Annotated in this window: 51 protein-coding genes, 2 tRNA genes and 1 pseudogene (1 of these 54 running past the window's edge); 21 read left to right on the plus strand and 33 right to left on the minus strand. The window is 70.8% G+C overall.

Going from position 1 to position 57,671, the window contains the following annotated elements:
• Positions 1-536: 536 nt before the first annotated feature.
• On the plus strand, positions 537-752 hold the full coding sequence (locus LPA41_RS23770) for a hypothetical protein (RefSeq protein WP_229072975.1): 216 nt from the start codon (positions 537-539) through the stop codon (positions 750-752).
• Positions 753-772: 20 nt separating this feature from the next.
• On the opposite strand, the gene LPA41_RS23775 is transcribed toward LPA41_RS23770, so the two are convergent.
• The 6 genes from LPA41_RS23775 to LPA41_RS23800 form a co-directional block, all read right to left on the minus strand.
• Positions 773-1,567, minus strand: coding sequence for a carbon-nitrogen hydrolase family protein (locus tag LPA41_RS23775; RefSeq protein WP_229072976.1), 795 nt, complete (start codon positions 1,565-1,567; stop codon positions 773-775).
• 297 nt (positions 1,568-1,864) lie between these two features.
• A complete protein-coding gene (clpX, locus tag LPA41_RS23780) occupies positions 1,865-3,157 on the minus strand; it encodes an ATP-dependent Clp protease ATP-binding subunit ClpX (protein ID WP_229072977.1) in 1,293 nt (430 codons plus the stop codon).
• Between the two features lie 211 nt (positions 3,158-3,368).
• Positions 3,369-4,031: an ATP-dependent Clp protease proteolytic subunit gene (locus LPA41_RS23785; protein ID WP_229072978.1), complete on the minus strand. Its 663-nt coding sequence runs from the start codon at positions 4,029-4,031 to the stop codon at positions 3,369-3,371.
• An 11-nt stretch (positions 4,032-4,042) separates the two neighbouring features.
• On the minus strand, positions 4,043-4,675 hold the full coding sequence (locus LPA41_RS23790; protein WP_229072979.1) for a ClpP family protease: 633 nt from the start codon (positions 4,673-4,675) through the stop codon (positions 4,043-4,045).
• A 207-nt stretch (positions 4,676-4,882) separates the two neighbouring features.
• A complete protein-coding gene (gene tig, locus LPA41_RS23795; protein WP_229072980.1) occupies positions 4,883-6,232 on the minus strand; it encodes a trigger factor in 1,350 nt (449 codons plus the stop codon).
• A 37-nt stretch (positions 6,233-6,269) separates the two neighbouring features.
• Positions 6,270-6,343: transfer RNA gene (locus LPA41_RS23800), tRNA-Pro, on the minus strand.
• Positions 6,344-6,474: 131 nt separating this feature from the next.
• On the opposite strand from LPA41_RS23800, the gene LPA41_RS23805 reads away from it, so the two are divergent.
• Both LPA41_RS23805 and LPA41_RS23810 read left to right on the plus strand, forming a co-directional pair.
• Positions 6,475-6,545, plus strand: a tRNA-Gly gene (locus tag LPA41_RS23805).
• Between the two features lie 409 nt (positions 6,546-6,954).
• Positions 6,955-9,552, plus strand: a complete 2,598-nt coding sequence (locus LPA41_RS23810) for an ATP-binding protein (RefSeq protein ID WP_229072981.1) — start codon at positions 6,955-6,957, stop codon at positions 9,550-9,552.
• Between the two features lie 315 nt (positions 9,553-9,867).
• Here the strand turns inward: LPA41_RS23810 and LPA41_RS23815 are convergent, their stop codons facing one another.
• The 3 genes from LPA41_RS23815 to LPA41_RS23825 all read right to left on the minus strand — a co-directional run bounded on the left by LPA41_RS23815 (position 9,868) and on the right by LPA41_RS23825 (position 11,777).
• Entirely contained in the window at positions 9,868-10,215 is a 348-nt protein-coding gene (locus LPA41_RS23815; protein ID WP_229072982.1) for a hypothetical protein, read from the minus strand.
• 346 nt (positions 10,216-10,561) lie between these two features.
• Positions 10,562-10,753, minus strand: coding sequence for a toxin-antitoxin system HicB family antitoxin (locus LPA41_RS23820; RefSeq protein ID WP_229072983.1), 192 nt, complete (start codon positions 10,751-10,753; stop codon positions 10,562-10,564).
• Positions 10,754-10,961: 208 nt separating this feature from the next.
• Positions 10,962-11,777, minus strand: coding sequence for a helix-turn-helix domain-containing protein (locus tag LPA41_RS23825; protein ID WP_229072984.1), 816 nt, complete (start codon positions 11,775-11,777; stop codon positions 10,962-10,964).
• Between the two features lie 64 nt (positions 11,778-11,841).
• On the opposite strand from LPA41_RS23825, the gene LPA41_RS23830 reads away from it, so the two are divergent.
• Genes LPA41_RS23830 through LPA41_RS23840 form a run of 3 tightly spaced genes read left to right on the plus strand, consistent with a single transcriptional unit; the run spans position 11,842 to position 13,204 of the window.
• Complete coding sequence (locus tag LPA41_RS23830; protein WP_229072985.1) at positions 11,842-12,351, plus strand: hypothetical protein; 510 nt, start codon at positions 11,842-11,844, stop codon at positions 12,349-12,351.
• A gap of 32 nt (positions 12,352-12,383) precedes the next feature.
• Positions 12,384-12,704 carry a helix-turn-helix transcriptional regulator gene (locus tag LPA41_RS23835; protein WP_229072986.1) on the plus strand — a complete coding sequence of 107 codons (321 nt, stop codon included), beginning with the start codon at positions 12,384-12,386 and terminating at the stop codon, positions 12,702-12,704.
• Complete coding sequence (locus tag LPA41_RS23840) at positions 12,701-13,204, plus strand: SRPBCC domain-containing protein (RefSeq protein ID WP_229072987.1); 504 nt, start codon at positions 12,701-12,703, stop codon at positions 13,202-13,204. Before LPA41_RS23835 ends, LPA41_RS23840 begins: the two co-directional genes overlap by 4 nt.
• A gap of 100 nt (positions 13,205-13,304) precedes the next feature.
• On the opposite strand, the gene LPA41_RS23845 is transcribed toward LPA41_RS23840, so the two are convergent.
• Complete coding sequence (locus LPA41_RS23845) at positions 13,305-14,201, minus strand: glycosyltransferase family 2 protein (RefSeq protein WP_229072988.1); 897 nt, start codon at positions 14,199-14,201, stop codon at positions 13,305-13,307.
• Between the two features lie 106 nt (positions 14,202-14,307).
• On the opposite strand from LPA41_RS23845, the gene LPA41_RS23850 reads away from it, so the two are divergent.
• Positions 14,308-15,180, plus strand: a complete 873-nt coding sequence (locus tag LPA41_RS23850; RefSeq protein WP_374238200.1) for an SDR family oxidoreductase — start codon at positions 14,308-14,310, stop codon at positions 15,178-15,180.
• A gap of 9 nt (positions 15,181-15,189) precedes the next feature.
• On the opposite strand, the gene LPA41_RS23855 is transcribed toward LPA41_RS23850, so the two are convergent.
• Complete coding sequence (locus tag LPA41_RS23855) at positions 15,190-15,951, minus strand: DNA-directed RNA polymerase II (protein WP_229072989.1); 762 nt, start codon at positions 15,949-15,951, stop codon at positions 15,190-15,192.
• 101 nt (positions 15,952-16,052) lie between these two features.
• Here LPA41_RS23855 and LPA41_RS23860 point away from each other — a divergent pair, with 101 nt between their 5' ends.
• Positions 16,053-17,267, plus strand: a complete 1,215-nt coding sequence (locus LPA41_RS23860) for a GNAT family N-acetyltransferase (RefSeq protein ID WP_229072990.1) — start codon at positions 16,053-16,055, stop codon at positions 17,265-17,267.
• A gap of 447 nt (positions 17,268-17,714) precedes the next feature.
• Positions 17,715-17,975, plus strand: coding sequence for a hypothetical protein (locus LPA41_RS23865; protein ID WP_374238201.1), 261 nt, complete (start codon positions 17,715-17,717; stop codon positions 17,973-17,975).
• Between the two features lie 782 nt (positions 17,976-18,757).
• Here the strand turns inward: LPA41_RS23865 and LPA41_RS23870 are convergent.
• The 4 genes from LPA41_RS23870 to LPA41_RS23885 form a co-directional block, all read right to left on the minus strand.
• Positions 18,758-19,225, minus strand: a complete 468-nt coding sequence (locus tag LPA41_RS23870; RefSeq protein WP_229072992.1) for a ribose-5-phosphate isomerase — start codon at positions 19,223-19,225, stop codon at positions 18,758-18,760.
• A 12-nt stretch (positions 19,226-19,237) separates the two neighbouring features.
• On the minus strand, positions 19,238-20,155 hold the full coding sequence (locus tag LPA41_RS23875) for an alpha/beta hydrolase (protein ID WP_229072993.1): 918 nt from the start codon (positions 20,153-20,155) through the stop codon (positions 19,238-19,240).
• 3 nt (positions 20,156-20,158) lie between these two features.
• The gene (locus tag LPA41_RS23880; RefSeq protein ID WP_229072994.1) at positions 20,159-21,355 is read right to left on the minus strand and encodes a DUF1015 family protein; all 1,197 of its coding nucleotides are present in this window, start codon (positions 21,353-21,355) and stop codon (positions 20,159-20,161) included.
• A 301-nt stretch (positions 21,356-21,656) separates the two neighbouring features.
• On the minus strand, positions 21,657-22,283 hold the full coding sequence (locus tag LPA41_RS23885; RefSeq protein ID WP_229072995.1) for a DsbA family protein: 627 nt from the start codon (positions 22,281-22,283) through the stop codon (positions 21,657-21,659).
• 110 nt (positions 22,284-22,393) lie between these two features.
• Here LPA41_RS23885 and pepN point away from each other — a divergent pair, with 110 nt between their 5' ends.
• Complete coding sequence (pepN, locus tag LPA41_RS23890; protein ID WP_229072996.1) at positions 22,394-24,946, plus strand: aminopeptidase N; 2,553 nt, start codon at positions 22,394-22,396, stop codon at positions 24,944-24,946.
• Positions 24,947-25,083: 137 nt separating this feature from the next.
• Complete coding sequence (locus LPA41_RS23895; RefSeq protein WP_229073150.1) at positions 25,084-25,647, plus strand: Uma2 family endonuclease; 564 nt, start codon at positions 25,084-25,086, stop codon at positions 25,645-25,647.
• Positions 25,648-25,760: 113 nt separating this feature from the next.
• Here LPA41_RS23895 and LPA41_RS23900 read toward each other — a convergent pair whose 3' ends face one another.
• Positions 25,761-26,156 carry a DUF5130 family protein gene (locus LPA41_RS23900; RefSeq protein ID WP_229072997.1) on the minus strand — a complete coding sequence of 132 codons (396 nt, stop codon included), beginning with the start codon at positions 26,154-26,156 and terminating at the stop codon, positions 25,761-25,763.
• Positions 26,143-26,415, minus strand: coding sequence for a hypothetical protein (locus LPA41_RS23905; RefSeq protein WP_229072998.1), 273 nt, complete (start codon positions 26,413-26,415; stop codon positions 26,143-26,145). The genes LPA41_RS23900 and LPA41_RS23905 overlap by 14 nt, the downstream gene beginning before the upstream one ends.
• A 234-nt stretch (positions 26,416-26,649) precedes the next feature.
• Between LPA41_RS23905 and LPA41_RS23910 the strand changes: the two genes are divergently transcribed.
• The gene (locus tag LPA41_RS23910) at positions 26,650-27,135 is read left to right on the plus strand and encodes a hypothetical protein (RefSeq protein ID WP_229072999.1); all 486 of its coding nucleotides are present in this window, start codon (positions 26,650-26,652) and stop codon (positions 27,133-27,135) included.
• A 160-nt stretch (positions 27,136-27,295) separates the two neighbouring features.
• Positions 27,296-27,973: a class F sortase gene (locus LPA41_RS23915; protein ID WP_374238204.1), complete on the plus strand. Its 678-nt coding sequence runs from the start codon at positions 27,296-27,298 to the stop codon at positions 27,971-27,973.
• 151 nt (positions 27,974-28,124) lie between these two features.
• On the opposite strand, the gene LPA41_RS23920 is transcribed toward LPA41_RS23915, so the two are convergent.
• Positions 28,125-28,670, minus strand: a complete 546-nt coding sequence (locus tag LPA41_RS23920) for an HNH endonuclease (RefSeq protein WP_229073151.1) — start codon at positions 28,668-28,670, stop codon at positions 28,125-28,127.
• A gap of 190 nt (positions 28,671-28,860) precedes the next feature.
• Between LPA41_RS23920 and LPA41_RS23925 the strand changes: the two genes are divergently transcribed.
• The 4 genes from LPA41_RS23925 to LPA41_RS23940 all read left to right on the plus strand — a co-directional run bounded on the left by LPA41_RS23925 (position 28,861) and on the right by LPA41_RS23940 (position 33,334).
• Positions 28,861-29,958 carry a mechanosensitive ion channel family protein gene (locus LPA41_RS23925; RefSeq protein ID WP_374238202.1) on the plus strand — a complete coding sequence of 366 codons (1,098 nt, stop codon included), beginning with the start codon at positions 28,861-28,863 and terminating at the stop codon, positions 29,956-29,958.
• Positions 29,959-30,216: 258 nt separating this feature from the next.
• Complete coding sequence (locus LPA41_RS23930; protein ID WP_229073001.1) at positions 30,217-31,566, plus strand: MFS transporter; 1,350 nt, start codon at positions 30,217-30,219, stop codon at positions 31,564-31,566.
• The gene (locus LPA41_RS23935; RefSeq protein WP_255690190.1) at positions 31,563-32,000 is read left to right on the plus strand and encodes a globin; all 438 of its coding nucleotides are present in this window, start codon (positions 31,563-31,565) and stop codon (positions 31,998-32,000) included. The genes LPA41_RS23930 and LPA41_RS23935 overlap by 4 nt, the downstream gene beginning before the upstream one ends.
• Before the next feature lie 68 nt (positions 32,001-32,068).
• Positions 32,069-33,334, plus strand: coding sequence for a delta-60 repeat domain-containing protein (locus LPA41_RS23940; protein WP_229073003.1), 1,266 nt, complete (start codon positions 32,069-32,071; stop codon positions 33,332-33,334).
• Positions 33,335-34,893: 1,559 nt separating this feature from the next.
• On the opposite strand, the gene LPA41_RS23945 is transcribed toward LPA41_RS23940, so the two are convergent.
• The 5 genes from LPA41_RS23945 to LPA41_RS23965 all read right to left on the minus strand — a co-directional run bounded on the left by LPA41_RS23945 (position 34,894) and on the right by LPA41_RS23965 (position 38,999).
• Entirely contained in the window at positions 34,894-35,478 is a 585-nt protein-coding gene (locus LPA41_RS23945) for a YbjN domain-containing protein (RefSeq protein ID WP_229073004.1), read from the minus strand.
• Positions 35,479-35,606: 128 nt separating this feature from the next.
• Positions 35,607-36,266: a hypothetical protein gene (locus LPA41_RS23950; RefSeq protein WP_229073005.1), complete on the minus strand. Its 660-nt coding sequence runs from the start codon at positions 36,264-36,266 to the stop codon at positions 35,607-35,609.
• Positions 36,263-36,694 carry a thioesterase family protein gene (locus tag LPA41_RS23955; protein ID WP_308036605.1) on the minus strand — a complete coding sequence of 144 codons (432 nt, stop codon included), beginning with the start codon at positions 36,692-36,694 and terminating at the stop codon, positions 36,263-36,265. The genes LPA41_RS23950 and LPA41_RS23955 overlap by 4 nt, the downstream gene beginning before the upstream one ends.
• Entirely contained in the window at positions 36,687-38,363 is a 1,677-nt protein-coding gene (gene ettA / locus LPA41_RS23960; protein WP_229073006.1) for an energy-dependent translational throttle protein EttA, read from the minus strand. Before ettA ends, LPA41_RS23955 begins: the two co-directional genes overlap by 8 nt.
• A 105-nt stretch (positions 38,364-38,468) precedes the next feature.
• Positions 38,469-38,999, minus strand: a complete 531-nt coding sequence (locus tag LPA41_RS23965; protein ID WP_229073007.1) for a hypothetical protein — start codon at positions 38,997-38,999, stop codon at positions 38,469-38,471.
• A 137-nt stretch (positions 39,000-39,136) separates the two neighbouring features.
• Between LPA41_RS23965 and LPA41_RS23970 the strand changes: the two genes are divergently transcribed.
• Positions 39,137-40,555 carry a trehalose-6-phosphate synthase gene (locus LPA41_RS23970; RefSeq protein WP_229073008.1) on the plus strand — a complete coding sequence of 473 codons (1,419 nt, stop codon included), beginning with the start codon at positions 39,137-39,139 and terminating at the stop codon, positions 40,553-40,555.
• Positions 40,556-40,642: 87 nt separating this feature from the next.
• Here LPA41_RS23970 and cobA read toward each other — a convergent pair whose 3' ends face one another.
• The 3 genes from cobA to cobC form a co-directional block, all read right to left on the minus strand.
• On the minus strand, positions 40,643-41,848 hold the full coding sequence (cobA, locus tag LPA41_RS23975; RefSeq protein ID WP_229073009.1) for a uroporphyrinogen-III C-methyltransferase: 1,206 nt from the start codon (positions 41,846-41,848) through the stop codon (positions 40,643-40,645).
• A 118-nt stretch (positions 41,849-41,966) separates the two neighbouring features.
• A complete protein-coding gene (cobT, locus tag LPA41_RS23980) occupies positions 41,967-43,019 on the minus strand; it encodes a nicotinate-nucleotide--dimethylbenzimidazole phosphoribosyltransferase (RefSeq protein ID WP_229073010.1) in 1,053 nt (350 codons plus the stop codon).
• Positions 43,016-44,068, minus strand: a complete 1,053-nt coding sequence (cobC, locus tag LPA41_RS23985; RefSeq protein WP_229073011.1) for an Rv2231c family pyridoxal phosphate-dependent protein CobC — start codon at positions 44,066-44,068, stop codon at positions 43,016-43,018. The genes cobT and cobC overlap by 4 nt, the downstream gene beginning before the upstream one ends.
• A 116-nt stretch (positions 44,069-44,184) precedes the next feature.
• Between cobC and LPA41_RS23990 the strand changes: the two genes are divergently transcribed.
• Positions 44,185-46,329: a transglycosylase domain-containing protein gene (locus LPA41_RS23990; RefSeq protein WP_229073012.1), complete on the plus strand. Its 2,145-nt coding sequence runs from the start codon at positions 44,185-44,187 to the stop codon at positions 46,327-46,329.
• Positions 46,330-46,536: 207 nt separating this feature from the next.
• On the opposite strand, the gene LPA41_RS23995 is transcribed toward LPA41_RS23990, so the two are convergent.
• Together LPA41_RS23995 and LPA41_RS24000 are read right to left on the minus strand one after the other, a co-directional pair.
• Positions 46,537-47,145, minus strand: a complete 609-nt coding sequence (locus LPA41_RS23995) for a TIGR03086 family metal-binding protein (protein ID WP_229073013.1) — start codon at positions 47,143-47,145, stop codon at positions 46,537-46,539.
• Positions 47,146-47,308: 163 nt separating this feature from the next.
• A complete protein-coding gene (locus LPA41_RS24000; protein ID WP_229073014.1) occupies positions 47,309-50,089 on the minus strand; it encodes a cobyrinate a,c-diamide synthase in 2,781 nt (926 codons plus the stop codon).
• A 133-nt stretch (positions 50,090-50,222) separates the two neighbouring features.
• Between LPA41_RS24000 and LPA41_RS24005 the strand changes: the two are divergent.
• Positions 50,223-50,963: pseudogene (locus tag LPA41_RS24005) on the plus strand (SURF1 family protein); the annotation flags it as partial.
• Positions 50,964-51,408: 445 nt separating this feature from the next.
• Positions 51,409-51,753, plus strand: coding sequence for a hypothetical protein (locus LPA41_RS24010; protein WP_229073016.1), 345 nt, complete (start codon positions 51,409-51,411; stop codon positions 51,751-51,753).
• A 60-nt stretch (positions 51,754-51,813) separates the two neighbouring features.
• Here LPA41_RS24010 and LPA41_RS24015 read toward each other — a convergent pair whose 3' ends face one another.
• From LPA41_RS24015 to LPA41_RS24035, 5 genes are all read right to left on the minus strand, one after another.
• A complete protein-coding gene (locus tag LPA41_RS24015; RefSeq protein ID WP_229073017.1) occupies positions 51,814-53,337 on the minus strand; it encodes an ATP-dependent DNA ligase in 1,524 nt (507 codons plus the stop codon).
• Positions 53,338-53,346: 9 nt separating this feature from the next.
• Entirely contained in the window at positions 53,347-53,544 is a 198-nt protein-coding gene (locus tag LPA41_RS24020) for a hypothetical protein (protein WP_229073154.1), read from the minus strand.
• A gap of 156 nt (positions 53,545-53,700) precedes the next feature.
• Positions 53,701-55,179 (minus strand): FAD-dependent monooxygenase, encoded by a 1,479-nt coding sequence (locus LPA41_RS24025; protein WP_229073018.1) that lies wholly within the window; start codon positions 55,177-55,179, stop codon positions 53,701-53,703.
• A gap of 14 nt (positions 55,180-55,193) precedes the next feature.
• Positions 55,194-56,549, minus strand: a complete 1,356-nt coding sequence (locus LPA41_RS24030; protein WP_229073019.1) for a dipeptidase — start codon at positions 56,547-56,549, stop codon at positions 55,194-55,196.
• Between the two features lie 51 nt (positions 56,550-56,600).
• Positions 56,601-57,671: the 3' portion of a M48 family metallopeptidase gene (locus tag LPA41_RS24035; protein WP_229073020.1), read on the minus strand. It continues 12 nt past the right edge of the window; the window shows 1,071 of its 1,083 coding nt (coding positions 13-1,083); its start codon lies beyond the right edge, outside the window; its stop codon occupies positions 56,601-56,603.

Consider the following 57,671-nt stretch of genomic DNA (forward strand, 5'->3'; position numbering starts at 1 on the left):
TCCCGGCAACAAACAAATGTTGCCAAAGGAATCTCCAACCCACCTGTAAACAGATAGGCCGGGGTATTGCCATAATTGGCACTGGCTTATCAAGCACCCTGTTGAGTTCTCAAAGAACAACCGCACATCGGAGCAGAACCTCAATCAAGAGGCCCAACCTCGAGGCAACCGTTCGAATTTGTCTGGTCGGATTTCGCCTTTCGGCATCGCCCAGATCAGTGGCTCGTGCAGGTCGGCCGGATTTTCATCCGCCCGTTTCCCTGCCGGCTGAACCACTCTAGCCGGTCGGCGTCGCAACCGCAAATCCAACTTCGTGGATCTCGCTGCACCGCCCGGTTCGTCGAGGCCAAGCATAGCTCGTTCCCGACCGGTCCCGAGTCACCTTCTGGATTGTCACTTTCGTGCCGCTCCGTACCGGTTTCCCGTTCGCAGAGAAGAAGTTACGGGACACGGGTGGGTGACCGCAAATCGACGGTCATGACCACCGCGCCGCCGTGGTGGCACACGACGGAAGGAAACCGTGACAGAGTGACGTCATGGACGCTTCCGAGACGCTCGCGGTCGACGCGTTTCTCGGCCTCATCGTTCCGCTCTGGCAAGTCGTCATCGGCTTACTTGTGCTGGTCACGGTGGTTGTCTCCGTCCATCGGCTGTTCCTGCGAGGCCCCTCCCGCATGGGTGGGGCTCTCCTTTTGGCCGGCGCCGCGGTCGTCGGACTGGCCGTCGTCAGCTATCTCGTGCAGAGTCTGTGACGCCCGATACACCGGCGTCGCTACAGGCGCCGGTTCGCAAGACTCGGCAGCTCCGCGCGGATCTTCTCCAGGCGCGGGAGGTCCAGATCCGCGATCGCGACACTCTCCGCGTCGGGCGCCTGGGCAAGGACGGTCCCCCACGGGTCGATGATCATGCTGCGACCGAAACAGGTACGCCCGGGCTCGTGGTCGCCGATCTGCCCGGCCGCCAGCACGTAGCACTGGTTCTCGATCGCCCGGGCGCGTAACAGCACCTCCCAGTGATCACGGCCGGTGTGCATCATGAAGGCCGCCGGGACCACCAGGAGCTTCGCGCCGGCGATCGCCAGCCGGCGGTACAGCTCGGGGAACCGGAGGTCGTAGCAGATGCTCAGACCGATGGGAGCACCGTTGACGGCGGCCACCACGGTCTCGTGCCCGGGAGCGACGGTTCGCGACTCCTGGTAGGACACGCGGCCGGAGATCTCGACGTCGTACAGGTGGATCTTGCGGTAGGCGGCGGTGAGGGTGCCGTCCGGCGCGAAGATCAGCGACGTGTTGTAGGTCCGGTTCTGATCAGGCCCGGTCTCGTGGAACGAGCCGGCGTGCACCCAGATCCCCAGATCTCGGGCCGCCGCCGCGAAGAACGAACCGAACTCGCCGTCGACCGGCTCCGGTTCCGGCGCGTCGGCGGACCGCCCGAGGAAGTCGACGTACTCCGGGAGGACGGCGAACTCGGCGCCGCCCGCGGCGGCACGCTCGAGCAGATCACGAGCCACGGCAAAGTTGTGGGCACGGTCTTCGCGTGAATTCAGCTGGCAGACGGCGACGCGCATAAATCGAAGAGTACGGGTACCCGAGGGCTTTCGTGGCCACCACCGACCCGGCTGCCACGAAAGCCCCCTGCCGGGCTTCCGGCAGGATCGGTGGGCGCGGCACACCCCCCGCGCGGCACCCGCCCCGCAGACACCCGGCCGACAGACACCCGTTCGCAGGTATGCGGCCGGAAGGCGTGCGGCCGGCAGACGCCCGGCTGGCGGCTATGCGGCCCACAGGTGTGCGGTCGGCAGGTGCGCGGAGTATGAAAAAAGCCGCCGCCCGGAAACCGGGCGGCGGCGACAGAACAGGGCCGGTCAGGCCGACTTCTCCTCGCGATCCGGCCGGCGACGCCGGCCGACGAACTCGCGGGGCACGATCGTGGGGTTCACGTTCTCCAGGACCACCTCACGCGTGATCACCACGCGGGCGGCGTCGGGGTTGCTGGGCACCTCGTACATCACGGAGAGGAGGACCTCTTCCATGATCGCGCGAAGGCCGCGGGCCCCGGTGCCGCGGAGCATCGCCTGGTCGGCGATCGCCTCAAGGGCGCCCTCGTCGAACTCCAGCTCCACGCCGTCGAGCTCGAAGAGACGCTGATACTGCTTGACATACGCATTCCGCGGCTCGGTGAGGATCTTGATGAGCGCCTCACGGTCGAGGTTGCGGACCGTGGTGATCACCGGGAGGCGGCCGATGAATTCGGGGATCAACCCGAATTTCAGCATGTCCTCCGGCATCACTCTGCTGAAGATGTCGTCGGTGTTCCGCTCCGAGATCGACCGCAGGCGGGCGCCGAAGCCCACGCCGCTCTGGCCGACGCGCTGCTCGATGATCCGGTCCAGCCCGGCGAAGGCGCCGCCCACGATGAACAGCACGTTCGTCGTGTCGATCTGGATGAACTCCTGGTGCGGGTGCTTGCGGCCGCCCTGCGGCGGGACGTTGGCGACCGTACCCTCAAGGATCTTGAGAAGTGCCTGCTGAACGCCCTCACCGGAGACGTCGCGCGTAATCGACGGGTTTTCGCTCTTGCGAGCGATCTTGTCGACCTCGTCGATGTAGATGATGCCCTGCTCAGCCCGTTTGACGTCGTAGTCCGCCGCCTGGATCAGCTTGAGCAGGATGTTCTCGACGTCCTCGCCGACATAGCCGGCCTCGGTGAGCGCCGTGGCGTCCGCGATCGCGAAAGGCACGTTCAGCATGCGGGCCAGCGTCTGCGCCAAGTGCGTCTTGCCGCAGCCGGTGGGGCCGATGAGCATGATGTTGGACTTGGCCACCTCGACGTCGCTGCTCCCACCGGGGGCGCCGTTCGACTCGGCCTGGATCCGCTTGTAGTGGTTGTAGACCGCGACGGAGAGGGCCTTCTTCGCCTGCTCCTGGCCGACAACATAGTTGTCCAGGAACTGGCAGATCTCCATCGGCTTGGGAAGCTCTTCCCACTTCACCTCGCCGGTCTCAGCCAGCTCCTCTTCGATGATCTCGTTGCAGAGGTCGATGCACTCGTCGCAGATGTAGACCCCTGGGCCCGCGATGAGCTTCTTGACCTGCTTCTGCGACTTCCCACAGAACGAGCACTTTAGTAGGTCGCCACCGTCGCCGATCCGTGCCACCTACGTTCTCCCTGCGTTCAATGGCCGATCGCCGACCGGTCCGTGTCCGAGGACGGAATGCCTCGTTGCCATCTCATCGTCCGCCGACCCGCGTAACTGAGGCTGCAGACTCGACGTTACCCGCTGTGGCGCTGTTCTCCGACCCCCCAAAACGGGCGTGTCAGGGGTCGGCCAGTTTAGCGTCACCCGGCCGACCCCTGACACCGCCCGGTCAGCTACTCGCGCCGACGGTCTGCAGGCTCTTCTTACGCGTGGCCAGCACGACGTCCACCAGGCCGTACTCCTTGGCCTCGTCCGCCGTCATGATCTTGTCGCGGTCGATGTCCTTGCGAACCTTCTCCACCGGCTGGGTGGAGTGGTGCGCGATCATGTCCTCGAGCTGGGTCCGCATCCGCATGATCTCGCGGGCCTGGATCTCGATGTCCGATCCCTGACCGTAACCACCCTCGGTGGCCGGCTGGTGGATGATGATCCGCGAGTGCGGGAGCGCCATCCGCTTGCCCGGGGTGCCACCGGCGAGCAGCACCGCCGCAGCGCTGGCCGCCTGACCGAGGCACACCGTGCTGATGTCGGGGCGAACGTACTGCATGGTGTCGTAGATCGCGGTCATCGCGGTGAACGAGCCACCAGGCGAGTTGATGTACATCAGGATGTCGCGGTCCGGGTCGGTGCTCTCCAGCGTCAGCAGCTGGGCCATCACGTCGTTGGCCGACGCGTCGTCCACCTGGACACCGAGGAAGATGATCCGGTCCTCGAACATCTTGTTGTACGGGTTCGACTCCTTGACACCCCACGAGGTGCGCTCGGAGAACGAGGGCAGCACGTAGCGGTTGTGCACCGGAGCGAACCCGGGAGGCATGGAAAGGTCGGTCATGGTTCAGCTCCTCAGTTCAGCGTTCCGGCGCCGTCCGGAACCTGCGTGGCCCCGGTGATCACCTTGTCGATGAAGCCATAGTCCTTCGCCTCGGTCGCCGTGAACCAGCGGTCCCGGTCGAAGTCGGCGGCGATCTGCTCCGGAGACTGTCCCGTGTGGTGGGCGATCCGCTCCTGGAACATCTTCTTGGTGTAGAGCATCTGCTCCGCCTGGATGGCGATGTCGGCGGCGGTGCCACCCATGCCGCCGGACGGCTGGTGCATCATGATGCGCGCATGGGGAAGCGCGTACCGCTTGCCCGGTGATCCGGCGCAGAGCAGGAACTGCCCCATCGAAGCCGCCATGCCCATCCCGACGGTGGAGACGTCGTTGTCGATGAACTGCATGGTGTCGTAGATCGCCATGCCCGAGTAGACCGAGCCACCGGGCGAGTTGATCCACAGGTGGATGTCTGCCTCAGGGTCCTCGGCGGAGAGCAGCAGCAGCTGCGCGCAGATGCGGTTGGCGACCGCATCGGTCACCTCGCTGCCGAGGAAGATGATGCGCTCACGCAGCAAGCGGTTGTAGACCGAATCGTCGAGGTTGCCACTGAGTGCTTCGCCCCGCCGCGCCACGGGGGTGGCGGGGATGTGGAGATCGGTCATGGCAGCCCTTCACAGCTGACTGTGTCGGCCGAAACTGTCCGGCCGGCAGGTTGTCCGTCGTACGACCAACCTAACTGGTCGGATGCGCATCAGCTTCCCGCTCGGGCAGGTGTTCGCTGACAGCGCACCCGCCCCCACACGCGCCCGGAAACGCCGCGGCCACCGTGTGACGCGAGCGTCGCACGGTGGCCGTCCGGAGGCGGTGGATCAGTGGTTGTGCCCGGCGTGCTCGTCCTCGCCCGCGGCACGCAGGTCGTCCAGCGTCAGGGTGTTGCCCTCGCTGTCGGTCATGGTGACCTGCTCCATGACGGAGGCCAGCGCCTTGCCCCGGCGCACGTCGCCGAAGACGGCGGCCGCGGCACCCGAGCGCACGAGCTGGTCGTAGTACTGCTGGGGCTGCATCTGGGCCCGCTGCGCCCGGTGCACGATCTCGTGACCGAACTCGTCGTCGGAGACCTGGACGTCCTCGGCGTCGGCGATGGTGTCGAGCAGCAGCTGGATCCGGACGCCCTCCTGGGCCGCCTCGGTCAGCTCCTGGTCGATCTGCTCCTCGGTCTTCTCCTCCGAGGCGAGGTAGTCCTGCAGCGTCGCGCCGATCCGCTCCAGCTGGTCGGTCATCGCCTGCTTCCGGCCGTCGACCTCGTCCTTGACGACGCCCTCCGGAGCCGGGATCGCCGCCGCCTCGACGAGCTGCTTGAGAGCCTCGTCACGAGCCGCGTAGATCTGCTCGACCTTCTTCACCTTGGCGAGCCGCTCGCGCAGGTCGCCCTTGAGCTCCTCGAGGGTGTCGAACTCGCTCGCCAGCTGGGCGAACTCGTCGTCGATCTCGGGCAGCTGCTTGTCCTTGACGGTCCGCACGACGACCTTCACCTCAGCGTCGCGGCCGGCGAAGTCGCCGCCCACCAGCTGCGTGGTGAAGTTGGCCTCCTCGCCGGCGGAGAGGCCGACGAGCACCTCGTCCAGACCGGGGAGCAGCTGCTTGCTGCCGACCTCGTGGGAGATGTTGGTGGCCGAGCCGCCCGGCACCTCTTCGCCGTCGACGGTGGCGTTGAGGTCGAGCTGGACGTAGTCCCCCTCGGCCGCGGGCCGCTCGACGGTCTTCAGGGTGGCGAACCGCTCGCGCAGGCCGTTGATCTGCTCATCGATCTCGTTGTCGCCGATCTCCACGGCCGGAACCGTGACAGCGATCGTGGAGAGATCCGGGACGGTGATCTCCGGGCGCACGTCGACCTCAGCCGTGAACTTCAGCGGCGCGTTGTCGGCGAACTCGGTGATCTCCACCTCGGGACGGCCGAGCGTCTTGACGTCGTGCTCCTGGACCGCGGCGAGGATCTGCTGCGGGATCGCCTCCTGCACGGCCTCGTTCAGGACCGCGCCACGGCCGACACGCTGGTCGATGACCGCGGACGGAACCTTGCCACGACGGAAGCCCGGCACCTGAACCTGCGCGCCGATCTCCCGGTACGCCTTCTGCAGGCTCGGCTTGAGCTCGTCGAACGGCACCTCGATGGCGAGCTTCACCCGAGTCGGGCTCAGAGTCTCGACGGTGCTCTTCACAGGCGTACTCCTTGTTGCTGCGGATAGTTGTAATCAGTCGGGGTGGCGGGATTTGAACCCACGGCCCCTCGCTCCCAAAGCGAGTGCGCTACCAAACTGCGCCACACCCCGTGGCGACGGCCAGTGTATGCGGTCCACTCACTCGAGTGTGCGCTGGAGTCACCTGGTGGGTAATCCGGTTCGCGCGGACGGGAGATGATTCAGTAAGCTGTACGCGGGCCCCGGGCGTTGCCAGGGGTCACGCGGGCGTAGCTCAATGGTAGAGCCTCAGTCTTCCAAACTGATTACGCGAGTTCGATTCTCGTCGCCCGCTCAAGTTTACGCTGCTCAGAGACTTTCGACATCGACGTGTGCCGATTAGTCAAGGTCGTTCAGCAGGGATCTTGGTCGGGGCTAGGCCTCTAACCGCCACGGCGGCCTCGGTCTGAGTCGGCAACCCGGCCAAGCACCGTCCCCCACGTCACACCCGTTCAGGCCAAAGATCTCATCGACCGTGACACACCGGTCTCTCCGATGCGCCGGCATGTCGTCAGAGCGGGAAATCTGAAGACAACGGCTCGGCGACAGCGATTCCGGCGCATCGGCAAGGCAGTCGGTGCTCCACCCGTGTCGACCACAGTTGCGGCACAGGCCGCAACCGTGGCGGCCAACTCGCCTGGGGACGTGCAGCCGGAACGTCGCTGAACCGGAACGTCGCTGAAATGGTGTCCGCGAGTGGAGCAGTGACCGGTTCATCCGGGACAAATCGGGTAATACGCGAGCGAGCCTGTAGTTGTCGGATGTGGTGGCTAAGTCGGATGGTCATGGTGATGCTTGACGAGGCGGTTCTGGGTGATCCGGCACGTCTGGTTGCGGTGCAGCGGGCACGCCACGCGTTACCGGCCCAGCCGATTCCACTCAACGGGATCGCCCGGCTGGCGGCGCGGCTTCTGAACGCGCCGATGGCGACGGTGACCCTTGTCGGCCGTGACGAAGAGTTCTTCGTCGGCACGTATGGGCTACCACACGCACTGGCCGCGGACGGGCGAGCGCCGATTACCTACTCGGTGTGCGCGTACGTCGTCGCCCAGGATCATCCGGTGTCGTGTGGCGACATGCTGCATGACGACTCGGCTGCCCTGCGGGACCACCTGCTCGTAACCGAGTACGGCGTCCAGGCGTTCCTGGGTGTGCCGGTACGTGACGCGGCCGATCGGCTGGTGGGTTCGATGACCGTGCTCGACACCGCGGCCCGCCTGTGGACCGATGGACAGCTGGCGGCGCTGCTGGAGATCGCCGAGTTGTTGCGCCCGCCGGCGCCGGTCGAGGCGTCGACGCAAGTCGCGACGCTCGACAGTGCGGCGTTGCTGGACAGCGTTCAGGAGGCGTTCCTCGCGGTGGACCCGGACGGGGTGGTCGTCGGTTTCAACCGTGCCGCCCAGGACCTGCTCGGGTTCACGGCCGCGCAGGTGTGCGGCGGGCACCTGGATGGCAGCCTGCTGCCTGATTACGACGGCCAGCCGATCGGTGCCGCACTCGCCCGGCTGTTCGCCGCCGGGCCGAGCCGTCCGGTGCTACGCCAGGTGAGCATGCGCCACCACGACGGGCACCGGCTGACCGTGCAGACATCCCTGTCTGTGGTACGTGGCTCGGCTGGTGCTTTGGCCTGCGTGTTCCTCACCGATCTGTCGCAGCAGGTCGCCGCCGAAGACCGGGCTGACCGCGACGGCAGCTTCCTGGCCGCTCTGCTGGACAGCCTCTCGGTGGGTGTCATCGCCTGTGACGACACCGGCCAGGTGGTTGTGGTGAATCGGGTACTGCGGGAGTTACAGGGACTCCCGGCCGCTGCTCCGCTTCCGGTGGACTATCCGGCGTCGGTGGACGGCATGCTGCATGACATCGCGATGCGACCGCTGTCCTGGGAGCAGACGCCGCTGATGCGCGCCTTGCGCGGTGAGCACATCGACGGCGTGGACGTCCTGACCACGATGCCCTGCGATCAGGTGCGCACCTTCGCCACCGCCGCTCAGCCGATGATCGCCGACGACGGACGGCTGCTGGGCGCGGTGGCCGTGGCGCACGAGTTGACCGCGATGCGGCGTGCCGAACGGTTCCGGGCTTGTCACCTCGCCGTCGAAGCGGCGCTGCGGGCCGCGGACACGGAGACCGACGCGGCGCCCGGCGTGCTGCAAGCGGTCGGCACCACGCTCGGCTGGCCGTGCGCAGAGCTGTTCCTCATCGACGAGGCCAGCGGCCGGCTGCGCTCGGTCGGGCACTGGGATGTCTCCGGACACGACGCCGACGGCTTTTTCGGGCACACCCCGATCCTCGGGGCCGGGATCACCGGCCGGGTTTGGCAGAGCGGGCGGGCGATGTGGGTAGCCGACATCGCCGACAGCCCGTACCTGACGACCGTGTACGAGCAGACGAAGGCGCAGGCGTGGCTGTCGCGCGGTATCCGTACCGTTCTGGCGGTCCCAGTTCGCGACGGTGACACGCTGCTGGGTGTGCTGACCTGCTACGCGGGCGCCCAGGAAATCCACGAGGAGTTGCTCACCGTGCTGCTGGACGGGGTGGCCGCACAGATCGGCGTGTACGTCGCGTTGCGCCGCGCCGAACAACTCGCTCGGCAACTCGTACGTGCCCACGACGACTTCATTGCTCTGGTCGGTCATGAGATGCGCACCCCGCTCACCTCGATCGCCGCGAACGCCACCATGCTCGATGAGGACTCCGACGGCACGGACGACGACCGCCGGCAGATGCTTCGCTCGGTTGCCCGCAACACCGCCGTGCTGCAGAAGCTGGTGGACAAGCTGCTCGACCTCGCCGGTCTCGACTCCGGCCATCTGCGTCTCAACGTCGAGCGAGTCGATCTCGCCGTGATCGTCACCGATGCCGTCGCGGCGGCCCGTCACACCGCCGCCGACGTCGGCGTCCTGCTGCGTACCGACCTGCCGCCGCAGCTGCAGGTCGACGGTGACGCGTCTCGGTTGCGGCAAGTCGTCGTTGACCTGTTGTCCAACGCCGTTCAATACAGCCCTTCCGGCGCACAGGTGCAGATCGGACTACGTGCGGACGATGGCACGGCCGAGCTGTGCATCACCGACACCGGCATCGGCACGCTGGCCGACGAACGCGACCGGGTCTTCGACCGGTTCTTCCGCGGCAGCAACGTCCGTCACCAGGGGATCATCGGAAGCGGCCTAGGGCTCAGCCTCGCCCGCGCCATCGTCGCACTGCACAGCGGCACGATCCGGCTCACCGACAACCAGCCGTCCGGCACGGTGGTCCGCGTCCGGCTACCCCTGCACGAGCCGCCCACCCTGCCGGAAGCATGAAGCCACGTCAGCAACGGTGCGTTCGTCCTTGAGGTTTCGCCGGTTGCCCAACTTTGTCCCTCTAGTCGACCCGCACGCCGGTCTTCAAAAACCTACCCGTACAGGCTGGCGCGCCGCTCCCGCTCATCGACGAGCCGTTCCCGGACGTCCGCGGCGGCATCGCGCTCATCAGCGAGGGCGCTCACGCTCCTCGCACAGAGTTTTCGAGCTCGATGAGCGATCGTTCCTCCGCCCGAAGCTCCGCCGCGAGGAGCTGTGCATCTCTGTCTCTCACTTCGACGTTCGATTTCACGCTGCTCGGCGAAGGCTTCACCATCAACGCATGTCGTTCCAGGCGGTGATCTCGCGATCAATCTCTCGCTGGTCGGCGACACGTTCTCGTTCACCGAGTTGCACTTCACGCAGATCGAACAGGCGGTCCCGCTCGTCGGCCGCCCATTGCCGGTCATCAAGGGTGGCCTCTTGTTGGGTCGCCTGCTCCTCGCGGTGCTCGACAGCCTTGGCGCGGCGGTCCAGGTCGGCGTCGAGTCCACGGCGCTGCAGGTCCGCCTCCCGCTCCTGGCCTGACTCGCGCAGCAACTTCGCCGACGCCGCCATCTCGGCGTCGATCTCGGCCTGCTCGCCTGCGGCGCTCACGTCAGTGGTCTGAGCGTCCTCCGTCATCGCTTCACCTTGCACCTTGACGGCGCTATGGTCGAGGCGTTCTCGCCCGTGACACCCTTCCAACCGTGCGGCGCTGCAGGTCAAAGTCTGCTCGGCTGCCTGCTGGGCCCGTGTAGCGCGGTCGAGCAGGGTCAGGGCCCGGCTCTGTGCGCGCGAGACGGCGAGCAAGATCAAGCTACGGTCCAGCCGCCGCTGTTGAGAATGCACCCGAATTCCACCTCCGCCTGCCACCGATGTCGTGGCGGGCCGCGTCCAATCAGCGCCGCATTCCCCACAATGGCCGACTCAATACGCTGTTGCCGTCGTGGGCCGCTTGCCTTCACTCTCTAGTGGATCTTGCGATCTGTCAGGCGCCGGCGAGGCATGCGGACGCCGGCGCGTTGAAGGAGACGCGTTGCTCGGCGGCCCGGATCGCCAGACGCCGGTGGACCTCCTCGGGCACCCGCACCTGGAACTTTCCGGAGTAGCGCCGGTCGGCGATCGCCATGGTCGGCACCTCCCGGGACGCCTCCATGTCGGCGACGATTCCTCCGGCCACGCACTGAATGCCGATGAACGCTTCCAAGCGGCCGGGCGAGCCAGGAGACAGAGGGCAACTCGGCCACGGTGCCGACGTACTCACGTCCTCCGCCGACCAGTGAACCCGGTAGGTGTAGTGGTCCGCCACGCTCACGATCGTTCCACCAGCTTCTCGACCGCGGTCAACGCCTGCTCCACTATCACCGGCGATACTACGAGGGCGGAGGTCAGTAACCCTCGCATGTCGGTGAGCCGCCGCCGGGATCAGGCCGGGCCCGCCCCAGCGCGCGGCGGAGAGTGGCTGGTGGGAGGCCTGTCTCGGCGCGGATCGCGCGGGTCATGTGGGCCTGGTCGGCGAAGCCGGTGCGGGCCGCGGTCGCGGCCAGGCCGGCCCCGGCGTCGAGGGCGTCGAGGGCTGCGCGGATTCGCAGGCGCCGGCGGTACGACCGGAGGGTGTCACCGGTGACCAGGCGGAACGAGCGGGACAGGTGCCACGGTGACCAGCCGACCGCTGCGGCGAGTGCGGTCAGGTCCAGGGCCGGTTCGAGGTGCAGCAACTCGCGGACCTCCTCGATCACCGGGTGCGGCGCCGCCGGGAGATGCCCGGCCGGGAGCAGCGCGGTCACCAGTTCCACGGCCAGCTCCACGGGAGGGGCCGGGTTCATGGGAGCGGCCGGGTTCATGGGAGCGGCCGGGAACATGGGGAGGGCCGGGGTCACGACGCGGAGCAGGCGGCGGTGCAGGAGGTCGGCGGCCGGTGTCACGCGGACCGGGCGGCGCGGGAAGCGGTCGGCGATCTCCGCCGGCAGGGCGACCGCCGTGCACACGTCGCCGCCGGCCGGGTGGGCCACCTGCTGGACCTCGCCGGGGCGCTGCACGTAACCGGTGGTGACGTCGGCGAGCTGTGCCCGCCCGTCGACGCGCCGGACGAACCGGCCCTGCCGGACCAGGACGAGCGCGAACCGGGCAGCGTGCTCGGCGGGACTCCAGCGCTCACGGGCCGGGCCGGCGCAACGGACTTCGGAGACCGGCACCTCGGGCATGTCGTCGACGCTATCCGCAAAACCGTTCAAGACCGGGGGCCCCGGTGGCGCGCAGGCTGCCGGCATGACTCTTGCGAACGTGCTGGGCGCGGCGGGGCCGCGACCTGGCGACGAGAAGGCGATGCGGTTGTACGGGCGACTCGTCGGCACCTGGGACGTGGCGAACCGGTACCGCGGCGACGACGGCTCCTGGGTGTCCGGTACCGCGGTCTGGACCTTCGGCTGGGTGCTCGCCGGCCGGGCGGTCCAGGACGTCATGTGGTTCAGCGATCCCGGTCCGGACGGTTTCCCGGCCGTCACGACCGGCAGCACGATGCGACTCAAGCAGGCCGGGGACAACGACGACTGGCGCGTCGTCTGGTTCTCCCCTGATGGACGGACTGTCACGCTGGTGGGTCGCCCCGGTCCGGGCGGCGACATCGTCCAGGAGGGTGTACGCCTCGACCGTACCCATGTGCGCTGGCTCTTCAACGACGTCACCGAAACCAGTTTTCGCTGGCTGGGGTACATGCGTCGCAGCGCTGACGAGCCGTGGGACTTGGAGCAGGAGATGCTGGCACGCCGCCGTCCTTGACATGTGACCAAATGGTCACCTAACTTGGCGTCATGACGGACGACGATCGGGTTTTCAAGGCTCTCGCCGACCCGAGCCGTCGTTTCCTGCTCGACCTGCTCTTCGCGCGTGACGGCCGCACGCTCACCGAGCTGGAGTCCGAGCTCGAAATGACGCGGTTCGGTGTCGCCAAGCATCTGCGGGTGCTCGAGGAGGCAGGTCTCGTCGTCGTGCGCCGTTCCGGCCGGGAGAAATTGCACTTTCTCAATCCCGTGCCGATCCGGCAGATCCACGACCGGTGGATCGACAAGTTCACCGAGCACCAGGTCACGGCACTCATCGATCTGAAACGACAGTTGGAGGAAGAGCCATGAGCACGACGCAGGTGCACCGCATCTGGATCAAGGCGGCGCCGGAGAAGATCTGGGACGCGATCATCGATCCGGAGTGGAACGCGCGCTACGGCTACGCGGCGCCCCAGTTCTACGAGCTGGAGAAGGGCGGCCGCTTCCACTCGACGCCCAACCAGGGGATGAAGGACTACGCCGCGGCCCACGGCTTCGCGATGGCCGACACCATCGCGGACGGCGAGATCCTCGAGGTGGACCCGCCGCGCCGGCTGGTGCAGACCTGGCGGATGCTGATGGACCCGGCCACCGCCGCCGAGCCGTTCAGCACGCTCACCTACGACATCGAGGACGCCGGCCCCGGGGTCTGCCGGCTCACCGTCACCCACGAGCTGACCGGCGCGCCGGCCACAGCCGCGCTGGTGCAGGGCACGCCGGAGCCGGGCGCGCCGGGCGGCGGCGGCTGGGCCTGGGTTCTCAGCGACCTCAAGTCCCTGCTGGAAACAGGCGCACCCCTGGCCGGCTGAACCAGCGCCGGGCGACGGCGTCGGAAGACGGCGGATCAGACGAGAGGGGTACGGGCCCAGGACCGGCCGGTGGTGCCGGTCCTGGGCCCGGACCACCGTCTCAGCCGACGTAACGGCGGGCCACCGAGCGCCGCTGCGCCTCGTCCAGCCCGGACAGCCGGGCCTCCACCATCGGTGGCCTGGGCCGCCGGTTCGCCAGCAGCCAGCCCAGTCCCCGTGCCGCGTCGGCGGCGGCGAGCAGGGACGTCCGGTCCCGCGGGACGGTCCGGGCCAGGAAGAGCGTCCGGCGGACGGCCGCCCCCGCCGGCCGGCGCAACCAGGTGAACCAGAGTGTGTTGCGCAGGCCCACCCGGCGCCGGTGCGTGGCGTCCCGCAGCAGCGACGCCCGGTGGTGCACGGTCAGCTCCTCCAGGTAGCAGAGCTCCCATCCGGCGGTGAGCAGGTCGGTCGCGAGCAACTCCTCCTCACCGCCGAGCCAGAGCCGCTCGTTGAATCCGCCGGCCGCCTCGAACGCCTCCCGCCGCACCACTGACGCACCGGCCAGGAAACTGCCCAGTGCCGGCCCGGGCAGCCAGTCCGGCCCGGGCACCGGCGAGTCCCGCAGTTCCGCCACGATCGGGTCCTCGGCGCCGGACGGCTCCACCACGATCCGCGCATTGACCAGACCCAGCTGGGGATGGTCGTCGAGCGCGTCGGCGGCCCTCGTCAGCGAACCCGGCGACCACCACGTGTCGTCGTCGCAGAAGGCCACGTACGGCGTCCGCAGTCTCCGTACCCCGATGTTGCGACCCACCGCGCCGAGGTTCTCGCTCAGAGCGACCACCTCGACCGTGGGAAAGCGGTCCCGGACCGCGTCCGCGGTCCCGTCCGTGGAACCGTTGTCGACAAGCACCACGTGCGGCTGTTCCGGCAGCTCCAGCAGCCGTTGTACGCACGCCACGGCCTCGTCGCGCCGTTGCCAGGTGATGACGACGACGCCCACCCGTGGATCCCCCATGAATGCCCCTCCTCAATGGCGGCGGGTGTCTTACCCCGGAATTGGTTATTCGCACGTTCCTGGGGCAACCGACTGATCAGAGACACCCGGACGAGGAGGAGACGACGTGGATCCGCGTAGCAAGTACCCGAAGCCCGAGCTCGACGGTGGCGACCAGCAGCCGCCCGGCTCGACCTCCGCGATGCCGGACCGGCCCGATCACGGCGAGGAGAGCTACCGGGGCAGCGGACGGCTGACCGGCCGCAAGGCGATCATCACGGGTGGCGACTCGGGGATCGGGCGGGCGGTGGCGATCGCGTACGCCCGGGAGGGCGCCGACGTGCTGATCTCGTACCTGCCGGAGGAGGAGGCGGACGCCCGGGACACCGCGAGCTGGATCGAGAAGGCCGGCCGCAAGGCGGTCACCGTGCCCGGTGACATCCGGGACGAGGCGCACTGCCGGGCCATCGTCGATCGCGCGCTCACCGAACTCGGTGGCGTGGACATCCTGGTGAACAACGCCGCGTACCAGATGTCTCAGCCGGGTGGGATCACCGACATCACCGACGAGCAGTTCGACCGGGTGATGAAGACCAACCTGTACGCGATGTTCTGGCTCTGCCGGGCCGCGGTGCCGCACCTGACGCCCGGCGCCTCGATCATCAACACCGCGTCGATTCAGGCGTACCAGTCGTCGAGCGCGCTCCTCGATTACGCCACCACCAAGGGCGGCATCGTGGCCTTCACCAAGGCGCTCGCCGAGGACCTGGCGGAGAAGGGTGTCCGGGTCAACGCGGTGGCACCCGGCCCGATCTGGACGCCGCTGATCCCGGCCACCATGCACGAGGAGAAGATCAAGTCGTTCGGCTCGGACACGCCGCTCGGCCGGGCCGGACAGCCCGCCGAGCTGGCTGCCGCCTACGTCTACTTCGCCTCGCAGGACGCGAGTTACACCACCGGCGAGGTCCTCGGCATCACCGGTGGCAAACCCGTCAGCTGAGCCGGCCGGTCACGCGCCGAACAGGCCGGTCACCCAGTGGACCGCGGTCATCACCCACTCGGTCTGCTGCAGGTGGGCGAGCCCCACGCCGATCAGGAAGACACCGGTGGCCATGTGCGCGCCGCGGGCGGTGTGCCGGACCCGGCCCAGCTGACGCTCGAGCACGAGCCGGCCGGCCAGCCGGGCCAGGGCGAACACGCCCGCGGCGACGCACAGCGAGGTGATGAAGACGATGATCGGGGTGATCTTGGAGCCGTCGGTCGACAGCACCCAGATGCCCCACGAGACGAACGCGAAGATCAGTGGGGCGTTGCTCCACTCGCTGCCGCGGCGCAGCCGGCGGATGTGCCAGCTCAGCGGTTGCCGCTCGGCCGACGCCTGACCCTCGGCCTCCGCCGGCCAGCCGGTGCCGGTCGGCTCGTGCTCGGCGGCGAAGTGCTCGGTGCGCTGCGTCACCCGGGCGCGGCCGCGACTGAACGGCGACGGCTCCGGCGCTGCCGGGTGCGCCCCGTGCGGGCCGAACGGCGGCACGCCGGGCTGCTGCGGCGACGCGTCCGGCCGGTGCACCTGCGTCTGCGCGTGGGCCTGTCCCGGCTTCGCAGGCTGCTGGGCCTGCGTGTGCCCCGCCTGAGTGTGCGGATGGTGCACCTGGGTGCGCGGCGCCTCGTGGTGCGGCGCCTGATGCGTCACGGGCGTGGTCGGCGCCTCGGCCCACGGGTCCTGCGGCGGCATGTCGAGCGTCCGCTCGGACCACTGCGGTTGCTCCGGCATTTTTCCCCTCTCGGACTGCGGTCGGCGACCGGCGTCAGTTCGAGAGTAACGAGCCAACAAATCGGTCGCCCTCGCAGACAGCAGTCCGTTACACACATGCCATGGATGAAGAGCTTTCGGTTCGGCCCGCCACGCCGGCCGACTTCCCGGCGATCTGCGAACTGCTGAGCACGGTCTTCCACGAGGACGTCGACCCGGACCTCGAGTCGGAGATCTACGAGACCGAGCGGTCGCTGGTCGCCGACGACGCCGGCACGGTGGTGGGACACGCCGACGCGTTCACCCGCGAACTCACCGTCCCGGGTGCGGTCGTCCCGGCCGCGCACGTCTCCGCGGTGGGTGTGCTGCCCACCCATCGCCGGCGCGGGATCCTGACCCGGATGATGCACCGCCAGCTGCGGGACACGGCCGAGGCGGGGCGCGAGGCGGTCGCGGTGCTCTGGGCCAGCGAGACCACGATCTACCCCCGCTTCGGGTACGGGCCCGCCTGCAACCGCCTCACCATGTCGATCATGAATCGTGAGGTACGTCTCCCCGCGCCACCGGCCACCCCCACCGGCCGCCTGCGGATGGGCGATCCGACCGAGCTGCTGCCCGGCATCGGCAAGGTCTACGAACAGCTCCGGCCGGAACGTCCCGGCTGGTCCAGCCGGCCCGACCACTGGTGGCGGCACGTGCTGAGCGACCCCAAGGAGAAACGGGGTGGCGCCGGTCCGCTGCGTGCCGTGGTGCACGAGGGCCCCGGCGGCACCACCGGGTACGCGCTGTGGCGGATCAAGGACGACTGGACGGCACACGGGCCGAGCGCCGAGGTCGTGGTGCGCGAGGTGGTCGCCGCCGACCCGGAGACGTACGCGGCGCTGTGGCGATTTCTGCTCGGCATCGACCTGACCCGTACCGTGACGCATCGGCTGGCGGCCGTCGACGAGCCCCTGCAATATTTGGTCGACGAGCCCCGGCGCCTCGGCGCAGCGGTCGGTGACGGCCTCTGGGTCCGCCTGGTCGACGTGCCCGCCGCGCTCGCCGCCCGGCGCTACGCGACCGAGGTCGACGTGGTGCTCGAGGTCACCGACCCGATCCTGGAACAGAACACCGGCCGATGGCGGCTCGCCGGCGGCCCCGGCGGCGCGGCCTGCTCCCGGACCACCGACCCGGCCGATCTGGCCTGCACGGTGACCGAGCTGGGCGCGGCCTACCTGGGCGCCACGTCGCTCACCTCGCTGGCGGCCGCCGGCCGGGTGCGGCAGCTGACCGGGAACGATCCGTCGATCGCCTTCGGCTGGCACCGGAAGCCGAGTCCGACCGAGGTGTTCTGAGGTGGGCCGCACAGCGGTAGCGTCGGCGTCATGGGTCAGCCCGAACGACGGCGCCGCCGTGTCCGTCCTTCGTCGGGAACGACGGAGAACACCACCGCGCCCGCCGAGCCGTCCGACGAGACGCCCCCGCCCGCGCGGACCGGCCCGGTCCCGGGCCCACCCCCGTCGGCGCCACCGGTGCCCGGCCCGCCGCCCGCCGCCGTTCCTGGTCCACCGCCCGGCGCCGTGCCAGGCCCACCAACCGGCGCCCAGCCAGGTCCACCAACCGGCCCGGCTTCGGGGCCGACGCCGGTCCCTACGCCCGGTCCGCCGCCCGGCGTTGCTCCCGGCCCGACTCCTGGTCCCACTCCTGGTCCGCCTCCCGGCCCGACTCCTGGTCCAACTCCTGGTCCGCCACCCGGCGCGGCTCCCGGCCCGACTCCTGGGCAGGGTTCCGGCGCGGCGGAGGTGAGTCCTGAGCGGGTGCGGCCGACTCGGGGCGGCTATCCGAAACGGCCCGGCCCGGGTGCTGGGGCGAGCGACGACCGAGAGACCGAGCGCGGGCTGCGGGGCCTGGTCGGTTCCGGGTCTTCGCAGGTCAGCGTGGGGGCGGCGCTACGGGCGCGTGACGCGTCCCGGCCGAGCGACGAGCAGGTCGCCGAGGCCGAGCGCGACCTGGTGATCGTCCGCCGCAACTGGCTGCCCCGCGAGGAACTCCCCCGCCGCTGACACGAGGCCGGCCCGCGAACAACCCGGCCCGCAAACAGGCCAGCCCGCAAACAGCCGGGCTCGCAAACAGGCCGGCCCGCAAACAGGCCGGCCCGCAAACAGCCCAACCCGCGAACAGCCCGGCCCGCAAACAGGCCGGGCAGGAAACGGCCCGGCCGGGACCGGTGGTGCCGGTGGTGCCGCCGGGTGTGGCGCGCGCGGTGCTACGCAGGCAAACCCGGGACGCGCGGCGGGCTCTGGGGCCGATCGTTCCCGGGATGTCCCTGTGGATGCGTGATGCGGCCCGCTGCGTTGGGTCCGCGTGACGTTGTTGATCTGCTAGCGGTGCGAAATCGCGGTTTTGACCCCTTGATCACAGCGATTTCGTAGCGCTAGCAGATCAACATCTCGACATGGGCCGGCGCGTCCGGCGCCGCCGGGCAGAGGGCACACGGGCTGACACCCGGGCCGTATCGGCTGGCCGGCAGGCGGGTGCGGCGGGCACAGGCGGACCCGGGACGCGGGTGCGGCGGGCACAGGCGGACCCGGGACACGCGGGCCGCCGGGGACACACGGGCCGCGGACACGCGTGCCACCGGCGGACACGGGCCACCGGCGGACACGGGCCACCGGCGGACACGGGCCACCGGCGGACACGGGCCACCGGCGGACACGGGCCACCGGCGGACACGGGCCACCGGCGGACACGGGCCACCGGCATCATGATGCGTGCGGCAGGTGCCGAGCCCTCACCCGCAACGCCCACCTGCGCGACGCGCGGGCCGCCGGGAACGCCTGCGGGGTCAGGGCAGCTCGGGGAGCGCGCGGTCCTGCTCGTAGGACGAGAGCTGCGCGATCCGGCGGGCGTGCCGGGGGTTGCCCGAGAACGGCGTGGCGATGAACGTCTCGACGAACGCGGTGGCCTCGTCGAGGGTGTGCTGGCGCGCCCCGATGGCGATCACGTTGCTGTCGTTGTGCTGCCGGGCCAGTTCGGCGATCTCGGTTTTCCAGACGAGCGCGGAACGGACACCCGGCACCTTGTTCGCGGCGATCTGCTCGCCGTTGCCGGACCCGCCGATCACGATGCCGAGCGAACCCGGGTCGGCCACCACCTTGGCGCCGGTGTGGAAGCAGAAGACCGGGTAGTCGTCCTCGGGGTCGTAGGCGTGCGGTCCGACGTCCACCACATCGTGGCCCTGCTTGGTCAGGTGGTTCACGAGGTGACTTTTCAACTCGAAACCGGCGTGGTCGGAACCCAGGTAAAGGCGCATGTTCGAAGTCTTTCAGAAGGTGAGTGCCGAACGCAGGGCGGACGCCACCTGGTCCGCCGCGGCCCGGGCTGCGTCGATGGTGGCCAACTTGCGGGCGAAGCCGTGGTTCACGCCCATGTACCGGGTGTGCACCACCGGGACGCCGGCGGCGATCAGCGCGTCCGCGTAGTCGGCGCCCTCGTCGCGCAACGCATCGTACTCCGCGGTGATCAACAGGGTTGGCGGCATTCCGGACAGATCGGTCACCGCGAGGGGTGCCACGTCCGGGGTGAGCCGCAGCGCGGGATCCGGTACGTACGTCTCCCAGGCCAGCTTCATCGAGGCCCGGTCCAGCCCGTACTCGCCGACCTCGTCGTAGGACTCGGCGGAGGTGAGCGGGTCCAGGGCCGGGTAGATGAGCACCTGGTAGTCGAGCGGGGTGCCGGCGTCCCGCTGCCGGCGGGCGGTGACCGTGGCGAGCTGGCCGCCCGCGCTGTCCCCGCCGATCGCCAGCCGGGAGGCGTCCAGGCCGAGCCCGGAGCCTTCCTTGCGCAGGTGGTTCAGGACCGTCTCGGCGTCGTCCAGGGCGGCCGGGTGCACGTGCTCCGGCGCCAGCCGGTAACCGGCCGAGACCACGGCGCAGCCGGACCGGTCGGCGACCCGGCGGCAGAACCGGTCGACCGTCTCGATGCTGCCGTAACACCAGCCGCCACCGTGCAGGTAGAGCAGCACCGGGGCGCCGATCTTCGTCGCGTAGAGGCGGCAGGGCACCCCGTCGGCGTCGAAGTCGGCGACGACCGGCAGCGGCAGCGCCGGACCGGTCTCCGCCTCGTTCGCATCCTCCATGGCCGCCCGCACGCCGAGCAGCCGCGTGTAGGGGTCGGCGGCCAGTTCGTCGGCGGTGGGACGCCGCCGCAGGGCTGCGGCGGCGTTCACCTGGGGGTGGAGCATCGGCTAGCCCAGCTGGGCGAGGACGAGACCGCCGCGGGCCTTGGGGGTGAACCAGGTGCTCTTGCGGGGCAGCTTGAGCCGCTCCAGGTTGACCTCGACGAAGTCCTCGACGGTCACCGGCGCGATGAGCACGGCCAGCTCGGCGCGGCCGCTGTCGACCTCGCCGCGCAGCCACTCGACCGGGTAGTCGCCACCGATGTAGGAGATGCGCTTGTCCCCCGGGTCCAGGCCGAGCGTGTCACGCAGCAGCGCCCGCTCGACGAGGGCGTGGTCCAGGTTCTCCACCGAGGTGCCGGCCGGGTCGGGCGGCAGCCCCACCGCGAACGAGCGGCCTCCCGCGTACATCTCGATCGTGCCCTTGGCCGGAAGCTGCGCGGGACGCGGCAGCTCGGTGACCGTCGCACCGGCCGCGCGGAGCCTCTCCAGCAGGTCGTCGAGCGCCGCCGGCAGCTCGCTCACCAGGCGGTTGTAGGGCTGGATCGCGACCGACGCGGGCGTGGTGATCACGGCCAGGAAACGCGGCAGCCCACCGGTCTGCGCGGCCAGGCTGCGGTGGTTGCCGTCGGCGACCACCAGTTCACCGCCGCCGGCCAGTTCGAGGAGCTTGTCCTGCTGGGCACCGGGACCGAGCACCCAGATCGCGTGGGTGCGGCCTGTCGCGTCCTGGTCGGTCGCGTCGGGCTCGCCGGACGCCGCGACCGCGTCCGCGAGGGCCGCGTGCAGCTCCGCACCCTTTCCGGTCTGGAGCAGGAGTACGGGCGAGAGCAGCGTCCCGATGGCTTCCGCGAGGGCGACGCGCTCGCGCACCTTCGCGATGAACACGTCCTCGTTGCGGATCACCAGGCCCGGCTCGTCGGCGCTCGTCGAGATCTGCGCGGTCTCGACGGCGCTCCAGAGGCCGTAGGCGGGCGCCTCGCCGGCGCCGGTGATGCGGTAGAGCACGACCACGTTCTCGGCCGGGCGGTACTTGCCCTCGGCCTTCGCGCGTTCCAGGCGGACAGCGGCGTCCGGCAGGGAATCGCTGAAGGACTTCCCGAGGGACTCGGGCGCGAGGTGGGGCATCTCGACGGCCAGCGCGCTGTACGCGTTGGCCTCGATGATCTCGGTGATCTCGGCGTCGTCGGCGAACTCGTCATAATTCTGGGCCCCGGTACCGCCATTGGTGATCCAGGCCCGGCTGATCGGGTGCACGACCGTCATGGCAGGCAATTTACCCGGCACGCCTGCGATGCCTGCCAACCGGCATGTTCCCGCGTGACCTGCTCAACTGGGCCTTCCGATGAGGATTCACCGGACGGGCCACCGGACTCGCGGTGACGGTCACCGGAGGCGCCACCATGACCGCGACATCCGGGGGCAGATCCACCCAGACGCCACGCTGGACGGCGATCGTGGACGAGGCGATCGGTTCACTCTCGGGCATGACTCGCTCCGCGTTGGATGAGGTTGTTCACACCCCATCCAACGACGGACGCGAGGCCGGGAGTCGCGTTTCCCGATTTCAGTCGAAGATCGGGTCCAGGTCGCGGCTCCGCTTGAGCTCGTAGAAGCCGGGCGTGCCGGCGACCAGCACGACACCGTCCCAGAGTTTGCCGGCGGCCTCGCCCTTGGGCGCCGGCGTGATCACCGGGCCGAAGAACGCGACGGTCTCGCCCGGGTTCGGGCCCGGCGCGTGGATCACCGGGGTGCCGACGTCCGTGCCGACCGGTTTCATGCCGGCGTTGTGGCTGGCACGCAGCGCCTCGTCACGGCTGTCGGTGGTCGCTGCGGCGGCCAGCTCGGGGTCGAGACCGACCTCGGTCAGCGCCTCGCGGAACAGCTTCTCGTCGAGCTCGTACTTCTGCAGGTGAATCCGGTTGCCCAGGGCCGTGTAGAGGTCACGCAGCACCTGCGGGCCGGCCGCCTCGGCGGCGGCGATGCAGACCCGGACCGGGCCCCAGCCCTTGGTCATGAGCTGCTGGTACTGCTCGGGAAGGTCGCGCCCCTCGTTCAGGACGGACAGGCTCATCACGTTGAAACGGATGTCGAGTGGCCGGACCTTCTCCACCTCCAGCAGCCAGCGGGAGGTGATCCATGCCCAGGGGCAGAGAGGGTCGAACCACATGTCGACGGTCGCGCGTTCGGTCATGGCTTCGATGATCCTCCTTTTCCGGGTGCCCGGTCGGGGTGAGTTCGGTCGCCGTCGACGCATAGGCTTCGAGGAACACAAGTCAGCTCGAAGCTCGAAGGAGAGTGCACGTGGCCGGTGTTCACAACCTGACCCAGGTCGAGGCTGCGGAGCGTAGTCGATTGCTCGAGGTGACCGGGTACGACATCACCCTTGACCTGACCGACGGGCACGGCAACCCCGGCTCCGACACGTTCCGGTCCACCACAGTGATCACATTCAAGTGCGCCGAGCCTGGGGCGGGAACCTTCGTCGAGGCCGCCGCCGCGAAGCTCCACTCCGCGACGCTGAACGGTGAGCCGGTCGACGTCGCCGCCTGGACGCCGGAGAAGGGCCTGCCGCTGACCGGCCTGGCCGCCGAGAACACCCTGGTCGTCGACGGCGACTTCGGGTACTCGGCGAGCGGGCAGGGCCTGCAGCGCAGCCTCGACCCGGTCGACAAAGAGATCTACCTCTACAGCCAGTTCGAGACCGCGGACGCCCAGCGGACCTACGCGTGCTTCGACCAGCCCGACCTGAAGAGCGTCTTCACCTGGCGTGCCACGGTGCCGGCGCACTGGAAGGTCATCTCCAACATGCCGGTCGACACCGAGGAGCAGGCCGGCACCGGCGCCAAGAAGATCAACTTTGCGACGTCGCCGCGGATGAGCACCTACATCACCGCGATCTGCGCCGGGCCGTACCACGAGGTCCGCGACTCGCACGACGGCATCGAGCTGGGCGTCTTCTGCCGGGCCTCGATGGCGCAGTACCTGGATGCCGACGACCTGTTCCTGATCACCAAGCAGGGCTTCGACTTCTTCCACGAGCAGTTCGGGGTGCGGTACCCGCTGCCGAAGTACGACCAGCTCTGGGTGCCGGACTTCAACGCCGGCGCGATGGAGAACTTCGGCTGCGTCACGCACGCCGAGGCGCACTACATTTTCCGCTCGCAGGTCACCGACTACGAGTACGAGCAGCGCGCCAACACGATCCTGCACGAGCTGGCCCACATGTGGTTCGGCGACCTGGTGACCATGCGCTGGTGGAACGACCTGTGGCTGAACGAGTCGTTCGCCGAGTGGGCGAGCCACTGGTGCAACACCCACGCCACCCGGTTCACCGACGCCTGGTCGACGTTCCTGTCCATCCGCAAGGCCTGGGGCTACCGGCAGGACCAGCTCTCCTCGACCCACCCGGTCTACTGCGAGATGCCGGACCTGGAGGCGGTCGAGGTCAACTTCGACGGCATCACGTACGCCAAGGGCGCCAGCGTCATCAAGCAGCTGGTCGCCTACGTCGGGCTGGACCCGTTCCTCACCGGCCTGCGCGCGTACTTCGCCAAGCACGCCTGGGGCAACGCCACCTTCGACGACCTGCTCACCGAGTTGGAGACGGCGTCCGGCCGGGAGTTGCGCAAGTTCGCCGCGCAGTGGCTGGAGACGGCACAGGTCAACACGCTGCGCCCGATCGTGGAGATCGACGCCGACGGCCGGTACCGCAGTGTCGTGGTGAGCCAGGAGGCGCCGTCGGACTACCCGACGCTGCGGACGCACCGGATCGGCATCGGCCTGTACGACCTCGACGGCGACCGGCTGGTGCGCCGCGAGCTGATCGAGGCGGACGTGGCCGGCGAGCGCACCGAGATCGCCGCGCTGGCCGGGGTCAAGGCACCGGACCTGCTGCTGGTCAACGACGAGGACCTGACGTACGCGAAGCTGCGGCTGGACGAGCGCTCCCTGGCGACGCTGGTGCAGCACATCGCCGGGTTCGACTCGGCGCTGCCGCGGGCGCTGTGCTGGGCCGCCGCGTGGGACATGCTGCGCGACGCCGAGATGGCCGCCCGGGACTACGTTGCGCTGGTCTGCGCGGGCCTGCCCGCCGAGACCGACATCAACCTCACCACCGCCACCCTGCGGCAGGCGGGCATGGCGCTGACCAGCTTCGCCGACCCCGCGTGGGCACCGACCGGCTGGTCCATGCTGGCCGGCCTGGCGCAGAGCCAGCTGGCCGCGGCCGAACCCGGCAGCGGCTGGCAGCTCACCTGGGCGCGGGCGTTCATCACCGCGGCCCGCACGCCGGAACAGGCCGCCGTGCTGCGCGGCTGGTTCAGCGGCGAGTCCCGTCCCGAGGGCCTGGTCGTCGACACCGAGCTGCGGTGGAGCCTGCTCCAGGCGCTGGCCGCGCTCGGCGCCGCCACCGGCGAGGAGATCGAGCAGGAGCTGGCCGGCGACCTGACGGCGAGCGGCGAGCGGGAGGCGGCGATCGCCCACGCACTGGTGCCGACACCGGAGAACAAGGCCCGCGTCTGGGCCGAGCTGACCGGGCCGGCGTTGCCGAACTGGAAGAACCGGTCGCTGCTCCAGGGCTTCCAGAGCACCCGGCAGGTGGCGCTGACGGCGCCGTACGCGGAGAAGTTCTTCGAGGTGGTCGGCGACGTCTGGGCCCGTTCGGACAGCGAGCCGGCGCAGGAGTTCGCCACCCTGGCGTACCCGGCCTACCAGATCAGCGAGGAGACGGTGGCGCTGACCACCGCCTGGCTGGAACGCACCGGGCAGCCGGCGTCGCTGCGCCGCCTGGTGGCCGAGGGACGCGACGGCATCCTGCGGGCGCTCAAGGCCCGCGCGAAGGACAGCGGCCGCTGACGAACAGTGCGGCGCCCCCGCTCCGCGACTGTGGAGCGGGGGCGTTTCACATGGCTGAGTTACTGCGGGATAACCCGCCGGAAACAACGCTGTGTGAGTAGTCTGGCACTCCGCGGTGATGGAGGTGGCCCGTGACGATGCTGAACTCCGGTGTCCCGGCGCGATGGACCGCACCGGAGGGCCGGTGGACCGAACCGGACCTGCACCTGTTCCCGCAGGACGGCCACCGGTACGAGATCGTCGACGGCAGCCTGCACGTCACCCCGCCCCCGGACGCCCGGCACGACGCCCTGGTCGCCGCCGTGGTCGAGGTGCTGCGCGCGGCCGCGCCGGAAGGCTGGTGGGTGTGCGACCGCAGCGGTGTCGCCGCCGGCGAGAGCAACCTGGTCCCGGACGTCACCGTGCTGCGGCCCCGGTCCGGCGGGCGGAGCTGGGCCGACCCGGCCGACGTCGCCCTGGTCGTCGAGGTGGAGTCCGCGGAGACCCGGCAGTACGACCGGTTGCTCAAACCCGCGGTCTACGCGGCCGCCGGCATCCCGGGGTTCTGGCGGGTGGAGCCGGGGCCGGTGCTGCGCACCTTCACCCGCGACGGCGCCGGCTATCGGGCCCTGGACAGCGTGGAGGGCGCCGAGCAGATCCGGCTCGACGCCCCGTACCCGATGCGGGTGTGCCCTGCGCAGTGGCGCCTCGACAAGCCCTGAGACGGCCTTGGTCAAGCTTTGAGGCGGCCTCGGGTCAAGCCCTGAGGCGGCCCGGGTTCAAGCTTCGAGGCAGCCCCGTCAAGCTTTCAGGCGGCCTCGTCGCGCGCCGGGCCTCAGGACCGGCCGGCGTGTGTGGCCAGCTGGTCGACGCCGATCAGCAGGCCACCGGCCAGGTCACCGCCGGCGAAGGCGGCCGCCATGGACAGGCCGGCGAGCTTCGCGTCCCGGTCGGTGATGCGCTTGCGGGCGTCCGAACCGGTGACGATCTCGAGCTTGCGCTGGTTCGGCGAGACCGCGACCAGCACCGAACGCGACGGCGTCCGGGTGCGGCGGTGCAGGTCCTCGGCCGTCTCCCGGGTCGACTCGCCCAGCTCGCCGAGGTAGATGCTGAAGTTCAGGCCGGTCACCTGGTCGGCGATCCGGAGCGCCTCGTCGAGACGCAGCAGCTGCCGGGTCGAGAAGGGGCCCTCGACGGGCTGCTCGACCCGGGTGAGCTCACCACTTGTCACTTGCGCCTCCTGTCGGGCCGGGCCGGACCGGAGCGCCGGAGCTGTCCTCGATGACCAGTCCACGCTCGATGGCCGGGGCGGTGTGATGGCCGTCCGCCGTCAGAGCCGGCGCGGCGGTCTTCTCCGGCGCGGCCGAGAGCCACATGGCCGGGAAGTCGAACGGCTGGCCAGGGCGGTAACGGCGGGACGGCTTGGAGCGGTCAGAGCCCGTGAGGACGAGCGTCGCCACCGCCCCGATGACCACGGCCGGAATGATCACAAAGACCAGAACGGTGCTGATAACTGACAACTGAAAACGCCCCCAGGCGCCGGTGACAAAACCTCATCCGAACAACAATCACGGTAGCGGAGCGCGAGTCGTACCGGAGCGTCGGGTCTCGAACCGGCGTCTCACGCCGTCGGGATCTACGCGGATTGTGGTCGGAGGTGCGAAAATCACCCTCACGCGCCGTCCGCGTCCTATCCGCCGCTGACGGCCAGGAGGGGGGATTTCATGCGCATGTCCGTCCCCGCCGCTGTGGCGGCACTCGCCATCGGTCTGGCGCTCACCGCAACACCCGCACATGCCGCCGCGGCGGTCTTCGTGGAACTGAACCCGAGCACGGCGCCCGCCGGTGACGAGATATCGGTGCGCGCCTCCTGCGACGACAACCTCAAACCGGCCACGGTCACCGCGGAGCCGATCGGCGACGTGACGGTGCAGCCCGAGTTCGGCTTCCTCACCGCCACCGTCCGGGTGCCGGCCGAGACCGAACCGGGCGACTACCCGGTGCGGCTGGCCTGCCCGGACGGCGGTGGCGTCGCGACCGCGACCCTGCACGTCGTGGCGAAGGTGGAACCGACCCGCGGCCCGGCCACCGGCGGTGGTGGCACCGCGGGCAGCCAGGTCCCGTCGATCCTCGTCGGGGGTGGTCTGGCGGCGATCGCGGCCGCGCTGGTCCTCGGCGTCGTCTCGGTGCGCCGCAGGCGTCTCGGTTAGGCCGGGCGTGCCGAGTTCGAACCGGGTGCCCGGCAGCTCCCGGGTGCCCGCTTCCGTGCAGCGCAAGCGGCCGGCCCAAGTCATCACCGCGCCACCGCCGGGGGTGGTGACCGGGCCGCTGCCGCCGACCCCGCCGGTGCGGGGCCGGTCACCTTTCTCGCTGCCCGGGCCGCGGCGTGGCCCACGACCACGCCCACGACCACGGCCGCGACGCGGGCGCCGGTCCGGGCCGATCGCGCTGATCGCCATGATCCTGCTCTTCCTGGGGCTGTTCGCCGTCGGGATGGGGCTCGGCTTCGCGACCGGCTTCGACCTGGGCGGGCTGTTCCGCGGCGCGGACGAGCCGCCGCCCCGGGCCTTCCCGGTGCTCGAACCGAGCCGCCCGGAACGGCTGGAGATCCCCGCCCTCGGCATCTCCGCGCCGGTCCTGGAGGTCGGGCTGGCGAACGACGGCTCGGTGGGCGTGCCACCGCTGAAACGGCACAACGAGGCCGGCTGGTTCGACGGCGGCCCCAGCCCCGGTCAGTTCGGCCCGGCCCTGATCGTCGGGCACGCCGACACCCGGACCGGCCCGTCGATCTTCCACGACCTGCACCGGATGAAGCCGCGCCAGGAGATCCAGGTGAGCCGCTCGGACGGCACTGTGGCGATCTTCGAGGTGAACTCGGTGGAGACCTTCGACAAGGACGATCTGCCGATCAAGCGGGTCTACGGCGATTACAGCCGGCCGTCGCTGCGCCTGATGACCTGTGGCGGCGACTGGCTCGGCGACACCCGCGGGGGCTACGCCGACAACGTGGTCGTCTTCGCCTCACTCGTCGACTCGCAAGCCGGCTGACCGGCGGCGTACCCTGCCGGCCGACCTGGCGCGGACCCCGCCGGCTGACCGGGGGCGGACCCTGCCGGCGGACCGGGGGCGGACCCTGCCGGCGGACCGGGGGCGGACCCTGCCGGCGGACCGGGGGCGGACACAGAAAGAGGCCGGGCGGCTATGCCGCCTCGGCCTCTGCGGGGGCGGACGGAAGATCGAGCCAATCCGTCCACCGGGGATCAGGGGTACGGTGCCCGAGCACCCGCCAGGCCACCCCCCGCGGCGCCGCCGGTAACGAGTGCAACCGCCAGCCAAGCTCGGCAGGCGTCTTGTCGCCCTTGCTGTGATTGCACTTGGCGCACGCGGCCACCACGTTCTCCCAGGCGTGCAGCCCGCCCCGGCTGCGTGGGAAGACGTGATCGATGGTCTCGGCCGAACCCCGGCAGTAGGCGCAGCGGCCACCGTCGCGGGCGAAGATGGCCCGGCGGGAAAGCCCGACATGAGTCCGGTACGGAACCTTCACATAACGAGTGAGGCGGACCACCGAGGGAACCGGGAGAGTGCGATGTGCGCTGTGCAGCATGCCGTCACCGTCGGAGATGCACTCCGCCTTGGCGGTCAGCAGCAGAATGGTCGCCCGACGCACCGATACGACGCACAGCGGCTCGTAGGTAGCGTTCAGCACCAACGCGGAAGAGCCCACTGCGGGTCGTATGTCAGGCATCGCGATCACCCTTCCGGTGTCAGTTGCTGCTAACCGCTCCCATAGCCCAAACGTGTGTGATCTGGCCCTCGAAACGCGACGGCCCGTGCGCCAATAGTCCCTGATGGATGACCCAATTGCCAGCACAATCTGTGGCTACGGGGTAAACGTCTGAGGTCTCCGGCTACCGGACCCGGTACCTTGACTACCCGTGGTTCAACTAGCTCCGACCCCTGCGCCCTCCGGTTCCGGCTCCTGGCCCAGCGAGTTCCCGAGCATCGACGTGGATGCCGCCTGCAGTGCGGACGTGCTCTGCAAACAGGTCCTCGACCTGACCGGGAACGAGTGGCTGGCCGCCAGCAGCTACGTCATCTTCATCAAGCCGCTGCGGGTCCTCGGCATCATCCTGATCGCCATGCTCATCCGCTGGGCGCTGCACCGGGCGATCGACCGGCTCACCCAGAGCACCTCCCGGGCCGCGATGCCGGCGCTGCTGAAGCCGCTCAAGGAGAAGGTGAGCACCACCGCCGAGGAGGGGCAGTTCATCCCGGAGCGGCGGCGGCAGCGTGCCGAGGCGATCGGGTCGGTGCTGCGCAGCTTCGTCAGCGCGGTGGTCTTCACCATCGCGGGGTTGCTCGTGCTGGGCGAGTTCGGTTTCAACCTGGCCCCGCTGCTGGCGAGCGCCGGCATCGTCGGCGTGGCTATCGGTTTCGGCGCGCAGAGCCTGGTCAAGGACCTGATCGCCGGCCTGTTCATGCTGCTGGAGGACCAGTACGGCGTGGGTGACACGGTTGACGTCGGCGAGGCGACCGGCGTGGTCGAGAGCGTCGGCCTGCGGATCACCACGGTCCGCGACGCCCGGGGCGTGCTCTGGTACATCCGGAACGGCGAGATCGTCCGGGTCGGCAACAAGAGCCAGGGCTGGGCCATGGTGGTCATCGACATCCCGATCGGCTTCGTCAACGCCGAGGAGGCGGTGACGGTGATGCGCCGTGCGGCCGAGGCGGTCGCGGCGGAACCCGAGCACCAGACCGAGTTCCTGGAGAAGCCGGACGTGGTCGGCGTCGAGCAGCTCACCGTCGACGGCGCGGTCATCCGGACCATCGCGAAGACGACCGCTGACGCGCAACCGGTCCTGCAGGGTGTGCTGCGCCGGGCGCTGACCGAGGCGCTGGACGTCGCCGGCATCTCGGAGCGGATCGCCGCGTCCCGGCTCGGGCCCCGCAGCGCGATCCCGCCGGCGTGGCTGGCCGGGCCCGACAATTCTTCGTCATCGATGGGTGAGCGCCCGCCGGGCAGCACTCCCTGACCTGCGCTTACGAGATCGACGACGCGCCCGCCCTCGACCGATTGGCCGATTTTTGACCCAACTGCCCTAGCGTGGACTCGGACGATCGGGCAGAATCCGCTAAGGATTCCCTGGAGAATCGGCCTGTTCGCGCCCAACCATCCCCTCAGCGGGATGACACCGGGACGGCGGACGGCCCCTGACTGGGATGGCCCATTGGTGGGACGACCCGTCGGCGGGATGGCCCCTCGGTGATCGTCGACCGCGATGGAGGGCTCGGTGTCAGATCAACCCGCACGGTCGAGCAGTGCGGCCGGCGCGGTCACAGAAAGTGAAGATACGGTCACCTTCAGCGAGCTTTTCGCGCTGCGTGAATACCGGGCACTCTTCCTCTCCGGGATCGTCAACTGGATCGGCGACTACCTGAGCCGGGCCGCGATCACCGTCCTGGTCTACCAGCAGAGCCGCTCCGTCCTGCTCTCCGCGGTGGCGTTCGCGATCCCGTACCTCCCCTGGCTCGTCGGGCCCCTGCTGTCGGCGCTCGCCGAGCGGTACCCGTACCGCCGGGTCATCATCGCGGCGGACCTGTCCCGGATGGTGCTGATCGGCCTGCTGCTCCTGCCCGGGCTGCCAATCCCGGTGATGCTCGGACTCGTCTTCCTCGCCAGCCTGGGCGCGCCCCCGGCACAGGCCGCCCGGTCGGCGATGCTGCCACTAGTGGTCCCGCGCGAACACCTCGCCCTGGCGCTGGCCACCAACCAGACCAGCGGGCAGGCCGCCCAGGTCGTCGGCTACCTGACCGGCTCCGCGCTCGCGGTGGCCCTGACACCGCGGATCGCGCTCGGCATCGACGTGCTCACCTTCGCCGTCTCCGCGGTCGTGGTGGCGTACGGCATCCGGCACCGGCCGACCGCGCGGGCCCGCTCCGAGCGCACCCACCTGCTCCGCGAGACCGCCGAAGGGTTCAGCCTGGTCTTCGGCGACCGGGTGCTGCGCTCCATCGCCCTCGTGGTGTTCACGATGACCGTCTTCGCGATCGTCCCGGAAGGGCTCGCCGCCGCCTGGGCCGCCGAGGGCACCTCCGGCACCACCGTCCCCGGCCTCGACCAAGGCATGATCATGGCGGCCGGTCCGCTCGGCTTCGTCATCGGCGGCCTGCTGTTCAACCGCCTCGTGCCCGCCGCCCGGCGCGCCCGGCTGCTCCCGCTGCTCGCCGTGCTCGCACCCCTCGTCCTGATCCCCACCATCATCGGCCCCAGCGCGCTCGTCGTGGCGTCCCTGGTGCTGCTCTCCGGGACGGTGCAGGGCGCGATCATGCCGACCCTGAACGCGACGTTCGTACTGGCCCTGCCGAACGGGTACCGTGCCCGCGCCTTCGGCGTGGTCAACAGCGGGATACAGCTCAGCCAGCTGAGCGCCGTGGTGATCACAGGTACGCTCGCCGACCACTTCTGGCTGCCCCTGGTGGTCGGCCTGTGGAGCGTCGGCGGCACCCTGGCGATGCTGCTCGCCGCCGTGTTCTGGCCGCGGCCGGTGACGTTCGCCGAAGCCGCCGAGAAGGCCTCCGCCGGCGACCAGATCCCGCCGCCCCGCACGCCCACGACGAGCGTCACACCCGAGCGTCCCTGAGCTGCTGGCAGGATGGAACAGTGAGCGCACCCGTACCGGAAGAGGCCAGCTTCTTCACCGCCGTCGGTGGCGAGCCCACGTTCCGCCGCCTCGTGGACAAGTTCTACGAAGGCGTCGCCGCGGACCCGCTGCTGCGCCCGATGTACCCCGAGGAGGACCTGGGGCCCGCCGCCGACCGGCTGGCGCTCTTCCTCATGCAGTACTGGGGCGGCCCGAACACGTACTCGGCAAGCCGCGGGCACCCGCGACTGCGGATGCGGCACGCGCCGTTCCGGGTCGACGCCGCCGCCCGGGACGCCTGGCTCCACCACATGCGCGTGGCGGTCGACTCCCTCGGCCTGCCCGAAGCGCACCGCACGGCGCTCTGGGACTACCTGGAACGGGCGGCCTACTTCATGGTCAACGCCATGGATTCGCCGGAGCCGGCGCACTGATTCGTGTCGCCTGAGCAGGTGACTCGTTGATCGGTTGACCACTCGCGACCGATTCCAGGAGCCTGCACATGCGCCGTCGCCTGCTCGCTGCCGCCGTCGTGGCGGCCGTGGCCGTACCCGTGGAGGTGGTGGCCACCCCGGCCGCGGCCGACAGTGCCCACCCGGCGGTGGTCTCCACCAACCCGGTCGACTGGACGCCGCACGTGCTGGACGGAACCGTCTGGTCCCTCGCCGTCGTCGGTGACACCGTGATCGTCGGCGGGGCGTTCACCAAAGTCGCCGACAGCCAGCGCCGGATCACCCTGGCCCGCAAGAACATCTTCGCGTTCGGCCTGCACGACGGCGAAATCCGCACCTTCGCCCCGCAGGTCGACGGCGCGATCTACTCGCTGGCCGCCGGCGACGACCACACCGTCTACATCGGCGGCGCCTTCAAATCGGTGAACGGGACCGGCCAGCGCGGCGTCGCCCGGGTCTCGCTGCGCACCGGCGAACGGATCAGCTCCTTCGGCACCCGGGTCAACTGGGGTGACGTGCGGTCACTCGCCACCCGCGGCGACCGGCTCTACGTCGCCGGCACCTTCTCCGCTATCAACGGGGTCAACCGGGTCGGCCTGGCCCGCCTCAACGCCACCACCGGCTCCGTCGACCAAGGTTTCGACGCCCGGCTGTCCGGCCCCGGCCTCAAACGGGTCCGGGTCGAACACTTCGACGTCTCCCCCGACGGCCGCAAACTGATCGCGGTCGGCGCGTTCCTGCGGTCCGGCGGACACGACCGGACACAGGTCGCCCTCTTCGACGTCGGCGGACCCTCGGCGATGCTGTCCAGCTGGTACACCGACGCCTACAAGCCGCCGTGCATGAAAGGCTTCGACACCTACCTCCGGCAGGTCAAATTCTCACCCGACGGGGCGTACGCGGTGATCGCGGCAACCGGGCGGGCCTCGTCGGCGCAGAAGCTCTGCGACTCGGCGGCGCGCTTCGAGACCCGGGCCGGTGGCCGGCACAACCCGACCTGGGTGCAGCGCACCGGCGGCGACTCCCTGTACGCCGTCGCAGTGACCGGGCCGGCCGTCTACCTCGGCGGGCACCAGCGGTGGTTCGACAACCCGTACGGCACCGACGGCAACGGGCCGGGGCCCGGCGCGGTGTCCCGGCCCGGGATCGGTGCGGTCAGCCCCAACACGGGGAAAGCGCTGCCGTGGAACCCGACCCGATCACGTGGGGTGGGGGTTCGGGCGTTCCTGGTCACCAGCCAAGGGCTGTTCGTGGGGTCCGACACCGATCAGCTGGGGCGGGAGTATCACGGTCGGGTGGGGATGTTTCCGATCTAGCTGGCTGCGCTTCGCTCCGCGGCGATTGCCTTGTAACCGGTGAGTTGGCCCCGATTTCCCGACGCCGCACACCCCGCGGCGTCGGGAAATCGGGGCCAACTCACCGGCGGCAATCGCGGGTGGGGGGTCTGCTTCACACCGGGGTTGCGCTGTGGTTTGTTTGGCAGCGGGTGGCGGATTTGTCGGGTTGGGCTGGTAGGACCGGCGGGTGCGGAGCTGGGTGTGCGCGGCGGCGTGGTGTTGGTTGTCTTTGGGTCGGTTGCGTTGTGGATGACGAGGCTGGGTGGGTTCGCGTGGTGGTGTTGATCTGCTGGCGGTGCGAAATCGCGGTTTTGGCTTCTTGATCACAGCGATTTCGTAGCGCTAGCAGATCAACATCTCGCCGGGGGTGGCGTGTCCGGTGCCGCCGGAGACGGAGCCGGAGCCGGAGCCGGGGCCGGGGCGGGGACGGGGTGACGCGCGGGCTGCATCGACTGGGTGGCGGGCCGGCGCATGACCGGGTCCGGACGGTAGGGCGATCTGGGCGCTCACGCGCCCTGGCCACGGTCGCGTCCGCTGGGGTGGTGTATGAGAGTGGACCATCGCTGATCCGTTTCACAGCTGGCCGAGCGTGGCTGTCACCCATGGTCGCTGGAGAGCGCCTCCGGCGACCGCCAGTGACAGCCAACCCTGCCCGGCTGTCAGCCACGGTGGCTGGAGAACGCCTCCGGCGACCACCAGTGACAGCCAACCCTGCCCGGCTGTCAGCCACGGTCGCTGGAGAACGCCTCCGGCAACCACCAGTGACAGCCAACCCTGCCCGGCTGTCAACCACGGTCGCTGGAGAACGCCTCCCGCAACCACCAGTGACAGCCAACCCTGCCCAGCTGTCAACCACGGTCACTGGAGAACGCCTCCCGCAACCACCAGTGACAGCCAACCCTGCCTGGGGTTGCGTCCGAGAGCGAAAACCCTGGCCGCACGGCGAGCCGACGCATGAACAGGGCCGGCAGTAAGGACCATCTGGCCCCCACGCTCTCCGGCCATGGTGACGGGCAGAGCACCGATCAAGGTTGGCTGGACCACGGCCAGAACCCAGCAGTGACGCCCGTGCCGACCCTCCGACACGTGCCGACCCGTTGACCCCAGGCCCGTCGACCCCAGGCCCGTCGACCCCAGGCCCGTCGACCCCAGGCCCGTCGACCCCAGGCCGGCCCGTCGGCCCAGCCCGTGCCGGCCCGTCGGCCCAGGCCGCAGCCCCTCTCACCCGGGCCGCCCGAGATGGTCGATCAGATGGCGTGGGCTGGCCTGGCCGGTTCGGCGGCGCCGGGTCTTGCGGCCGCTCGCCCGTCGGATCCGGCGCGACCGCTCGATGATCTGTATTGCCGACGTCCGGGCCGGGGACCACGCCGTGATCGTTGATCACGCTGGGCAGGCGTCGCTCCGGAACGGACCGGCGAGGGCTGGTCTCCCACGATGTCCGCCATGGGGCGGCCGCTGGTGAGAGCGCCGGACTGCCGGCAGCCAGGGTATGCCGAGCCACGGTATTGCAGGTAACGGGGCGGCCTTGGAGGGGCTGCTCAGAGCAGGGCGCCCTCGTCGTGCAGCCAGTCGACGAACGAGGTTGCCACTGCGGCTCCGCAGTCGAGCATTTCGACAAGCAGGGCGTCGTGGGCTCCGGCGGCCAGCGGGACCTGGAGTTCGGCGTAGATGGGCAGCTGGCCCCGCTCGGTGGGGTCACCCACGTACGCCTTGCAGAAGCGCCGGGTGTGGTTCCACTCGTTGACCACCCGGTAGGCCCGGTCCGCCCAGTCCGGTGGGACCGTCGCGTGCGGACGGGCGCGCATCACCAGGATCTCGTCGTCCGGTCCCTCCAGGGTGAACAGCACCGCGTGCCGTTCCCACATCGCCAGGAGGCTGCCGCCACCGTCGGCGAGGAACCGGATGTCGAGCATGTCGAGCGCCTTGCCGATCCGCGCCAGCGACACCGGGGCGACCACCGGATCGGCGGCTCCCGGTGTGGACAGATCGGACGGAACTCCGGTCCTGGCCGGCTCGCGTTGGGCCGGGACACCGACGCGGACCGTGCTCTGCACCGCCACCTCGCCACCGGTATCCGGCTCGTTGCCCGACGCCGATCCCGGACGCCATGACCACCACGGCATCGTGTGCACCTCACTCCCCAACAGACCCACACCGGACGTTGCAGTGGATCCGAGGGCCGACGGTACCCGTCCAGTTCCTGAAGGTCATCCCCCCAACCGGAGGGCGGGTCCGTAAGAACGATGCGGCGTCATCCTTTTGGGTGACTTGACATCGGAGTAACGGTCAATTTATGCACGCTCTGTCGCCACGCTACTCCATATGGTGCAGAAATTCCCACCCACGACCCGGCTACGCGCACCCTCGCCTCCGGAGCGTCAGCGCCTCGCGGGCCGAGAAAACCCATCCGCGCGACCGCCTGCACGAGCCGCTGGGAGACCTGGACCGGTGTGCCGTCCTCGGGCGTGACGACGAGAGCGACGTGATCGAGCAACGCGTCCCGCACCGCCCGCTGGCCCACCGCCCGGCCGGCCATGCCACCGCCGGCGATCTCGCGCAGGGTGCCGGCGGCGGCGCTCGCCAGCCGCTCCAGCTCGCTGCCGGCGACCGACTCGACCGCCTGGCTCGCCGGTGGCGGCAACGGCCACCGCCACATCACGTCACGCCGCTGCGGGAGGGTGTCTCCGGCGGCGGCGAGCACCGCGAGCAGCTCACCGGCCGCAACCGTGGCATCGCCCGGACCGGGGCCGGCGACCTCCCGGGTGACGAGCACGTCCCAGGGCAGACGGGCCCAGAGCGCGGTCCGGCCGGCGGCCGAGCGCAGCCGCACCGGGGCGGCCGGGTCGAGCCGGGTGAGGCGGGCCAGGAACGCGCCTGCGTCGGGAACCCCGAGCAGGCCGTGCCCACTCATGACCGGCCACCGGCAGGCTCGGGCACGTACGGCTTGAGGAAGTCGCGCTCCGCGTCGGAGAGCCGCCGTGGATGCCCTTCGGCGAGGTTGTACGGCACACAGACCGACTTGGCCCGGCTGGCCAGCACACCGTCGTCGAAGAGTTCGTAGTTCACCGTGAACGCGGCGGCGCGCAGCGCGGAGACCCACATCTCGATGCGCACCGGGTCACCGAAGTCGATCGGCCGCAGGTAGTCGATCTCGTGGCGGGCGATCACGATGCCCTCCTCGAACGAGCCCAGCCCGTGCGCACGGGCGCCGACGAAGAACATCGCGACCCGGGCCTCCTCGTAGAGGGTGAGGAAGCGCGCGTTGTTGACGTGCCCGTACGCGTCCATGTCGGACCAGCGCACGGGCACGTCGTAAACGAACCGCTGTGAATCAGTCACGCGTGAGCTTGCGGTACGTGACCCGGTGCGGCCGAGCAGCCTCGGCGCCCAGTCGGTCGATCTTGTTCTTCTCGTACGCCTCGAAGTTGCCCTCGAACCAGAACCACTTGTCCGGCTCCTCGTCGGTGCCCTCCCAGGCCAGCATGTGCGTGGCGACCCGGTCGAGGAACATCCGGTCGTGGGAGATGACCACGGCGCAGCCGGGGAACTCGAGCAGCGCGTTCTCCAGGCTGGAGAGCGTCTCGACGTCGAGGTCGTTCGTCGGCTCGTCGAGCAGGATCACGTTGCCGCCGATCTTCAGCGTCATCGCCAGGTTGAGCCGGTTGCGCTCACCGCCGGAGAGGACCTTCGTCGGCTTCTGCTGGTCGGGGCCCTTGAAGCCGAAGGCCGCGACGTAGGCCCGGGACGGCATCTCGACCTTGCCGACCATCATGTGGTCGAGACCGTCGGAGACGACCTCCCACACCGTCTTGGCGGGGTCGAGGCCGGCGCGGCTCTGGTCGACGTAGGACAGCTTGACCGTCTCACCGATCCGGACCGCACCCTCGTCCGGCTTCTCCAGCCCGACGATGGTCTTGAACAGCGTGGTCTTGCCGACGCCGTTCGGGCCGATGATGCCGACGATGCCGTTACGCGGCAGCGAGAACGACAGGTGGTCGATGAGCGTACGCCCGTCGAAGCCCTTGACCAGGTCCTTGGCCTCGATGACGGTGTTGCCCAGACGCGGGCCCGGCGGGATCTGGATCTCTTCGAAGTCCAGCTTGCGGGTCTTCTCCGCCTCGGCGGCCATCTCCTCGTAGCGCTCGAGACGGGACTTGCTCTTGGTCTGGCGCGCCTTGGCGTTCGACCGGACCCACTCGAGCTCCTCGGAGAGGCGCTTCTTCATCTTGGCGTCCTTGCGGCCCTCGACCGAGAGACGCGCCGCCTTCTTCTCCAGGTAGGTGGAGTAGTTGCCCTCGTAGCCGATCGCCCGGCCGCGGTCCAGCTCGAGGATCCAGCCGGCCACGTTGTCCAGGAAGTACCGGTCGTGGGTGATCGCCAGGACGGTGCCGGCGTACTTCGCGAGGTGCTGCTCCAGCCAGCTCACGCTCTCGGCGTCGAGGTGGTTGGTGGGCTCGTCGAGCAGCAGCAGGTCGGGCGCCTCGAGCAGCAGCTTGCAGAGCGCGACGCGGCGGCGCTCACCACCGGAGAGCTGGGTGACGTCGGCGTCCGGCGGCGGGCACCGCAGCGCGTCCATCGCGAGCTCCAGCTTGGAGTCGATGTCCCACGCGTCGGCGTGGTCCAGCTCCTCCTGGAGCTTGCCCATCTCCTCCATCAGCTCGTCGGAGTAGTCGGTGGCCATCTGCTCGGCGATGGCGTTGAACCGGTCCAGCTTGGCCTTGGTGTCGGCGACCGCTTCCTCGATGTTGCCGAGGACGGTCTTCTCGTCGTTCAGCGGCGGCTCCTGCGCCAGCATGCCGACGGTGTAGCCGGGCATCAGCCGGGCCTCGCCGTTGCTGGGCGTGTCGAGGCCCGCCATGATCTTCAGAAGGCTGGACTTACCGGCGCCGTTCGGGCCGACCACACCGATCTTGGCGCCCGGCAGGAAGCTCAGCGTCACATTGTCGAGCACGACCTTGTCGCCGTGCGCCTTGCGCGCCTTTTCCAGGACGTAGATGTATTGGGCCACGGGGTGCCCTACCTCCAAGATCGTGAATTATCGGGGCGGGAAGCCAGGAATCAAAGGGCAATCTTTCCAGGTACCCCCGCACTGCGAACGACAACCCCGCCAGGTTTACTCCCGGACCGCCTTCTGCTCCTCGGCGCGCCCGTCCGCGTGCCGGATGACCAGGCCCGCACCATCCACGGTGAAGACGTTGCCGTCGACCGCCCGCGCGGTGTACCGCCCGGTGCCGTCGTCCTCCACCCCGCCGAGGAAGAGCGCGGTCTTCCCCTCGATCCACTCGGCGTCGGTGCCGCCCTTGTTGGCGTGGTAATAGAGCAACCCGGCCCGGTCCTGGCAGATCCAGACCACGGTCTTGCGGACGGTACGCACCCGGAGCACCTCCACCAGGTCGCCGGACGCGCCGTAGAGCGAGCCGGCCTTCTGGGTCTGCTCCGGGCACAGCGGGCCGTCGACCAGTTCCAGCGGCGCCGGAGCGGCATCGAACGGGTCCCGCGAGCCGCGCTCGTCCTCCGACCGGTTTCGTTCCTCGCCGAGGAGGTATCCACCGATCATCCCGATGATCGTGAGCAGCACCGTGGCGATCACCACAGGAAAGAACAACGGACGCCGCTGCTGGGAATGATCATCAAGGGGGGCCACCGGCTCAGGATGGCACCCCGGTTCCAACCGGTCCATCACGGCGCGTTCCCACCGTGAGATCGGAGGCGGTGCAACGCGGCAGCCTATGCCCAGTAGGCTCGCCTGGGGAACAGAAACCACTCGGAGGTGTACTCAGCGTGGCCGAACGAAGTTCCTTCGTCGTCGTCGCCAACCGTTTGCCAGTGGACGAGGTCACCACCCCGGAAGGGGACAAGCAGTGGCGTCCCAGCCCGGGTGGGCTGGTCACGGCCTTGCACCCGGTGCTGACCGAGCACCGCGGCACCTGGATCGGCTGGGCGGGTGGGTCCGGGCCGGCGCCCGAACCCTTCGAACTCGAAGGCATCAACATCCATCCGGTCCCGCTCAGCACCGAGGAGCTGGAACGCTACTACGAGGGCCAGTCGAACGCGACGATCTGGCCGCTGTACCACGACGCGGTGGAAACACCCGTCTACAAGCGTCGCTGGCGTGAGACGTACCGGATCGTCAACCAGCGGTTCGCCGAGGCGGCCGCCCAGGTCGCCGCCGAGGGCGCCACCGTCTGGGTGCAGGACTACCAGCTGCAGCTGGTGCCGGCCCTGCTCCGGGAGATGCGCCCCGACCTGCGGATCGGGTTCTTCCTGCACATCCCGTTCCCGCCGATCGAGCTGTTCATGCAGATGCCGTTCCGGGCCGAGATCCTGCGCGGCCTGCTCGGCGCCGACCTGGTCGGCTTCCAGCAGCGGCTGGCCGCGCAGAACTTCGTCCGGCTCGCCCGGCACCTGCTCGGCCTCCGCTACGAGGGCCAGTCGATCAAGGTGGACGGGCGCAGCGTCAAGGCCGGTGCGTTCCCGATCAGCATCGACACCAAGGACATGGAACGCCTCGCCGCCGACCCGGCGGTGCAGGCCCGGGCCAAGCAGATCCGGGCCGAGCTGGGCGATCCGAAGACGGTGATCCTCGGCGTCGACCGGCTCGACTACACCAAGGGCATCGAGCTGCGCCTCAAGGCGTTCCGCGAGCTGCTCGCCGACGGCAAGCTCAACGTCGGCGACGCGGTGATGGTGCAGGTGGCGACGCCCAGCCGGGAGCGGGTCGAGCACTACCAGACGCTGCGGGTGAAGGTGGAGCGCGAGGTCGGCCGGATCAACGGCGAGTTCGGGCGGGTCGGCACGCCGGCGGTGCACTACCTGCACCAGTCGGTGAGCAAGCAGGAGCTCGCCGCGATGTACGCGGCCGCCGACGTCATGATGGTGACCCCGCTGCGCGACGGCATGAACCTGGTCGCCAAGGAGTACATCGCCTGCCGCGGTGACACCGGTGGCGCGCTGGTGCTCAGCGAGTTCGCCGGTGCGGCGACCGAGCTGCGCCAGGCATTCCTGTGCAATCCGCACGACCCGGACGGCGTGAAGGACGCGCTGCTGCGTGCGGTCGGCGCGGAAGCGCCCGAGCTCAAGCGCCGGATGCGCGTGATGCAGCGTCACCTGCGCACGCACGACGTCGCGCGCTGGGCAAAGACCTTCCTCGACGAGCTCGGCGTCGACGACGGTGACGGCGAGAAGCCCGCCGAGGACTGAGCAGGACCCGTTTTCGGGCGCCGGGCCGTTTTTCGGCCCGGCGCCTTTCTGGTACGCCCTGCGACTGCCCCTTCCGGTACGGCTTCGTCAGCTCGCCGGGGTGAAGGTGTCGGCCACCTCCACCACCGCGCCGATCACCACGACGGCCGGTGGGCGGATGCCGGCCGCCGCCACGTCGGCGGTCACCGCCTCCAGGGTGCTGCGCAGCGACCGCTGATGTGCGGTCGAGCCCTCCTGCACCACCGCGACCGGTGTGGTGGCGGCGCGGCCCTCGGCGATCAGGCGCTCGGCGATCTTCGGCAGGTTCTTCAGGCCCATCAGCACCACCAGGGTGCCACGCAGCCGGGCCAGCGCCGGCCAGTCGACGAGCGAATCCGGATGGTCCGGCGGGATGTGACCGGACACCACGGTGAACTCGTGCGCCACTCCGCGGTGGGTGACCGGGATGCCGGCCAGGGCGGGCGCCGCGATCGAACTGGTCACGCCCGGAACCACCATGACCGGGACACCGGCGGCCGCGCAGGCGAGCGCCTCCTCGCCGCCGCGGCCGAAGACGAAGTTGTCGCCGCCCTTGAACCGGACCACGAACTTGCCCTGCTGAGCCCGGTCCACCAGGATCCGGTTGATCTCCTCCTGGGCGGCCGACGGCCCGTACGGGATCTTGGCCGCGTCGATCAGTTCGACCTCCGGGCGCAGCTCACCGAGGAGCATGCCGGGGACCAGCCGGTCGGCGACCACCACATCGGCCGCGGCCAGCAGGCGCCGGCCCTTCACCGTGATCAGCTCGGGGTCGCCGGGTCCGCCACCGACCAGCGCCACCCCCTTGAACTCGGGCGCGGCCGGCGGCACCGCCTCCAGGGCGTGCGCGACCAGGTCACGGACCGCCATCGCGCGGCGGCGGTCGCCCCCGTCGGTCACCGCCACGGTCACCTGGCCGTGCCGGGTGACGGCCGGGGTCCAGGCGGTGGCGGCGTCGCGGTCGTCCGCCCGTACACAGAAGATGCGGTGCGCCTCCGCCGCCGCACTCACTTGAGCGGCAGCCTCCGGGTCGTCCACCGCGACGTGCACCAGCCAGGCACCCTCGACGTCCACCGGCGCGAAGCGGCGTGGCGTCCAGGCCACCCGGCCGGCGTCGGCGTACGACCGGAGCGCGGGGGTGAGTTCGGGCGCGACGATCTCCACCTGGGCGCCGGCGGCGATCAGTGCCGGCACCCGGCGGGTGGCGACCGTGCCGCCGCCGACCACCAGCACGCGGCGGCCCTCCAGCCGCAGGGCCATCGGATAAAGGCTCATAGTCCCGCTTTCCCGCTCAGTTCTTCACTCTCGTCACTGCTCCGCCGACGCCCGCGGCGCCCCCGCCCGGCGCTCGTCACGTCCCCGACCTGCCTTGTCATTTCCCCGCCCGGGCCTGTCATTTCTCCGAGACGCCTGCCGCGTCGAACGTCGCCACCTCGTGCAGCACCCGCACCGCGGCCGCCACCACCGGCAGGGCCAGCACCGCGCCGCTGCCCTCGCCCAGGCGCATGCCGAGGTCGAGCAGGGGCGTCAGGCCCAGGTGCGCGAGGACCACGGAGGCACCCGGCTCGGGCGACCGGTGCCCGGCGACCATCGCGGCGACCGCGTCCGGCGCGAACGCGGCGGCAGCGACGGCGGCCGAGGCGGCGATCACGCCGTCCACGATCACCGGGACCCGGCGGGCGGCCGCGCCCAGGATGAAACCGGCGAGCGCGGCGTGTTCCAGGCCGCCTACGGTGGCGAGCACGCCCAGCGGGTCGGCCGGGTCGGGACGATGCCGGGCCAGCGCCGCGGCGACCACCTCGGTCTTGCGCATGAGCGTGGCGTCGTCGATGCCGGTGCCCCGGCCGGTCACGGTGGCCGCGTCCGCTCCGGTGAAGGCCGCGATCAGGGCCGCCGCCGGTGTCGTGTTGGCGATCCCCATGTCGCCGGTGAGCAGGCACTTCGCGCCCGATTCGACGAGCTGGGCGGCGACCGCGATGCCGACCTCGACGGCGGCCAGCGCCTCCTCGCGGGTCAGCGCGGGCTCCACGGTCATGTCCCGGGTGCCGCGGCGGATGTTGGCGTCCAGCAGGTTCGCGCCGCCGTGCAACGGGATGGACACCCCGACGTCGATCACCATGACGTCGGCGCCGGCCTGCCGGGCGAACGCGTTGACCACCGCACCACCGGCCACGAAGTTCGCCACCATCTGCGCGGTGACCTCCTGCGGCCAGGGGCTCACCCCGCGCGCGTGCACGCCGTGGTCACCGGCGAAGACGGCGACCGTCGCGGGCGCCGGCAGCGGCGGCGGGCAGATCCCGGCCAGCCCGGCCAGGCGCACCGACAGCTCCTCCAGGTCGCCCAGCGAGCCGGCCGGCTTGGTCAGCCGGCCCTGCAGCTCACGCGCGGCAGCGAGTGCCTGCTCGTCGGCCGGCCGGATGGCGGCAAGGGTGGTCTCCAGCGTCACGATCGCTCCTCGATCACTTCGGTGAGAGTCTGCACGAATCTGTCGGTGGTGGCAGTGTCGCGTACCGCAATCCGCAACCAGTCCGCGCCCAGCCCCGGAAAGGTGTCGCCCCGGCGTACCGCATAACCGCGTCGACGCAGCTCAAGCCGGATCCGCTCGGCCGCCGGGACGTGGATCGTCACGAATGCGGCGGCCGGTTCGCCGGCAACCGTGACGCTCGGCACGTGTCGCAGCCGGTCCACCAGGTGGACACGCTCCGCCGTGACCTGCGCGGCGATCTCCCGCTCGGCGGCGACGGCGACCGGGGAGGCGCAGGCGGCCGCGGCCGCGAGCGCCGGCGTGGAGACCGCCCAGAGGGGCTGCGCTGCGGCCAGCCGGGGTAGCAGGCCGGCCGGCCCGAGCAGGTAGCCGATCCGCAGCCCGGCCAGCCCCCACGTCTTGGTCAGACTGCGGAGCACCACCAGACCCGGCACGTCGCGGCGCCCGGCGAGCGACTCCGGCTCACCCGGCACCCCGGGCCGGTGAGTGATGTCGGCGAACGCCTCGTCGACCACCAGGACCCGGCCCGGCCGCGCGAGCGCCGCCACGTCGGCGGCCGGGTGCAGCACCGAGGTCGGGTTGGTCGGGTTGCCCACGAAGACCAGGTCGGAGTCGTCCGGCACCAGCGTCGGGTCCAGCCGGAAACCGTCCCGCGCGCTCAGCAGCACCCGGTCCACGTCGTGCCCGGCGTTGCGCAGCGCCGCCTCCGGTTCGGTGAACTGCGGGTGCACCACCACCGGGCGGCGGGCGCCGCGCAACGCCTGCGCGAGCAGCACGAACGCCTGCGCGGCGCCGGCGGTGAGCAGCACCTCCGCGGGGTCGCGGCGGTGCCGGGCCGCGACGGCGGCGGTCGCGGATGTCGCGTCGGGGTACGCGGAGAGCCGGTGCAGCGAATCCACGATGGGAGCGGACAGCCACCCGGGCATCGGCTGGTGCCGCACGTTGACCGCGAGGTCGATCAGGCCCGCCCCCACCTCGGCGTCGCCGTGATGATCGAGGTCGTACGTCATGCCCCCAGCATGCCGTCAGCGGCCTGGCGGCCGTTCCCGGGTCACGCCGGGGGCGATCATGGCCCGACTTCTGCCGTTCCGGGCGAACATGAAGCCTTTTGTCCTACCGTCAAGGAGTGACGAGCCGACGCCTCACCGTAGCCGGAAGAGTCGCCCTCCTGATCCGAGCCGGGCTCATCGCGGGCCTGGTCCTCGCCGGCCTCTCCTATCCCCTGGCCGCACTCGCCGGGATGGGGGTCAAGGCCGGCACCGACGCGCTGCAAGCCATGCCCGAAGAACTCACGGAGGTGCCGACCGCGCAGACCACGTACGTGTACGCCAACGACGGCAAAACCCTGCTCACCATGTTCTACGAGGAACATCGCAAGCAGACCGCGCTCAAGCACATGTCCCCGTACGTCATCAAGGCGATCGTGGCCTCCGAGGACTCCCGCTTCTACGAGCACAACGGCGTCGACGCGAAAGGCGTGGCGCGCGCGTTCGTCGCCAACCAGCAGGCCGGCGGCGTCTCCCAGGGCGCGTCCACGCTGACCATGCAGTACGTCCGGATGGCGCTGCGGGACAGCGCGCGCACCCCCAAGGAGGCGCTCGAGGCCACCGAGCAGACCGCGACCCGCAAGCTGCGGGAGATGCGGATGGCGATCGAGGTCGAACAGCGCCTCAGCAAGGAACAGATCCTCGAGCGGTACCTGAACACCGCGTACTTCGGGCACCGCGCCTACGGGATCTTCGCGGCCTCGCAGGTGTTCTTCTCCAAGGCGCCGAAGGACCTCACCCTGACCGAGGCGGCCCTGCTCGCCGGGCTGGTCAAGGCGCCGTCCGCGTACGACCCGGCGACCAAGGACCAGCGGGCGGCCCGGCAGCGCCGCAACTACGTGATCGACCAGATGCTCAAGATGGGTTCGATCACCCCGGACCAGGCGGCCGCCGCCAAGAAATCCAAGATCAAACTGCGGCTGACCGCGCCGCCGAACGACTGCGTCTCGGTGCCGGCCGCGCACAACGACTGGGGCTTCTTCTGCGACTACTTCAAGAGCTGGTGGCGGGAACAGCCGGCCTTCGGCCGCACCGCGCAGGAACGCGAGGAGAATCTGCGGCGCGGCGGGTACCGGGTGGTCACCTCCATCGACCCCGGCATCCAGAAGCACGCGATGAAGCACGTCCTGGACAAGGAGAAGCGGGGCAGCCCGTTCGCGCACGGACAGGTCGTCGTGCAGCCCGGCACCGGGCGGCTGGTCAGCATGGCGGTGAACCGGCGGTACTCGCTGGACCAGAAGAACAACGGGCGGCACAGCGACCGGCGCACCGGCCGGGACACCAAAGGCAACTACCCGAACACGGTGAACCCGCTGCTCGGCGGCGGCAGCATGGCCGGTTACCAGGCCGGATCCACCTTCAAGATCTTCACGATGCTGGCCGCCCTGGAAGCCGGGATGCCGCTGCGCACCTCGTTCTATTCGCCGGAACGGTTCTACTCGCAATACATCACCGCGCCCGGCCCGGCGACCTGCGGCACACACTGGTGCCCGAAGAACTCCAGCAAGTCGATGACCGGCAACCAGACCATGTGGAGCGGCTTCGGCAAGTCCGTGAACACCTACTTCGTGCAGCTGGAACAGCGGGTGGGCGCGGACAAGGCGGTCCGGATGGCGGAACGGCTGGGGCTGCGCTGGCGCACCGAGGTGGACCGCAGGCTCGCCACCCCGGAACACGCCGCCGGCTGGGGCGCCTTCACCCTGGGCGTCAGCGACGCCACCCCGGTCGAAATGGCGAACGTCTTCGCCACCCTGGCCGCCGAAGGCCGGTACTGCGAGCCCCTGCCCGTCGTGTCCATCCGCAACCCGGACGACACCCACGCCGTACACGACGGCAAGCTGGTCGCGGCGCCGCGCTGCCACCGCGAACTGGCGGTGGACGTGGCCCGCGCCGCCACCGACGCGGCACGGTGCGTCACCGGTTACGGCTCGGCGCGAGGCAGCTGCGGCGGCTGGGGCACCTCCGAGATGGTGCACGCCACCCTGCGCCGCCCGGTCGCCGGCAAGAGCGGCACCACGGACGGCAACAAGACGGCCTGGTTCAGCGGTTACACCCCGGAGCTGGCGGCCGCCGCCTTCGTGGCCGACCCCGACAACCCGGAGCACGTGGTCGGAACGAGCCGCGGAACCATCTCGAAGTTCACCGTGGCCCAAACCCTGCGCGACGCCCTGGAGGGCCAACCCAAGACCAAGTTCACCCCGCCCTCCGACAAGCTCGTCTGGTAGCCACCCCCGCCCTGCCGCACCGCATTGCCGCACCGCATTGCCAACCCACCGGCCGCCGCGCACCCGCGCGGCGGCCGGCCCGCTTTCCGGCCGGGCCTCTACCGCTCTCCGCCGGGCCTCAACCGCACTCCGCCGGGCCTCAACCGCTCTCAGCCGGGCCTCAACCGCACTCCGCCAGGGCCGCTTTTCGCTTCGGCCGGTCGGGGATCAGCCTGCGCGGCGCAGCTGGGTCCGGCGCCGGGGTGGTCGCCAAGCGGGGTCGTGGCCGGCCAGGCCCACCGCCTGCAGCAGCGGATCCTCTGCCGCGTCGACCGGCACCACCGGCCCGAACAGGCCCGGCGTGCCCTCCGGCGGCGACTGCGAGAGGAAGTCGATCAGGATTTCCAGGGCACGCGGGTCGGCCGCGTAGTCCTGACCGGTCGCGCGAGCCAGATCCCACCCGTGCACGACCAGCTCGGTCATCGCGAACATGCCCATGTCGGCGGCGGGCAGGGTCACCCCGCCCACGGTCGCCGTGCCCGACCAGGCGGACGGGTCACGCCACGCGGTGGCCAGCTCCTCCAGCACCACCGGAAGCCGGCTGCGCCAGTGCCGCGACAGATGCTCGGCGGACGGCTCCGTCGCCGGGTTGTCGGCTCGCTTGCGGGCACCCTGGGCGAACGCGTAGGACAGACCCATCAAATGATCCAGGAGAGCCGCGACCGGCCAGCCGGTGCAGGGCGTAGGCCCGGACAGATCACCCTCGTCGACCCCGAGCAGCAGAGCCCTGATCTGACGAACCTGTGGATCGAAATCCAGCGGCACACGATCGGCCACGACGCCCTCCTTCGCTTGTCGTATGCCTCACGGTACGAGTGAGGTACGACAACTTCCGGGGACGACGATCACCTTTCGCACGCAGGGCGGTTTCCGGCTCCCGGGGCTGGTCACCCACGTGCGAAGCCTCCCATCAGGCCGCCGGATCGGGGCCGGCTCAGGCTCAGTTGTGGAGCGTGATGTCCGCGGTGGGGCGGCTCTCCTGACCGGCGGGATGTCCGGGACCCTGGTTCGCCGGCCGGAGCGGCCCCTGGTTCGCCGGCGGCCCACCGGGGTTGGGCCCCTGCGGGCCGGCAGGTCCGGACGAGCCGGCAGGTCCGGACGGCAGCATCGCCTGAGCGGGCGGCCTCGGCGGCATCGGGCCGTTCGACGGCATCGCCGCGCCGCCGGGCGGCCTTCCGTCAGGTACCCACTCCCCCTGGGTGTGCTGCCACTCGCCGGCAGCTCCGGGGCCGTGCTGCCACTCACCCACACTGCCCTGCCGGTCACCCGGTGCGCCGGACCCGTGCTGCTGGTCACCCTGCGCGCTGGGCCCGTGCTGCCACTCGCCCTGCGCGGCCGGGCCGTTCTGCCGGTCACCCTGCGGGCCGTGCTGCCACTCGCCCACACTGCCCGGGCTGTACTGCCGGTCACCCTGAGCGTCCGGCCTGTGCTGCCGCTCGCCTGCGGCCTCCGGTCCGTTCTGCCGGTTGGCCTGCGCGCCGGAGGCGTGGTGCCATTCCGCATGCACGGCTGGGCCATCCGACCACGCGCCCTGTGGAGCTGCGCCCTCCGACCACTCACCGCGTGCGGCGGGACCGTCCAACCACTCGCCCGGGATATTCGGCCCGTCCGACCGGCCGCCGGGGCCGTTCGACCACTCGCCGGGCGCTTCCCAGTTCTCCTGTTCCTGCCGGTGCGGGCCGCTGTGCCACTCCCCCGGCGGCATGCCACCGGGGGGCCCGGAGCGTCGCGGAGCGCCGTGGCCGCCCGGACCATACGGCGTGGCCGAGCCGGAACCCGGCATGGCCGGGCCGGAGCCTTGCCGCACGGCCTGGCTGGAAGCCGCATGCCCCGCCGGACCGGAACCGGGCTGCACCGCCGGACCGGGCTCCTGCTGCACGGCCGGACCCGATCCCGGGTGCACCGCCGGACGGGATCCGGGGTGGACCGCCGCGCCCGGACCGGGCTGCACGGCCGGACCCGAACCGGGCTGGACCGCCGGGCCTGAACCCGGCTGGATGGCCGGGTTGGCACTGGGCTGGACGACGGGGTTGGCGCTGGGCTGCATCACCGGGTTCGCGCTCGGCTGCGACGCCGAGCCGGCGCCGGACTGCCTGGCCGGGCCGGACCTCGCGGGCATCGGAACCGGTGGCATCGGCACGGGTGGCATCGGCGGCATCGGCACCGGGGGCATCGGCACTGGCGGCATCGGGGGCATGGGCGGCATCGGGCTCGCCGGGTGGGGCTGAGCCGGCCCGGAGGGCACGCCCCCCGGCGGCATGTTCGCCGGCTGGTGGTTGGGCGGCGGCTGAGATGCCGGCTGGTGGTTCGGCGCCTGGTGCGGTGCCGGGGCGTGGTTCGCCGGGGGCATGGCCTGCGCCGGGCCGGGTTGCGCACCCGCGGCCTGGCTCGGCCCGGCCAATGCCGCCGCGACCAGCCGTTTGGCGATCTCGGGGGCGGCCGCCCAGTGCAGGCCCAGCTGGGAGGCGTGCACCTGGCGCCAGACGAAGCCCTCCGGGTTGCCGCCGGACCAGGTCCACGCCGGGGTGGCGCCGGCGCGCGGCGCGACGATCGCACGGTGCTGCTTGTAGCCAGTGATCCGGGCGCCGGCGGGCGCCAGCACGGACGTGCTGGGCGCGGTGGCCTCGCGGTACCCGGCGACGGTCTGCTCGCCGGTCGTCGCGGTGGCATCCAGGACGCCGCACATCGGCCGGCCGTCCAGCTCCCGGGTCAGCCAGGGGAAGGCGATGCCCTCCGCGACGACGGGCCAGCCGTCCCGGGCGAACTGCGCGACGGCCGCACTGAGCCGGTGGTTGGCGGAGAGCTCTTCCGCGTACCCCTCGGGCAGACCCGCACCCACCACCAGGCCGCGCGTGCCCGGCGGGAGCGTCTCGTCGCGCAGCGGGTCGATCACCGCGACGTCGGCGCCGGCCGCGGCGAGCAGCTCGGCGGTCTCCACATACGTGTACGGAGCGCCCTGCCCACCCGCCAGCGCGATGATCGGCCGCTGGTCGCCGGCCTCACCGCCGGCGGCTTCGGACGGCGTCCAGATCGGGCCCGGCAGCGGGGGCGCGGACGCGGCGAGCGCCATCAGCCGGTCCATGTCGAGCATCGACGCGACCGCCTCGCCCAGCCGGCGGATCGCCCGGCCGGCCTCGACCGTGCGGTGTGCCACCGGCACCAGGCCGTGCGTGCGGGCCGGCAGCACGTTGGGCAGTTCGCCGCGGTGCAGCGCGCCCAGCACCGGCATGCCGATGTCGTCCATGGCGCTGCGCAGCATCTGCTCGTGCCGGGCCGAGGCCACCCGGTTCAGAATGACGCCGTTGAGGTGCACCATCTCGTCGAACATGCGGAACCCGTGGACCAGCGCGGCGAGCGAGTGACCCATCGCGGCCACGTCGACCACCAGCACGACCGGGGCACGCAGCGCGGCCGCGACCGCAGCCGTGCCGTCCACCTCGGGCTGGCCGGTGAGGCTGTCGAACAGGCCCATCGCGCCTTCGACGACGGCCAGCTGCGAACCGGCCGCGCCGTGCGCGAAGAGCGGGGCGACGCGCTGCGCGCCGACCAGGCGCGGGTCGAGGTTGCGGCCGGGGCGGCCGGCGGCCAGACCCAGGTACGCCGCGTCGGTGTGGTCCGGGCCGACCTTGAAACCCGCCGCCGGGATGCCGCGTGCCGTCAGCGCCGCGAGCAGCCCGACGGCGATCGCTGTCTTGCCGTGGCCCGACGACGGTGCGCTCACGACCAGACGAGGCTGGGTGATCAATGTCTCCCCCGAGGATTCCGCAAACGGCGGTCGCGTGGTAACAACTGCCGGATGTCGCAGACTACCCGGCTGCGGCGGGCCGTACCGCCTCGCCAGGTAGCCTCGGGGGGTGTACCGGTTCCTGCTGACGCCCCGCTGGCTGGCCGCCGCCGCGCTGACCGTCGTCGCTGCGGTGGTCATGGTGATGCTCGGCAACTGGCAGCTGCGGCGCTATCACGAGCGCACCGGGATCAATGAACGGATCGACTCGGCGAACTCGGCGCAGGCGGTCCCGCTCACCTCGGTGCTCACCGCACCGACTGCCGCCGGGACGCCGGGCGCTGCTCCTGGGGAGTCGCTGGCCTGGACAAAGGTGACCCTCACCGGTCGATACGACCCGGCCCACGAGATTCAGGCCCGGGGCCGGACGGTCGAGGCCGAGGTGGGCTTCGAGATCGTCACCCCGCTGATCCTGGACGACGGCACCGCGGTCCTGGTGGATCGCGGCTGGGTGCCGGCCGGTCCGGGCGGGGCACTCGCGTCACCGGAGGTCCCGGCCGCGCCGGCCGGGCGGGTGACTGTCGTCGGGCAGATTCACCTGTCGGAAAGCCGACCTGGCGCCGTGGAGCAGCGGGACGGCCGCCTGGACACCCGCCGGATCAGCATCCCGCGCCTGGCCACGGAGTTGCCGTTCCCGGTCTACGGGGCCTACGTGTTGCTCACCGAGCAGAGCCCGGCCGCCGATCCGGCGTTCGTCCCGGTGCCGATCTCGCACGAGGACGCCTGGCAGAACGGCGGCTACGCGGTCCAGTGGTGGATCTTCGCGGGCATGGTCTTCGTCCTCTTCGGCTGGCAGGCACGCCGCGAGGCCCACGGCCTGAACACCGACGGGCCGGCGCCGGGCGTGCCGGCCGAGGCGACGCTCGACCGGCGCCCCGAGAGGCCCCGCGACCGCGTCGAGGCCGCTGACCAGCGCCGCGCGCAGCAAGCCGATCAGCGCCGCGCGCAGAAGCCGGAGCCACTCGACCGTGTCGAGGCCGCTGACCAGCGCCGCGCGGAGGAACGTGCGGCCGCGGCGGGTGCGGGCGCGGACCGTCGTCTCGCGGCGCCGGGCGAGGGCGATTAATCTCGCGGGCATGACTTTCCCGCCGGGTGACCCGTGGGGCTCTCCGGGGCCGTTACGCCCGGACCCGGCAGCTGCGCCCGGCCCGGGTCCAGCGCCCTACCCAGGTCAAGCACCCGGCCCGGCACCCACCGGACCGGGTCCGGCACCCGCACCCGGTCCGGCACCCGCCGGTCCGCCCGCCACCGGGCCGGTGATCGTCCAGATCGCGGAGATCGAGGTCACGTCCAGCCTGGTACGCACCCCGGTCGGCGACTTCCCGCTGGCCGGCTCGCAGTGGCAGGTCACCGACCACTGGTACGGCCAGCGGCGTACCCCCGGCTGGGCGAAGCTCGTCGCCTTCGCCGGCATCTGCCTGACCGCCGGTCTCAGCCTGTTCCTGCTGCTCTACAAGGAGACCGTTCCGCAGGGCACGGTGCACGTCACCGTCGTCAGCGGCACCCGGCAGTACGTGGCCCGCATCCAGCTGAGTTCCGAGGGTGACGCCGTAGCCATCAATCAGCAGGTCAACTACGTCCGCAGCCTGGCCGCCCTTTAGCGCGCGCCCGTCGCGGCAACGCGGCCGAAGCCGGAACCGCGGCCGGAACCGGAAACGCGGCTAGGGCTTGAGGGCGCGCACCGCATCGATGGTGTCCGCCTCGGCGGCCGTCTTGTCGTCGCGGTAACGCAGCACGCGGGCGAACCGCAACGCCACCCCGCCCGGGTAACGCGGCGACGTCTGGACCCCGTCGAACGCGATCTCGACGACCTGTTCCGGCCGGACCCGCACCGCCCAGCCGTCGTCCGCGACGGCCAGCTCCTGGAATCGTTCGGTCTGCCAGCGCAGCAGTTCGTCGGTGAGCCCTTTGAACGTCTTGCCGAGCATCACGAACCCGCCGGTGGCCGGGTCGCGTGCGCCGAGGTGCAGGTTGGACAGCCAGCCGCGGCGGCGGCCGTGGCCCCACTCGGCGGCGAGGACGACCAGGTCGAGGGTGTGCCGGGGTTTCACTTTCACCCAGGCCGCGCCGCGACGGCCCACGTCGTACGGCGCGTCGGGCGCCTTGACCACGACGCCTTCCTGGCCGGCGGCGAGCGCGGCGGCGAAGGCGGCCGCGGCTTCCTCCTCGGTCCCGGCGGTCGCCCGGCCGACCAGCAGTTCACCGGGGAGTGTGTCGGCGAGGGCCGCCCAGCGCACCCGGCCGGGTTCGTCGAGCAGGTCGGTGCCGTCGAGGTGCAGCAGGTCGAAGAAGTAGGGCACCAGGGCGACGTCCCCGGCCGCCGTGGTGCGGGTGGCGGCCCGGCTGGAGATCTCCTGGAACGGCCGCGGCCGCCCGTCGGGGCCCAGGGCCATGGCCTCGCCGTCGAGGACGGCCTCGCGCAGGGGCAGCGCACGGACGGCCGCGACGACGCCGGGCAGCCGGGCGGTGATGTCGTCGAGGCTGCGGGTGTAGATGGAAACATCGTCGCCGGATCGGTGCACCTGGATGCGGATGCCGTCCAGCTTGGTGTCGACGACGGCCGGTGTGCCGGTGGCGAGCAGGGCGGCGGCGACGTCGGGCGCGCTGCTGGCCAGCATCGGGCTCAGCGGGGTGCCGACCCGCAGGTGGATCTCGGCGAGGGCGGCGGCACCGCCGGTCAGGGCCGCCGACGCGACCTGTTTGAGGTCGCCGCAGAGCAGCAGGGCGCGGCGCACCGCGGTGGCCGGCACCTGGGCGGCTGCGGCGACCGCCTCGGCCAGCAGCCCGGCCTGCGCGCCTTGGCGCAGCTCGCCGCCGAAGAGGCCGACGAGCAGGCGCTGCTCGTCGGCGGTGGCGGCGCCGAAGAGCGCGCCGAGCCGGTCGCGCCGGCGGGCCTGGGAGCCGGCGCCGGCGACCGTCGAGATCTCGGCGATCGCGGCGTCGACCGCGGCGACGGTCAGGGTGGGCTCGGCCGCCGCCGGTGGCAGGTCGCGGAGGGCCGCATACCCCACACCGGTCTGCCGCTGGCGCAGCTCGCCGGCGAGGAAGGCCGCGCCCGCCGTGATCTCGCCTGGCTCGAGGCGGCGCAACGCGTCGGCCAGCAGCTCGATCTTGGCTTTCCGGCCGGAGGTCGAGGTGACGGCCGCCGAGGTGGCAGCGATGTCGAGGAATCGCACGTGACCCATCCTGGCAGTTCAGGCCGCTTTCGGCTCGCTCACCCGGAAGCCGCGGGCCCGCACCGAGTCGGCGACCCGGCTCAGCTCGGCATCGAGGGCGCAGAGCACCCGGGAGAGGTCTTCGAGGTGGTCGGTGAGCGTGGCGTCGTCCCACCCGGAGACGTCGACGTCTCCGAGGGCGTGGGCGGCGGCACGCAGGCGGGCGATCGACTCTATGCGATCGCGGGTCCGTAGCCGGTCGAGCGTGTCCCGCGGGCCGGCGGGCAGGGCCCGGACGACGCGGCTGGTCGGCACAGGCGCGATTATCGAACGCATGTTCGAATCCTAACAGGATTGATCGTCCGCGCTACCCCCGGAGATCCACCGATGTCGTCATCCGGACAGCGCGTAGCGGAACCTCGGCTCCGCCTCGGCCGGCTCCGCCCGCGCCGCCACGAACCCGTCCGGCCGCACCAGGTAGAGCAGGCCGGGACGCAGCGCGGTGCCCGGGGCGGCGGGGAACAGATGGACCGCAAGGCCCAGGTCGGGTACGGCCTCGGCAGCCACACCCCCGTACCCGTGGATCTGCCACTCAGCCGCGCGCAGCACCTCGTGGTTGCCGCCGGTCCACGGCAGCCGCCGCCCCACCACCGGGTCCCGGCGCCGCGACCGCCCGGGCACGTCCGATCCGAGCCGGTAGTGGATGCGCGTCTGCGAGACGTACTGGAACAGCCGCGACCCGGCCGCCGAGCGCGGCAGCAGGCGGACACCGATCGGCGCGATCAGGGGGACGACGAGGCGGCGCAGGGTACGGGCCGGGAGGCGAGCCGACGTGATCAGGCCGAACAGCCGGTCCGTGGTCGACACGAGCTTGCGGGCGACCGGGCGCCGTTCGGCCTCGTACCGGTCCAGCCAGCCGTCCCGGCGCACCCCGCGCAGCACGTCGGCCAGTTTGAAGGCAAGGTTGTGCGCGTCCTGCAGACCGGTGTTCATGCCCTGCCCGCCGACCGGCGAGTGCACGTGCGCGGCGTCACCGGCCAGGAAGAACGGCCCGTCCCGGAACGCGGCCGCGACCCGGTGGTGCACCCGGTAGGTGGCGAACCAGCGCGACACGTCGTAGGTGACGCCGAAGGTCCGGCCGATCCGCTCGCGGGCGTCGTCCTCCTCGAGCCGGCCGTCGCCGCCGGTGTCCCGGACCGCGCCGATCAGACGCCAGTTGCCGTCGCCGCGCATCGGGAACGCGACAAGGAAGTCGGAGCCGTCCGGTCGTACGTTTATCGCGCCCCCGACCAGGCCGCGGGTGCCGGCCGCGTCCAGCACGAAGAACCGGTACGGGTTGGTGACCCCTTCGAACGGGATCCGGCGGGCCCGGCGGACCAGGGAGTTCGATCCGTCGCAGCCGACGCAGAACCGGGCCCGCACGGTGTCGTTGCCGACTTTCGCCTCGATGCCGTCCTCGGTCTGCACGACCGCCGTGACAGGCGTCTCCCAGTGCACCTCCCGGCCGAGTTTGCGCAGGTTGTCGTAGAGGATCTCCTCGTTGCGGCTCTGTTCGAGGACCTCGATGTACGGGTACGGCGTGATCAGGGCGCCGAGCGGTCCCAGCGGGATCCGGCCGAACGCGCGCGGGCCGTAGCCCGGCGCGAACGCCTCGGCCCGCCGGGCCGCGTCGAGCACCTGGTCGCCGATGCCGAGCTGGTCGTAGATCTCCAGGCTGCGCGCCTGCACGACGAGCGCCCGGGACTCCCGGGTCGGCCCGTCCTTGGTGTCCGTGACGATCACGCGCACCCCGAGGCGGGTCAGCCAGTTGGCGAGCATCAGGCCGGTCGGCCCGGCGCCCACCACAAGGACCTCGCACGACAACTCGGCCATCGGCCAACCCCGATCTACTTCGTGGACAAGGTCTCCGCGACGTTCTTGAGCAGCAAGGCCTCGGCCACGCAGACCCGCTCGAACTCACCCAGGTGCAGGCTCTCGTTCGGGCCGTGCGCCGCCGAGTACGGGTCTTCGACGCCGGTCACCAGGATCGCCGCGTCCGGGAAGAGCTCCTGGAACGTGGCGATGAACGGGATGGAGCCGCCGACACCCATGTCGACCGGTTCGGTGCCGTCCCAGGCGTCGCGGAAGGCCGCCCGGGCAGCGTCGTAGACCGGTCCGGTCGCGTCGATGACGCACGGCGAGCCGTCGCTCTCCAGCTCGATCGTCAACTGCGCGCCCCAGGGCACATTCTTCTGCAGATGCGCGGAGACAGCGGCGAAAGCGGACGCCGGGTCCTCCCCCGGTGCCAGCCGCACGCTGATCTTGGCCCGTGCGGACGGCTGGAGAGCGTTCGCCGCCTCCAGCGTCCGCGGCGCGTCGATGCCGAGCACCGAGATCGACGGCTTGGTCCAGATCCGGTCGGTGATCGTGCCCTTGCCGATCAGCTCGACGCCGTCGAGCATCCCGGCCTCGTGCCGGAACCGCTCCGCCGGGTAGTCGACGCTCGCGCCCTCCCGGCCCACCAGGCCCTCGACCGCGACCTCGCCGGACGCGTCGTGCAGCGTGGACAGCAGGCGGGACAGGGTGATCAGCGCGTCCGGCACCGGGCCGCCGAACATGCCGCTGTGCACGGCACTCTTCAGCACCCGGACCTCGGCGAACAGGTTGACCAGGCCGCGCAGCGAGGTGGTCAGCGCGGGCTGCCCGATGTCCCAGTTACCGGAGTCGGCGATCACGATCACGTCGGAGCGCAGCTCCTCCAGGTGCTCGTGGATGATCGTGTCGAGGGAGTCGGAACCGTACTCCTCCTCGCCCTCGACGAAGACCACCACGCCGACCGGCAGCTGGTCGCCGAACGCGCGCAGCGCCGCCACGTGTGCCATCACGCCGGCCTTGTCGTCGGCGGCGCCCCGGGCGTAGAGGCGGCCGTCCCGCTCCACCGGCTCGAACGGGTCGCTCGTCCAGAGCGCGGGGTCGCCGGCCGGCTGCACGTCGTGATGTGCGTACAGCAGGACGGTGGGCGCGCCCGCCGGGGCCGCCTTGCGGCCGATCACGGCCGGCTGTCCGCCGTGGCGGACGATCTCGGTGTCGAGCCCGCACCCGCGCAACAGCTCGGCGACCGCCTCGGCGGAACGCTCCACGTGCGAGTGGTCGAAACCTTCGAAAGCGATGCCCGGGATCCGCACCAACCTTTCCAGGTCGGCGCGGACACCGGGCAACTCGCGCCGGATCGCGGCGCGCAGATCGGAATCACTCAGGCTCATGCCGCCGATGGTAGGCCCGCCGCCTGCCGGGCAGGGGCCGGGCTGCCCGGCTCACGGCTCCGGTGTGCCCTCGCCGCCGTTGGTGCCCCGCCCGCGGCGGGCCGCGTCGCTCGCCCAGTTCATCGCCCGGCCGGCGGCCGCGCCCGCCATGTCCGTCGCGCCACCACCCACCCGGCGGATCAGGCCGACCAGCGGATCCTGTGACTCCGAGAAGTCCTGCCGGTAGGCCTTGGCCGCGGCCTTCACGTCCTCGGAGACCGAGGCGTCGCCGTCCGAGTCGCGCCGCGGATAGTCGCCGCCGAGGATCGCCGCATACTCCCCCGAATCGATCCACCTGCGCAGGTCGGCGGCCCGGGCGACCGGGAACGGGTGGGTGCTCCACGCCGTCATGCCGAGCTTGTGGAGGCTGTCGCGCAGGTCACCGCCGCCCTCGTACTCCGCGGCCTGCTCGAGGAACGCGGCCGTGTCGATCTGTGAGAGGTCGCCGCCGCCGGCCAGTTTCATCAGCAGCCGCAGCGAGGCCGCCGGATCCTGACCGGCGAGCAGGCCGGCCCGGTCGGCGGAGAGCTCCGCCTTGCGCCACCACTCCAGCATCGCCGCGATGATCGCCCGCAGGGCGATCGCACCCACCGGCAGCCAGCTCAGGTTCGCCGCCCAGCTGGTCAGGATCGACATGATCGTCTTGTAGACGGCGTGGCCGCTGCGCACGTGACCCAGCTCGTGCCCGAGCAGGGCGCGCAGCTCGTCGTCGTCGAGTTTCTCCACCGCGCCGGTGGTGATCACGATGAACGGCTTGTCCAGGCCGATCGCCTGACCGTTGATGATCGGGTTCTGCGAGACGTAGAGCTCGGGCAGGTCGGGCACGTCGAGCGTGGCGGCCGCCTCGGTGAAGCGCTGGTAGACCCGCGGGTACTGCCGGTGGTCGACGCGGATCGACCCGGCCAGGAAGGAGAGTCGGAAGCCCCGCTCGTTCCACATCCCGAAGAAGGTCTTCACCACGTCGTCGAACCCGCGCAGCTCGCGCAACGCGGACAGCGCGCCGCGGTCGGCCGGATGCTCCCAGGCCCGCGAACTGATGCCCGTCAGGGTCACCCGCCGGCGCACCGGCTGATTCGCATCGTC

Origin of the sequence: Actinoplanes sp. DH11, from assembly GCF_020873875.1 — a bacterium.
Lineage (GTDB): Bacteria > Actinomycetota > Actinomycetes > Mycobacteriales > Micromonosporaceae > Actinoplanes.

Coding starts and splice junctions, on each gene's coding strand:
- LPA41_RS23815 (WP_229072982.1), bottom strand. CDS start 10,215: ATGACGGAGGACGCTCAGACCACTGACGTGAGCGCCGCAGGCGAGCAG.
- LPA41_RS23830 (WP_229072985.1), top strand. CDS start 11,842: ATGACTCTTGCGAACGTGCTGGGCGCGGCGGGGCCGCGACCTGGCGAC.
- cobA (WP_229073009.1), bottom strand. CDS start 41,848: ATGAGCCTTTATCCGATGGCCCTGCGGCTGGAGGGCCGCCGCGTGCTG.
- LPA41_RS23920 (WP_229073151.1), bottom strand. CDS start 28,670: ATGCCTGACATACGACCCGCAGTGGGCTCTTCCGCGTTGGTGCTGAAC.
- LPA41_RS23940 (WP_229073003.1), top strand. CDS start 32,069: ATGCGCCGTCGCCTGCTCGCTGCCGCCGTCGTGGCGGCCGTGGCCGTA.
- LPA41_RS23870 (WP_229072992.1), bottom strand. CDS start 19,225: ATGCGCCTTTACCTGGGTTCCGACCACGCCGGTTTCGAGTTGAAAAGT.
- LPA41_RS23860 (WP_229072990.1), top strand. CDS start 16,053: ATGGATGAAGAGCTTTCGGTTCGGCCCGCCACGCCGGCCGACTTCCCG.
- LPA41_RS23875 (WP_229072993.1), bottom strand. CDS start 20,155: ATGCTCCACCCCCAGGTGAACGCCGCCGCAGCCCTGCGGCGGCGTCCC.
- LPA41_RS24015 (WP_229073017.1), bottom strand. CDS start 53,337: ATGGGTCACGTGCGATTCCTCGACATCGCTGCCACCTCGGCGGCCGTC.
- LPA41_RS23835 (WP_229072986.1), top strand. CDS start 12,384: ATGACGGACGACGATCGGGTTTTCAAGGCTCTCGCCGACCCGAGCCGT.
- LPA41_RS23845 (WP_229072988.1), bottom strand. CDS start 14,201: ATGGGGGATCCACGGGTGGGCGTCGTCGTCATCACCTGGCAACGGCGC.
- LPA41_RS23885 (WP_229072995.1), bottom strand. CDS start 22,283: ATGACCGAACGCGCGACCGTCGACATGTGGTTCGACCCTCTCTGCCCC.
- LPA41_RS23880 (WP_229072994.1), bottom strand. CDS start 21,355: ATGACGGTCGTGCACCCGATCAGCCGGGCCTGGATCACCAATGGCGGT.
- LPA41_RS23855 (WP_229072989.1), bottom strand. CDS start 15,951: ATGCCGGAGCAACCGCAGTGGTCCGAGCGGACGCTCGACATGCCGCCG.
- LPA41_RS23950 (WP_229073005.1), bottom strand. CDS start 36,266: ATGAGTGGGCACGGCCTGCTCGGGGTTCCCGACGCAGGCGCGTTCCTG.
- LPA41_RS23910 (WP_229072999.1), top strand. CDS start 26,650: ATGCGCATGTCCGTCCCCGCCGCTGTGGCGGCACTCGCCATCGGTCTG.
- LPA41_RS24030 (WP_229073019.1), bottom strand. CDS start 56,549: ATGAGCCTGAGTGATTCCGATCTGCGCGCCGCGATCCGGCGCGAGTTG.
- LPA41_RS23770 (WP_229072975.1), top strand. CDS start 537: ATGGACGCTTCCGAGACGCTCGCGGTCGACGCGTTTCTCGGCCTCATC.
- LPA41_RS24025 (WP_229073018.1), bottom strand. CDS start 55,179: ATGGCCGAGTTGTCGTGCGAGGTCCTTGTGGTGGGCGCCGGGCCGACC.
- LPA41_RS23790 (WP_229072979.1), bottom strand. CDS start 4,675: ATGACCGATCTCCACATCCCCGCCACCCCCGTGGCGCGGCGGGGCGAA.
- LPA41_RS23775 (WP_229072976.1), bottom strand. CDS start 1,567: ATGCGCGTCGCCGTCTGCCAGCTGAATTCACGCGAAGACCGTGCCCAC.
- LPA41_RS23895 (WP_229073150.1), top strand. CDS start 25,084: ATGCTGAACTCCGGTGTCCCGGCGCGATGGACCGCACCGGAGGGCCGG.
- LPA41_RS23825 (WP_229072984.1), bottom strand. CDS start 11,777: ATGCCCGAGGTGCCGGTCTCCGAAGTCCGTTGCGCCGGCCCGGCCCGT.
- LPA41_RS23785 (WP_229072978.1), bottom strand. CDS start 4,031: ATGACCGACCTTTCCATGCCTCCCGGGTTCGCTCCGGTGCACAACCGC.
- LPA41_RS23840 (WP_229072987.1), top strand. CDS start 12,701: ATGAGCACGACGCAGGTGCACCGCATCTGGATCAAGGCGGCGCCGGAG.
- LPA41_RS23945 (WP_229073004.1), bottom strand. CDS start 35,478: ATGCCGTGGTGGTCATGGCGTCCGGGATCGGCGTCGGGCAACGAGCCG.
- cobC (WP_229073011.1), bottom strand. CDS start 44,068: ATGACGTACGACCTCGATCATCACGGCGACGCCGAGGTGGGGGCGGGC.